Annotated in this window: 47 protein-coding genes and 1 tRNA gene (2 of these 48 only partly in view); 23 read left to right on the plus strand and 25 right to left on the minus strand. The window is 66.5% G+C overall.

Features of this window, described 5'->3' with window-relative positions; translation table 11 throughout:
* Both ACZK0Z_RS17810 and ybaL read left to right on the plus strand, forming a co-directional pair.
* Nucleotides 1-560, plus strand: the 3' portion of a protein-coding gene (locus tag ACZK0Z_RS17810) for a TonB-dependent receptor domain-containing protein (RefSeq protein ID WP_197633036.1). It extends 1,828 nt beyond the left edge of the window; only the last 560 of its 2,388 coding nucleotides appear in the window; its start codon lies beyond the left edge, outside the window; its stop codon occupies nt 558-560.
* 158 nt (nt 561-718) lie between these two features.
* Entirely contained in the window at nt 719-2,416 is a 1,698-nt protein-coding gene (gene ybaL / locus ACZK0Z_RS17815) for a YbaL family putative K(+) efflux transporter (protein ID WP_049428477.1), read from the plus strand.
* Between the two features lie 425 nt (nt 2,417-2,841).
* Here the strand turns inward: ybaL and ACZK0Z_RS17820 are convergent, their stop codons facing one another.
* A complete protein-coding gene (locus ACZK0Z_RS17820; RefSeq protein ID WP_197633784.1) occupies nt 2,842-4,128 on the minus strand; it encodes an O-acetylhomoserine aminocarboxypropyltransferase/cysteine synthase family protein in 1,287 nt (428 codons plus the stop codon).
* A 182-nt stretch (nt 4,129-4,310) separates the two neighbouring features.
* Here ACZK0Z_RS17820 and ACZK0Z_RS17825 point away from each other — a divergent pair, with 182 nt between their 5' ends.
* The 3 genes from ACZK0Z_RS17825 to ACZK0Z_RS17835 all read left to right on the plus strand — a co-directional run bounded on the left by ACZK0Z_RS17825 (nt 4,311) and on the right by ACZK0Z_RS17835 (nt 7,281).
* Nucleotides 4,311-5,048, plus strand: a complete 738-nt coding sequence (locus ACZK0Z_RS17825; RefSeq protein ID WP_197633785.1) for a winged helix-turn-helix domain-containing protein — start codon at nt 4,311-4,313, stop codon at nt 5,046-5,048.
* Entirely contained in the window at nt 5,045-6,334 is a 1,290-nt protein-coding gene (locus ACZK0Z_RS17830) for an ATP-binding protein (protein WP_197633786.1), read from the plus strand. The genes ACZK0Z_RS17825 and ACZK0Z_RS17830 overlap by 4 nt, the downstream gene beginning before the upstream one ends.
* 140 nt (nt 6,335-6,474) lie before the next feature.
* Nucleotides 6,475-7,281: a MipA/OmpV family protein gene (locus ACZK0Z_RS17835; RefSeq protein ID WP_197633787.1), complete on the plus strand. Its 807-nt coding sequence runs from the start codon at nt 6,475-6,477 to the stop codon at nt 7,279-7,281.
* 71 nt (nt 7,282-7,352) lie between these two features.
* Here the strand turns inward: ACZK0Z_RS17835 and clpB are convergent, their stop codons facing one another.
* Complete coding sequence (clpB, locus tag ACZK0Z_RS17840; protein WP_049430692.1) at nt 7,353-9,938, minus strand: ATP-dependent chaperone ClpB; 2,586 nt, start codon at nt 9,936-9,938, stop codon at nt 7,353-7,355.
* Between the two features lie 181 nt (nt 9,939-10,119).
* On the minus strand, nt 10,120-10,941 hold the full coding sequence (locus tag ACZK0Z_RS17845; protein ID WP_049430693.1) for a DUF3014 domain-containing protein: 822 nt from the start codon (nt 10,939-10,941) through the stop codon (nt 10,120-10,122).
* A 159-nt stretch (nt 10,942-11,100) separates the two neighbouring features.
* On the opposite strand from ACZK0Z_RS17845, the gene ACZK0Z_RS17850 reads away from it, so the two are divergent.
* Nucleotides 11,101-11,811 carry a glutathione S-transferase family protein gene (locus ACZK0Z_RS17850; protein ID WP_197633667.1) on the plus strand — a complete coding sequence of 237 codons (711 nt, stop codon included), beginning with the start codon at nt 11,101-11,103 and terminating at the stop codon, nt 11,809-11,811.
* Between the two features lie 132 nt (nt 11,812-11,943).
* On the opposite strand, the gene ACZK0Z_RS17855 is transcribed toward ACZK0Z_RS17850, so the two are convergent.
* From ACZK0Z_RS17855 to ACZK0Z_RS17870, 4 genes are all read right to left on the minus strand, one after another.
* Nucleotides 11,944-13,554, minus strand: coding sequence for a SulP family inorganic anion transporter (locus tag ACZK0Z_RS17855; RefSeq protein ID WP_197633668.1), 1,611 nt, complete (start codon nt 13,552-13,554; stop codon nt 11,944-11,946).
* Between the two features lie 610 nt (nt 13,555-14,164).
* Nucleotides 14,165-15,883, minus strand: a complete 1,719-nt coding sequence (locus ACZK0Z_RS17860; RefSeq protein WP_197633669.1) for a thiamine pyrophosphate-dependent enzyme — start codon at nt 15,881-15,883, stop codon at nt 14,165-14,167.
* Between the two features lie 109 nt (nt 15,884-15,992).
* Entirely contained in the window at nt 15,993-16,850 is an 858-nt protein-coding gene (locus ACZK0Z_RS17865; RefSeq protein WP_197633670.1) for an XAC2610-related protein, read from the minus strand.
* A 36-nt stretch (nt 16,851-16,886) separates the two neighbouring features.
* Nucleotides 16,887-17,369, minus strand: a complete 483-nt coding sequence (locus ACZK0Z_RS17870) for a DUF3574 domain-containing protein (RefSeq protein WP_049429156.1) — start codon at nt 17,367-17,369, stop codon at nt 16,887-16,889.
* A gap of 214 nt (nt 17,370-17,583) precedes the next feature.
* Here ACZK0Z_RS17870 and ACZK0Z_RS17875 point away from each other — a divergent pair, with 214 nt between their 5' ends.
* From ACZK0Z_RS17875 to ACZK0Z_RS17895, 5 genes are all read left to right on the plus strand, one after another.
* On the plus strand, nt 17,584-20,019 hold the full coding sequence (locus tag ACZK0Z_RS17875; RefSeq protein WP_197633671.1) for a TonB-dependent receptor domain-containing protein: 2,436 nt from the start codon (nt 17,584-17,586) through the stop codon (nt 20,017-20,019).
* A gap of 242 nt (nt 20,020-20,261) precedes the next feature.
* Nucleotides 20,262-21,020 (plus strand): trehalose-phosphatase, encoded by a 759-nt coding sequence (gene otsB, locus ACZK0Z_RS17880; protein ID WP_197633672.1) that lies wholly within the window; start codon nt 20,262-20,264, stop codon nt 21,018-21,020.
* 39 nt (nt 21,021-21,059) lie between these two features.
* Complete coding sequence (locus ACZK0Z_RS17885) at nt 21,060-22,841, plus strand: glycoside hydrolase family 15 protein (RefSeq protein ID WP_197633673.1); 1,782 nt, start codon at nt 21,060-21,062, stop codon at nt 22,839-22,841.
* Complete coding sequence (otsA, locus tag ACZK0Z_RS17890) at nt 22,838-24,202, plus strand: alpha,alpha-trehalose-phosphate synthase (UDP-forming) (RefSeq protein WP_197633674.1); 1,365 nt, start codon at nt 22,838-22,840, stop codon at nt 24,200-24,202. Before ACZK0Z_RS17885 ends, otsA begins: the two co-directional genes overlap by 4 nt.
* Nucleotides 24,203-24,559: 357 nt before the next feature.
* A complete protein-coding gene (locus ACZK0Z_RS17895) occupies nt 24,560-25,861 on the plus strand; it encodes an OmpA family protein (RefSeq protein ID WP_197633675.1) in 1,302 nt (433 codons plus the stop codon).
* Nucleotides 25,862-25,982: 121 nt separating this feature from the next.
* Here ACZK0Z_RS17895 and ACZK0Z_RS17900 read toward each other — a convergent pair whose 3' ends face one another.
* The 4 genes from ACZK0Z_RS17900 to rluD are packed head-to-tail and all read right to left on the minus strand — an operon-like array spanning nt 25,983 to nt 28,681.
* Nucleotides 25,983-26,420 (minus strand): thiol-disulfide oxidoreductase DCC family protein, encoded by a 438-nt coding sequence (locus ACZK0Z_RS17900; RefSeq protein WP_197633131.1) that lies wholly within the window; start codon nt 26,418-26,420, stop codon nt 25,983-25,985.
* Complete coding sequence (locus ACZK0Z_RS17905) at nt 26,395-26,901, minus strand: DUF4166 domain-containing protein (RefSeq protein ID WP_049429150.1); 507 nt, start codon at nt 26,899-26,901, stop codon at nt 26,395-26,397. The genes ACZK0Z_RS17900 and ACZK0Z_RS17905 overlap by 26 nt, the downstream gene beginning before the upstream one ends.
* Before the next feature lie 20 nt (nt 26,902-26,921).
* Entirely contained in the window at nt 26,922-27,692 is a 771-nt protein-coding gene (gene pgeF, locus ACZK0Z_RS17910; RefSeq protein WP_049429149.1) for a peptidoglycan editing factor PgeF, read from the minus strand.
* A complete protein-coding gene (gene rluD, locus ACZK0Z_RS17915; protein WP_019660164.1) occupies nt 27,692-28,681 on the minus strand; it encodes a 23S rRNA pseudouridine(1911/1915/1917) synthase RluD in 990 nt (329 codons plus the stop codon). The genes pgeF and rluD overlap by 1 nt, the downstream gene beginning before the upstream one ends.
* A gap of 112 nt (nt 28,682-28,793) precedes the next feature.
* Between rluD and ACZK0Z_RS17920 the strand changes: the two genes are divergently transcribed.
* Both ACZK0Z_RS17920 and ACZK0Z_RS17925 read left to right on the plus strand, forming a co-directional pair.
* Complete coding sequence (locus tag ACZK0Z_RS17920) at nt 28,794-29,681, plus strand: outer membrane protein assembly factor BamD (RefSeq protein ID WP_024956778.1); 888 nt, start codon at nt 28,794-28,796, stop codon at nt 29,679-29,681.
* Between the two features lie 195 nt (nt 29,682-29,876).
* Entirely contained in the window at nt 29,877-31,070 is a 1,194-nt protein-coding gene (locus ACZK0Z_RS17925; RefSeq protein WP_049429148.1) for a lipase family protein, read from the plus strand.
* 113 nt (nt 31,071-31,183) lie between these two features.
* On the opposite strand, the gene ACZK0Z_RS17930 is transcribed toward ACZK0Z_RS17925, so the two are convergent.
* The 3 genes from ACZK0Z_RS17930 to sucC all read right to left on the minus strand — a co-directional run bounded on the left by ACZK0Z_RS17930 (nt 31,184) and on the right by sucC (nt 35,118).
* On the minus strand, nt 31,184-32,818 hold the full coding sequence (locus ACZK0Z_RS17930; protein WP_049429147.1) for an NAD+ synthase: 1,635 nt from the start codon (nt 32,816-32,818) through the stop codon (nt 31,184-31,186).
* Nucleotides 32,819-33,051: 233 nt separating this feature from the next.
* A complete protein-coding gene (gene sucD, locus ACZK0Z_RS17935) occupies nt 33,052-33,927 on the minus strand; it encodes a succinate--CoA ligase subunit alpha (RefSeq protein WP_005410793.1) in 876 nt (291 codons plus the stop codon).
* Nucleotides 33,928-33,948: 21 nt separating this feature from the next.
* Nucleotides 33,949-35,118: an ADP-forming succinate--CoA ligase subunit beta gene (gene sucC / locus ACZK0Z_RS17940; protein ID WP_004154430.1), complete on the minus strand. Its 1,170-nt coding sequence runs from the start codon at nt 35,116-35,118 to the stop codon at nt 33,949-33,951.
* A 357-nt stretch (nt 35,119-35,475) separates the two neighbouring features.
* Here sucC and ACZK0Z_RS17945 point away from each other — a divergent pair, with 357 nt between their 5' ends.
* Both ACZK0Z_RS17945 and ACZK0Z_RS17950 read left to right on the plus strand, forming a co-directional pair.
* Nucleotides 35,476-37,089: an ATP-binding protein gene (locus ACZK0Z_RS17945; protein ID WP_197633132.1), complete on the plus strand. Its 1,614-nt coding sequence runs from the start codon at nt 35,476-35,478 to the stop codon at nt 37,087-37,089.
* A 60-nt stretch (nt 37,090-37,149) separates the two neighbouring features.
* On the plus strand, nt 37,150-38,523 hold the full coding sequence (locus ACZK0Z_RS17950; RefSeq protein WP_197633133.1) for a sigma 54-interacting transcriptional regulator: 1,374 nt from the start codon (nt 37,150-37,152) through the stop codon (nt 38,521-38,523).
* 119 nt (nt 38,524-38,642) lie between these two features.
* Here ACZK0Z_RS17950 and pilB read toward each other — a convergent pair whose 3' ends face one another.
* From pilB to ACZK0Z_RS17965, 3 genes are all read right to left on the minus strand, one after another.
* Entirely contained in the window at nt 38,643-40,376 is a 1,734-nt protein-coding gene (pilB, locus tag ACZK0Z_RS17955; protein WP_197633134.1) for a type IV-A pilus assembly ATPase PilB, read from the minus strand.
* 222 nt (nt 40,377-40,598) lie between these two features.
* Nucleotides 40,599-41,006, minus strand: coding sequence for a pilin (locus tag ACZK0Z_RS17960; RefSeq protein ID WP_197633135.1), 408 nt, complete (start codon nt 41,004-41,006; stop codon nt 40,599-40,601).
* Between the two features lie 151 nt (nt 41,007-41,157).
* Entirely contained in the window at nt 41,158-41,592 is a 435-nt protein-coding gene (locus tag ACZK0Z_RS17965) for a pilin (protein WP_059035220.1), read from the minus strand.
* A gap of 352 nt (nt 41,593-41,944) precedes the next feature.
* Between ACZK0Z_RS17965 and ACZK0Z_RS17970 the strand changes: the two genes are divergently transcribed.
* From ACZK0Z_RS17970 to coaE, 3 genes are read left to right on the plus strand one after another with little or no spacing between them, the layout of a single operon-like run.
* On the plus strand, nt 41,945-43,204 hold the full coding sequence (locus ACZK0Z_RS17970) for a type II secretion system F family protein (RefSeq protein ID WP_099605875.1): 1,260 nt from the start codon (nt 41,945-41,947) through the stop codon (nt 43,202-43,204).
* Between the two features lie 7 nt (nt 43,205-43,211).
* Entirely contained in the window at nt 43,212-44,075 is an 864-nt protein-coding gene (locus ACZK0Z_RS17975) for a prepilin peptidase (protein WP_049429911.1), read from the plus strand.
* A gap of 11 nt (nt 44,076-44,086) precedes the next feature.
* Nucleotides 44,087-44,698 (plus strand): dephospho-CoA kinase, encoded by a 612-nt coding sequence (gene coaE, locus ACZK0Z_RS17980; RefSeq protein ID WP_197633136.1) that lies wholly within the window; start codon nt 44,087-44,089, stop codon nt 44,696-44,698.
* A gap of 205 nt (nt 44,699-44,903) precedes the next feature.
* Here coaE and ACZK0Z_RS17985 read toward each other — a convergent pair whose 3' ends face one another.
* From ACZK0Z_RS17985 to ACZK0Z_RS18010, 6 genes are all read right to left on the minus strand, one after another.
* Nucleotides 44,904-46,271 (minus strand): histidine kinase dimerization/phospho-acceptor domain-containing protein, encoded by a 1,368-nt coding sequence (locus ACZK0Z_RS17985; protein ID WP_197633137.1) that lies wholly within the window; start codon nt 46,269-46,271, stop codon nt 44,904-44,906.
* A complete protein-coding gene (locus ACZK0Z_RS17990; protein ID WP_005410804.1) occupies nt 46,234-46,911 on the minus strand; it encodes a response regulator transcription factor in 678 nt (225 codons plus the stop codon). Before ACZK0Z_RS17990 ends, ACZK0Z_RS17985 begins: the two co-directional genes overlap by 38 nt.
* Before the next feature lie 8 nt (nt 46,912-46,919).
* Entirely contained in the window at nt 46,920-47,390 is a 471-nt protein-coding gene (locus tag ACZK0Z_RS17995) for a hypothetical protein (protein ID WP_197633138.1), read from the minus strand.
* An 89-nt stretch (nt 47,391-47,479) separates the two neighbouring features.
* Nucleotides 47,480-47,956 carry a hypothetical protein gene (locus ACZK0Z_RS18000; RefSeq protein ID WP_197633139.1) on the minus strand — a complete coding sequence of 159 codons (477 nt, stop codon included), beginning with the start codon at nt 47,954-47,956 and terminating at the stop codon, nt 47,480-47,482.
* 246 nt (nt 47,957-48,202) lie between these two features.
* Nucleotides 48,203-49,081: a 30S ribosomal protein S6--L-glutamate ligase gene (gene rimK, locus ACZK0Z_RS18005; RefSeq protein ID WP_005410807.1), complete on the minus strand. Its 879-nt coding sequence runs from the start codon at nt 49,079-49,081 to the stop codon at nt 48,203-48,205.
* 67 nt (nt 49,082-49,148) lie between these two features.
* Nucleotides 49,149-50,174, minus strand: a complete 1,026-nt coding sequence (locus ACZK0Z_RS18010; protein WP_197633140.1) for a GlxA family transcriptional regulator — start codon at nt 50,172-50,174, stop codon at nt 49,149-49,151.
* A 122-nt stretch (nt 50,175-50,296) separates the two neighbouring features.
* Here ACZK0Z_RS18010 and ACZK0Z_RS18015 point away from each other — a divergent pair, with 122 nt between their 5' ends.
* The 3 genes from ACZK0Z_RS18015 to ACZK0Z_RS18025 are packed head-to-tail and all read left to right on the plus strand — an operon-like array spanning nt 50,297 to nt 53,406.
* Nucleotides 50,297-51,478, plus strand: coding sequence for a YbfB/YjiJ family MFS transporter (locus ACZK0Z_RS18015; RefSeq protein ID WP_197633141.1), 1,182 nt, complete (start codon nt 50,297-50,299; stop codon nt 51,476-51,478).
* A 27-nt stretch (nt 51,479-51,505) separates the two neighbouring features.
* Entirely contained in the window at nt 51,506-51,934 is a 429-nt protein-coding gene (locus ACZK0Z_RS18020) for an acyl-CoA thioesterase (protein ID WP_049429905.1), read from the plus strand.
* Complete coding sequence (locus tag ACZK0Z_RS18025; RefSeq protein WP_336339755.1) at nt 51,928-53,406, plus strand: acyl-CoA dehydrogenase family protein; 1,479 nt, start codon at nt 51,928-51,930, stop codon at nt 53,404-53,406. Before ACZK0Z_RS18020 ends, ACZK0Z_RS18025 begins: the two co-directional genes overlap by 7 nt.
* Before the next feature lie 121 nt (nt 53,407-53,527).
* Here the strand turns inward: ACZK0Z_RS18025 and ACZK0Z_RS18030 are convergent.
* Both ACZK0Z_RS18030 and ACZK0Z_RS18035 read right to left on the minus strand, forming a co-directional pair.
* A tRNA-Gly gene (locus tag ACZK0Z_RS18030) sits at nt 53,528-53,601 on the minus strand.
* Nucleotides 53,602-53,717: 116 nt separating this feature from the next.
* Complete coding sequence (locus ACZK0Z_RS18035; protein ID WP_197633143.1) at nt 53,718-55,553, minus strand: autotransporter domain-containing protein; 1,836 nt, start codon at nt 55,551-55,553, stop codon at nt 53,718-53,720.
* A gap of 207 nt (nt 55,554-55,760) precedes the next feature.
* On the opposite strand from ACZK0Z_RS18035, the gene thiS reads away from it, so the two are divergent.
* Together thiS and ACZK0Z_RS18045 are read left to right on the plus strand one after the other, a co-directional pair.
* Nucleotides 55,761-55,961: a sulfur carrier protein ThiS gene (thiS, locus tag ACZK0Z_RS18040; protein WP_049429902.1), complete on the plus strand. Its 201-nt coding sequence runs from the start codon at nt 55,761-55,763 to the stop codon at nt 55,959-55,961.
* Nucleotides 55,962-56,078: 117 nt separating this feature from the next.
* On the plus strand, nt 56,079-56,810 hold the 5' portion of the coding sequence (locus ACZK0Z_RS18045) for a thiazole synthase (RefSeq protein ID WP_005410813.1). The gene runs 63 nt beyond the window's last position; only the first 732 of its 795 coding nucleotides appear in the window; its start codon is at nt 56,079-56,081; its stop codon lies beyond the right edge, outside the window.

Genomic DNA, 56,810 nt, shown 5'->3' on the forward strand with positions numbered 1-56,810 from the left:
TCTCGTACTTCACCAACGGCCTGGATACGCGCACCCGCGGCGTCGACTTCGTGTCCAGCTACACGGTGCCGTTCAGTGCCAGCAGCCTGGAACTGACCGCCGCCTACAGCTACAACGACACCGAAGTGCGCCGCGTCGGCGGCACCCCGGCGGTGTTTGGCACGCTGGGCCTGACCCAGTCGCTGATCGGCCGCGATGAGATCGGCCGCATCGAGGACAGCTACCCGCGCGACAAGGCGATCCTGAGCGGCACCTGGCGTTCGGATCACTGGGAACTGGGCCTGGCCGCCACCCGCTACGGCAAGTTCACCGTGCGCAACTCGGCCACCGCGCTGCGTGACCAGACCTACGGCGATGCCTGGGTGGTGGATGCCTCGGCCAGCTACAAGCCGAGCAGCAACTGGACCCTGACCGTGGGCGCCGACAACCTGCTGGACAAGTACCCGGACCGCACCGAAGACCTGCAGAACTCCACCTTCGGCATGCTGCCGTACAGCAACTACTCGCCGTTCGGCTTCAACGGCGCGTATGTGTATGGGCGGATCAAGTACACCTGGTAAGGGGTAGTGCCGGCCGCTGGCCGGCATTCCGTGGCCCGGGTGGGGTCAGATCCCTTTTCCTGCAGGAAAAGAGATCTGACCCCATTTGCCTGCTGGGTTTGCTGCATCTGGCGCATTAGGTGAAAATCGGGGCATCCCCCCGAATTCTGCGAGAGCCGATGCACCATGACACCGACCTGATCAACATCGTTGCCGTTGGCCTGGGGCTCGCCTTCATCTTCGGCGCGCTGGCCAACAAGCTCCGCTTGTCTCCCCTGGTCGGTTACCTGGTTGCTGGCATCTGTGTAGGCCCGTTCACCCCCGGCTTCGTCGCCGACCAGGCGCTGGCCAACCAGCTGGCCGAACTGGGCGTGATGCTGCTGATGTTCGGTGTCGGCCTGCACTTCTCGCTGAAAGACCTGATGGCGGTCAAGGCCATCGCCATCCCCGGTGCCATCGGCCAGATCGCGGTCGCCACCCTGCTCGGCTGGGGCGTGGCCTCGCTGATGGGCTGGCCGGCCATCCATGGCGTCATCTTCGGTTTCTCGCTGGCCACCGCGAGTACCGTGGTGCTGCTGCGGGCGATGGAGGAACGCCGCCTGCTGGAGACCATGCGCGGCAAGATCGCGGTCGGCTGGCTGATCGTGGAAGACCTGGCCTGCGTGCTGGCACTGGTGATGATGCCGGTGATGGCCGGCGTGTTTGGCCCCGATGCGGCCAAGGAATCGCACTCGCTGGGCAGCGTGCTGGCCGACATCGGCTGGACCTTCGTGCAGCTGGGCCTGTTCGTGGCGGTGATGCTGGTGGTCGGGCGCCGGGTCATTCCGTGGATCCTGGAACGCATCGCCGGTACCGGCTCGCGCGAACTGTTCACCCTGTCAGTGCTGGCGATCGCGCTGGGCGTGGCATTCGGCTCGGCGATGCTGTTCGGTGTCTCGTTCGCACTGGGCGCGTTCTTCGCCGGCATGCTGCTCAACGAATCGGAGCTGAGCCACAAGGCTGCGCACGATTCGCTGCCGCTGCGCGACGCGTTCGCGGTGCTGTTCTTCGTCTCGGTCGGCATGCTGTTCGACCCCAACATCCTCGTCCAGCACCCGTGGCAGGTGCTGGCCACGGTGCTGATCATCATGTTTGGCAAATCGGCCGCGGCGTTCTTCATCGTGCGTGCGTTCGGCCATCCGACCAGCACTGCGCTGACCATTTCGGCCAGCCTGGCGCAGATCGGCGAGTTCGCCTTCATCATCGCCGGCCTCGGCGTGGCGCTGCAGATCCTGCCGAAGGAAGGCCAATCGCTGGTGCTGGCTGGTGCGCTGGTGTCGATCATGCTCAATCCACTGGTGTTCGGCCTGCTCGACCGTTGGCAGGCCAAGCAGGAACAGCAGCCGCAGCCGGCGGAACCAGAAGAGGCCATCGGTCCCTCGCGCGACCTGCGTGACCACGCCATCGTGATCGGCTACGGCCGGGTCGGCAGCGAACTGGCGCAGGTGCTGCGCGATCGCGGCGTGCCGGTGCTGGTGATCGATGACAACAAGGAACACGTCGAACAGGCGCACGCCAAGGGCCTGGCGGCGATCCGCGGCAGTGCCGCCGCCGACCGGGTGCTGGCCGAAGCTCATCCGGAGCGCGCCAAGATCGCGGTGCTGGCGATTCCGCAGCCGCTGGAAGCCGGTGAGGCGCTGGCCAAGCTGCGGGCGATCAACCCGGACCTGACCCTGCTGGCACGTGCGCACAGCGATGCCGAGGTGAAGCACCTGCTGGAACACGGTGCCGATGGCACGGTGATGGCCGAGCGCGAGCTGGCCTATTCGCTGGCGGAGATGATCATGTCGACGCCGCCGTACCGGAATCTGGGGCAGCACAGCATTCCGGTGGTGTGAGGGGTGTGGGTGCGGCAGGGCTTGCAGCCCTGCACCTGCCAAAGCAACGGCAAAAGCAAAAGCTGACTATCCGTGGGATGGCGGGGAGGGTCCGGTTGCAGGGGACGCCGTGAATCCGTCCATGGAGGCTCGGTCGCGCCATCCATGGCGCTCACGCCCCTGCAACCGGACCCACCCCGCCTTCGACGGTTCGCTGCTGCTGTTGGTGGGTGTCGACCTTGGTCGACACGGCGGCGTATGGGGTCAGATCCGTTTTCCGCAGGAAAACGGATCTGACCCCGGAAACATGAAAAATCCCCGGTCGACCCGCATCGACCGGGGATCTGGATCGCCACGTTGCCACGCCTTGGAGAGGCAGCTCCACCGTAGCGCATTGCGCGATGGGTGGTGATCGCCTGTGGCGATGACGACCAAGCGTGTGGCTATCAGGCGCCGGCCAGGGCCTGCTCAAGGTCCGCGCGCAGGTCGCCGATGTGCTCGATGCCGATCGACAGACGCACGGTGTCTTCGCTGACGCCGGCCTTGGCCAGTTCAGCTGCGTCCAACTGGCGATGGGTGGTGGACGCCGGATGGGTGGCCAGCGACTTGGCGTCTCCCAGGTTCACCAGCCGGGTGAACAGCTTCAACGCATCGAGGAAGCGTGCGCCGGCTTCACGCCCACCCGGCAGGCCAAAGGTCAGCACGCCCGAGCCGTGGCCACCGAGGTAGCGCTGCGCGGCGGCATGCTCCGGGTCGTCGGCCAAACCAGCGTAACGCACCCACGCCACCTTGGCGTGCGCCTTCAGGAACTGCGCGACGGCCAGTGCGTTGGCGTTGATGCGCTCCATGCGCAGTGCCAGCGTCTCGATGCCCTGCAGGATCAGGAAGGCATTGAACGGCGACAGCGCCGCGCCGGTATTGCGCAGCGGCACTACGCGCGCGCGGCCGATGTAGGCGGCAGGGCCCAGGGCCTCGGCGTAGACCACGCCGTGGTAGCTGGGGTCGGGCTGGTTGAGGCGGGCGAAGCGCTTCGGCTGCGCAGCCCAGTCGAAACGGCCAGAGTCGATGATCGCACCGCCCAGGCTGTTGCCGTGGCCGCCCAGGTACTTGGTCAGCGAATGCACCACGATGTCGGCACCGTGCTCGAACGGGCGCAGCAGGAAGGGCGTGGCCACGGTGTTGTCGACGATCAGCGGCACGCCGGCCGCGTGAGCGACTTCGGCGATGGCGGCGATGTCGGTGACATTGCCGCGCGGGTTGCCGATCGATTCGACGAACACCGCCTTGGTTCGCTCGTCGATCAACGCGGCGAACGCGGCCGGATCGGCGGGGTCGGCGAAGCGCGCCTGGATGCCGTACTGCGGCAGCGTATGCGCCAGCAGGTTGAGGCTGCCGCCATACAGCGCGCTGGAGGCGACGATGTTGTCGCCGGCCTCGGCAATGGTCTGGATGGCATAGGTGATCGCGGCCTGCCCCGAGGCCAGCGCCAGTGCGCCGATGCCACCTTCCAGGGCGGCCAGGCGCTGCTCCAGCACGTCGGTGGTGGGGTTCATGATGCGCGTGTAGATGTTGCCCGGCACCTTCAGGTCGAACAGGTCGGCGCCATGCTGGGTGTCATCGAAGGCGTACGCCACCGTCTGGTAGATCGGCACCGCCACCGCGCGGGTGGTCGGGTCGGGACGGTAGCCGCCATGCACGGCCAGGGTTTCCAGTTGCCACTGCGGGTCGCTCATTGCACCAGGCTCCATCCGGGGAAACCGCCACCATAGGCCAGCCGCAGCCTGGCACTGAGAGCCACTGGCGATGACGTGCGTACCGGCGGTTATCAGGTTGGCCGGGATTCAGGCAGCCGTCATGAGCCGTTGCTAGGCTTCGCCGCCGGGCGCTCCTGCCCGGGCACGGAGGCCCCACGCGCATGCAGCCATCCCCTTGGACACCCCCCACCAACGGCATGCCGACACCGGTCCTGCTGGTGGAGGACGATCGTCGCCTTGCCGAACTGGTCAGCGACTACCTGCACGAGCATGGCTTTGCCGTGCAGCATGTCGCCCGTGGCGACCAGGCCGGCGCCGCCTGCCGCCAGCATGCGCCGGAACTGGTGGTACTGGACCTGATGCTGCCCGGCCTCGGTGGCATCGACGTGTGCCGGCAGATCCGCAGCTTCTCCGACGTGCCGATCCTGATGCTGACCGCCTGCGAGGACGACATCGAACAGGTGCTGGGCCTGGAATCGGGCGCCGATGACTATGTGCACAAACCGATCGAGCCGCGCTTGCTGCTGGCCCGCCTGCGCGCGCTGCTGCGCCGCCGCCACGGCAGCAGCAACACCGGCACCCCCTGCCGGCTGATGCATGGTGAACTGCTGATCGACCGCGTGCAGCGCGACGTACACCTGCACGGCCAGCCGGTCGAGCTGGGCACCACCGAATTCGAGATCCTGTGGTTGCTGGCCAGCCAGCCCGGGCAGATCCTCTCCCGCGACCAGATCCTGCAGGCGGTGCGCGGCATCGGCTTCGATGGCCTGGACCGCAGCGTCGATGTCAGCATTGGCAAGCTGCGCCGCAAACTCGGCGACGATGCGCGTGAACCGCGGCGCATCAAGACCGTGTGGGGCCGTGGCTACCAGTTCAATCCATCGGCCTGGTCGGCGTGAAGCGACTGTTCCTGTGGCTGTGGTTTATCACGGGTGCCTGCTTCCTGGTGTCGGTGTTCTTCCTCAACCACATCCTGGACGGCATCTACACGCCTGTGCAGGATCGCGTGTTCGTCGAGCAGGTGCGCGGGCAGGTGTACGCCCTGCGCAGTGGCCTGGCCGGCCTGGACGCTGGCCAGCAGCGTGAGCGCCTGCAGCAGTGGCAGCCACACTACGGCATCGCTCTGACCCTGCTCGACAGCCCTCCCGCGCTCGCCCCCCAGGAACAGGCAGCCGTGAAGACCGATGGCTTCATCGTGCGCGATCAATACCAGCAGGTCCTGCTGCCCATCGAAGGCATCGGAGGCCGGTGGCTGCACCTGCGCCTGCCTGGCGCGGTGCAGATGACGACGTACATGACAATCGCGGCATACCTCAGCATCCTGCTGCTGGTCGGCGCCAGCCTGTACGCCTGGGTGCGCCTGCTCTGGCGCGATCTTGAAGCGCTGCGCCTGCACGCCGACCGCATCGGTGCCGGTGATCTGCAAGCGCGCGCACAGGTCTCGCCGCGCTCGCAGATCCGGGTCATCGTCGAACACTCCAACCGCATGGCAGCGCGCGTGGCCGAACTGGTGCAGCGCCAACGCGACCTGACCCATGCGATCTCGCACGAACTGCGCACCCCGATCGCGCGCGTGGCCTTCGGCCTGGACCTGATGCAGGACAGCGATGATCGCGAACGTCGCGAGCGACTTGCGCAGGGACTCCACGGCGATCTGGCCGAACTCAACCGGCTGGTCAGCGAACTGCTGGCCTATGAGCGGCTGGAACACCCCAGCGAAAGCGAGCCGCTACAGCGCATCGAAGCCAACGACTGGCTGCAGGCCTGCCTGGCCGATGTGCGTCGTGACGCCGAACGCGCCAGCCTGGTGCTGCGCGTGCTGCCCAGCGCGCTGCCGCGCGTGGACGCCGAGCCGCGCCTGCTGCAGCTGGCGTTGAGCAACCTGGTCGGCAACGCGCTGCGCCATGCACGTTCACAGGTCGAGGTCTCGCTGGTCGGCGTCGACGGCCGTGCCTGCCTGCGTGTGGATGACGACGGCCCCGGCATCGCCGAAGCCGATCGCGAGAAGGTGATGCGTCCATTCACCCGCCTGGACGACAGCCGCAGCCGCGATACCGGCGGCTTCGGCCTGGGCCTGGCCATCGTCAGCCGCATCGCCGCCCGCCACGGTGGTGAGCTGCGCATCAGCCGCGCCACGCTGGGCGGCGCGCGTCTGGAAATGCACTGGCCGCTGGCTGCCAGCTGAACGCCCGAGGGCGCGATTACAGTTGATTACAACTCCCGCACAACTGCGGAGGGAACCGTCGCCGGCATATCGCCACGCTGGCGACCCTGCAGCGTACGCCGGATGCGCGTGCTGCTTTCCTCCCATTGCCGAGAGTTTCCATGTCCCAGCGTCGCCGTTCCCGTTCCCCTGCCCTGCTCTGCCTGGCCGTGTTGCCGCTGTTCGCCGCACCGATCGCCCATGCCAGGGATGACCACTGGACCTTCGAAGTTGCCGCTGGCGGCGGCGTGACGCCGCGCTACAGCGGCAGCGAGGAGTATCGTGCGACGCCGTCGTTGTCCTTTGATGTCACCTCGCCGGGGGGATGGTTTCTGGGCACCAGTGGCATTGGCTGGGGCACCTCCATCGGCGAGCACACCCGCGTGCGTGCCTATGTCGGCGCCAGCGGCATCCGCAAGGAAAAGGACTCGCTGCTTGGCGGTTCGGACTTCCTGCGCGGCATGGGCGATATCGATACCCGTCCCCTGGTCGGCGTCTCGGCTGGTTATACGCTGGGCGAAGCCGTGCTGAGCGGTTCCTGGCAGTTCACCCGCAAGGATGAGGACAAGGCCGAGAATGGCCTGGCCACCCAGCAGGTGCACCTGAACCTGACCATGCCGCTGTTCGACCTGGCCGGCGGTGTGGTCAGCGGCAGCGTCTCCACCGACTACGGCAACCGCGGCTACATGCAGACCTGGTACGGCGTCAGCCCGGAACAGGCGGCGCGTACCGGCTTTGCCGAACACAAGCCGAAGGCCGGCCTGTTCAGCGCCGGTGTCGGCCTGAAGTGGAGCCACCGCGTGGGCCGCAACGGCAACTGGTACATCTCGGCCGAAGGCACGCGCCTGCTTGGCGATGCCGCCGACAGCCCGATCGTGCAGAAGCCCAACCAGTTCGGCTTGATGAGCGGTTACACGCACCGCTTCTGAGAAGTCGCCGGGCATGGCCCGGCGCTACCGGAGAAAACGGGGCGCTACGATCAGGCAGCGCCCCGCATGATTCACGCCTTGGCGAACACCAGGTGACCGCCGTCGTTGCCGACTTCGATGGTGTCGCCGTTGACGAAGGCCCCGGACAGGATCTTCTGTGCCAGCGGGTTTTCCAGCTGCGCCTGGATCGCACGCTTCAACGGACGCGCGCCATACACCGGATCGAAGCCAACGTTGCCGAGCAGGTCGAACGCCGCATCGGAGACCGCCAGCTTCAACCCACGCTCGGCCAGCCGCTTCTCCAGCCCACGCATCTGGATGCGCGCGATCTGCTTGATCTGCTGCTTGTCCAGCGGATGGAACACCACGATGTCGTCCAGGCGGTTGATGAATTCCGGACGGAAGTGCGCCTGCACCACGCCCATCACCGCCGCCTTCATCTGCGTGTAGGCCTCCGGGCTGTCGTCGGCGCTCATGTCCTGGATCTGGTGCGAACCCAGGTTCGAGGTCATCACGATGACGGTGTTGCGGAAGTCCACCGTGCGACCCTGGCCATCGGTCAGGCGACCATCGTCCAGCACCTGCAGCAGGATGTTGAACACATCCGGATGCGCCTTCTCCACTTCGTCCAGCAGGATCAGCGAATACGGACGACGACGCACGGCCTCGGTCAGGTAACCGCCTTCCTCGTAGCCGACATAGCCCGGGGGCGCACCGATCAGGCGGGCGACGCTGTGCTTCTCCATGAACTCGCTCATGTCGATGCGGATCATGGCGTCGGCACTGTCGAACAGGAACTCGGCCAGCGACTTGCACAGTTCGGTCTTGCCCACGCCGGTCGGACCGAGGAACAGGAACGAGCCGGCCGGACGGTTCGGATCGGACAGGCCCGCACGCGAGCGGCGCACCGCATCGGAGACGACCTTGATCGCTTCCTCCTGGCCGACCACGCGGTTGTGCAGCACCTCTTCCATGCGCAGCAGCTTGTCGCGCTCGCCTTCGAGCATCTTGTTGACCGGAATACCGGTCCAGCGCGAAACGACTTCGGCAATCTCCTCGTCGGTCACGCGGTCCTGAACCAGCTTGAAGTCCTTGTGCTCGGCTTCCTGCGCGGCGGCCAGCTGCTTTTCCAGCTGCGGCAACAGGCCATACTGGATCTCGCTCATCCTGGCGAAATCCTGGCGGCGCTGCGCGGCCTCCAGTTCCAGCCTGGCCTGCTCGACCTGTTCCTTGATCTTCGTCGCCCCCTGCAGCGCGGCCTTCTCCGACTTCCAGATTTCATTGAGATCGGAGAACTCGCGTTCCAGCGCCTCGATGTCGTTCTCCAGGTCGGCCAGGCGTTGCCGCGAGGCTTCGTCCTTCTCCTTCTTCAGCATCTCGCGCTGGATCTTCAGCTGGATCACCCGGCGCTCCAGGCGGTCCAGCTCTTCCGGCTTGGAGTCGATCTCCATGCGCAGGCGCGAAGCGGCTTCGTCCATCAGGTCGATGGCCTTGTCCGGCAGCTGGCGGTCGGTGATGTAGCGGTTGGACAGCGTCGCGGCGGCGACGATGGCCGGGTCGGTGATCTCCACGCCATGGTGCAGCGCGTACTTCTCCTTCAGGCCGCGCAGGATCGCGATGGTGTCCTCCACCGACGGCTCACCCACGAACACCTTCTGGAAGCGACGCTCCAGCGCGGCATCCTTCTCGATGTATTTGCGGTACTCGTCCAGCGTGGTGGCACCGATGCAATGCAGCTCGCCGCGCGCCAGCGCCGGCTTCAGCATGTTGCCGGCATCCATCGCGCCATCGGCTTTGCCGGCGCCGACCATGGTGTGCAGTTCGTCGATGAACAGGATGATCTGGCCTTCGTTCTTGGCCAGGTCGTTGAGCACGCCCTTCAGGCGTTCCTCGAACTCACCGCGGAATTTGGCACCGGCGATCAGCGCGCCCATGTCCAGCGACAGCACGCGCTTGCCGCGCAGGCCCTCAGGCACTTCGTCGTTGATGATGCGCTGGGCCAAGCCCTCGACGATGGCAGTCTTGCCCACGCCGGGTTCGCCGATCAGCACCGGGTTGTTCTTGGTCCGGCGCTGCAGCACCTGGATGGTGCGACGGATCTCTTCGTCGCGGCCGATCACCGGGTCGAGCTTGCCGCTCTCCGCACGCGCGGTCAGGTCGATGGTGTATTTCTCCAGCGCCTGCCGCTGTTCCTCGGCATTCTCCGACTGCACGTTCTCGCCGCCACGCAGCTTGTCGATGGCTGCCTGCAGGCGGGTCTTGTCGGCACCGGCGGCGCGCAGCGCCATGCCCAGCGTGCCGCCATCGTCCAGCGCGGCCAGCACGAACCACTCGCTGGCAATGAAGGCATCACCGTGCTGCTGGGCCAGCTTGTCTGTCTGGTTCAACAGGCGCCCCAGGTCGTTGCCCATTGAGACGTTGCCGGCCTGGCCGGACACCTTGGGCAGCGCATCCAGCGCCTCGGTCAGGCGTTCGCGCAGGACCGGCACGTTCACCCCCGCCTGGGCCAGCAACGGGCGCGTGCTGCCGCCCTGCTGGTCCAGCAGCGCGCTGAACAGGTGAACCGGTTCGATGATGCTGTTGTCGCGGCCCACGGCCAGCGACTGTGCGTCTGCCAGCGCCTGCTGGAAACGCGAGGTGAGCTTGTCCATCCGCATTGCGAATCCTCATCGGTCATCAGGGCCGGCCCGCGCCGGCGATGCTGGAAAGATGCGGTTGCCCCACCCAGTTTCAAGGGTGGCTGCGACTGCACCCCGAGGCCAGTCAGCCTGTGGCCAGCATGCCGGAACCGGTGTGGTCGGCGCGTTGATCCCGATCAGTTCCTCGTGGCGGACGGGCTCAGCGGGTGATCGCGCTGCGGATCGCGCGCAGCTGCTGCTTGACCGCCCGCGCCTGCGCCACGTCCATGCGCAGCAGCGCCTTCTGCCCGATCGAGCGCGACTGCAGGGCGGGATCGACAAAGCGATAGCGGCCACGCTCATCGCGCTGCAGCAGCGGTGCCTGGACCAGGTCCGGGGTATCCAGCAGATGGTCGATCACCGCGACCAGGCGGTCGTTGAAGTAGCCTTCGGGCCGGCCCAGGTCGACGTAGGCCTGCTGGATCAGCGGATAGAAGCGTTTGTACGCGGTGGCCGTTGCCGCCGGGTCCAGCGCGGTGAAGGCCTGCACATAGGGCGCATAGCGCGCGGCGTTGCCGGCGGCGATGCGTTCGCCACCCTCGCCGGGCTCGACCTGCAGGTTGCCAGGCAACGGCCTCGCAGCCAGCGCGGTTGGGGGCACGCTGGGCTTGTCCAGGTTGTCGACCTGGGTGACCAGGCGCTGGATCAGGTGATCGCGCAGCAGCAGGGTCAGCGGGCCCTCGCCTTGGAACAGCTGGCTCAATGCGCCCCAGGCCGCGGTATCGCTGTCGGCCAGTTTCGGCAGCGCGGGATCGGCGGCGGCATCGGTGTCCAGCGGATGCCTGATGGCAGGTGGCGCCGGTGCGGTCTCTACGGCCGGCTTCGGTTGTGGCGGCGCACCAGCACTGGCGGGGGGTGATTGCACCGGCACCGGGACACCGTCCGCCAGGCTCTTCAGCTGATCGCGGAACAGCCAACCGCCCGCGCCACCGATCACCACCACGCCCAGCACCCAGGGCCAAACCGCTTTTCCACTCTGCATGATGCAGTCCCTCTTTTCACCTGCATGGAAAGGGTGTGACCCGCTTGGTTCCAGCCGGTTCCCCGCGCGTTCCGCTGGCGTTGGGGTTGGGCGGTGCGCTCACGTCTGCTTTGCACCTCCTGCGCGAGGCTGTGCATCCCATCGTGTGGAGACGTGGCCATGCAGTACGCGCTGTACTACTGGACCGGCATCCAGGGCCGTGGCGAGTTCGTGCGGCTGGCGCTGGAGGATGCAGGTGCCGACTACATCGACATGGCACGGGTGCACGGCGACGCGGTGATGCAGCCGTTTCTGGACGGTGGCAGCGAAGGCGCACAACCGTTCGCGCCACCGTTCCTGAAGGCGGGACGACAGGTGATCGCACAGGTCGCGGCCATCCTCGATTTCCTCGGCCCGACGCTGGACCTGGTGCCACAGGCGGCGTCGCGGCGGATGCAGGCGCTGCAACTGCAGCTGACCATCGCCGACCTGGTGGCCGAGGTGCATGACACCCATCATCCGATTGCCGCATCGAAGTACTACGAGGAGCAGAAGACCGAGGCCAAGGCGCGTGCAGTCTCGCTGCGCAGCGAACGGCTGCCGAAGTACCTCGGCTACTTCGAGCAGGTGCTGACGGCCAATGGCGGTCGCCATGCACTGCGCGAGCATTCGTATGTGGACCTGTCGCTGTTCCAGCTGCTGAGCGGGCTGGACTACATGTTCCCGCGCCGCATGCAGGCACTCGGCCCCACCCTGCCGCTGCTGCGTGCACTGCAGGAGCGGGTGTCGAAGCGACCGAACATCGCCGCCTACCTGGCCTCGGAGCGACGGCTGCCGTTCAACACCCAAGGCATCTTCCGCCACTACCCCGAGCTGGATGGAGCGCGCTGATACCGCCGCCTGCAACTCCTGTTGTAGAGCCGAGCCATGCTCGGCTCAGAGCAGCCGAGCGCAGGCTCGGCTCTGCAACACATCGGAGGCGGAAAGAAAGCGGTAGCGCCGGGCCATGCCCAGCGCCCCCGGTCAATGATCGATGCGATCGCCCAACGGCTTCACCGGCTGCTTCTGCAGCGACAGCAGCCCCAGCAGCATCGCCAGCGCAACATACGCGCCCGCGAACTGCCAGCTGATGATGCGCGCCAGGCCTTCCAGATCCCACGGCAGGTAGATGCCGCCGCGCGGGTCCACCGAGTGGATCAGCCCGAACAGGGTCAGCAGCGCCGCCACCAGCAGGAAGCCACAGGCGCGGCGCAGGCGGCCGTCCACCATCGCCGCCACCGCCGAGATCCACAGCATCGAGGTGATGATGAAGCCATTGCCGAGGGTGAAGATCACCGCCAGCTCCGGCAGGCCATGCCCGTCGAGCTTGGTCAGCAGCTGCGGCAGCTGGTCCGGCGCGACCCAGCCCGGCGCCTTGATTGCAAGCAGATAGGCCACCGACGGCAGGAAGCCGAACACCATCGCACCGGTATGGTGGCGCGGCGTGGCCTGGAATGCCTGCGTGGTGATGTCGATGGCCACGTACACGATGATCGGTGCCAGCACCGCCAGCGGCAGCCACTGCACCAGCCCGGAAATGATGCCGAGCATGCCGCCGATGCCGACGAACAGGCCGGTCAGCAGCGTGTAGCCGCTGCGCGCGCCCATGTGCTTGTAGGCCGGCTGGCCGATGTACGGCGTGGTCTGCGCAACGCCGCCGCAGACACCAGCCACCAGCGTCGCCACGGCTTCCACCAGCAGGATGTCGCGGGTGCGGTAGTCATCGCCGGCCGCACGTGCGCTCTCTGACACGTTGATGCCACCGACCACCATCAGCAGGCCGAACGGCAGCAGCAGCGGCAGGTAGGTCATCGCGGTGGGCAGGCCCTCAAGGAAGCCCAGCGTCGGCAGCGGCAGCACCACCTGCGGCGGCACCCATTCCGGCACATGGAAGCCCGGCGCGCCCAACCCGGCCACGCCGAGGCCGTAATACAGCACGGTGCCGAACACGAAGGCCAGCAGCACGCCCGGACCACGCACCGGCAGCCTGCCCTTGGCGATCAATACATACAGCAGGAGGCCCAGCGTGGTGAAGCCGACCAGCGGCGAGCGCAGCGTTTCCAGCAGCGGCAGCAGGCCCATCAGTACCAGCGCGATGCCGGCGATCGAGCCCAGCAGCGCCGCACGTGGCAGCGCGCGGGTGACCGCTTCGCCGAAGAACGACAGCACGAACTTGAGTACGCCCATGATGACCAGCGCGGCCATGCCCAGCTGCCAGGTGGCGATGCCCGCAGCGTGCGGGTCCATGCCCTGCTGCTTGAACGCGATGAAGGCCGGGCCGAGCACCAGCAACGCCATGCCGATGCTGGTCGGTGCATCCAGGCCCAGCGGCATGGCGGTGACATCGTCGCGGCCGGTACGTGCCGCCAGCCGGCGCGCCATCAGGGTGTACAGCAGGTTGCCGACCAGCACGCCGAAGGCGGTGCCGGGGAACATGCGGCCGAACACTACATCGGCCGGGAACTGGAAGATCCCGACCAGCGCCATGGCGATGAAGCCGAGAATGGAGAGGTTGTCGACGACCAGGCCGAAGAAACCGTTGAAGTCACCGGCGACGAACCAGCGACGCGGTGCGGCGGAAGCGGGAGCGGACATGGAAGGGGCGGTGGGGGTGGGGACCGCCGATGGTAGGCCCAGCGGGGCCCGGGCGCCAATTCCGCGGTGGAATGATGGGTTCCAGCCAACGGCGGGGCCCCTCGTGGCTGGGGGTGGGTCGCCAAAAGCAGCTTTATCGGAGTCGGCCGATCGGGATGGGCTGCGCAGGACACGCCGTAAACCCGTCCTTGGGGGCTCGATGGCGCCCTCCATGGCGCCAACGGTCCTGCGCAGCCCATCCCGACCGGCCCCTGACAATTCCCTGCGCGTGCCAGCCACGGAAAGGAATCAAAAGATCAAAAGCAAAAGCGGGTCGCTTCGCTCTGAGCCGAGCATGGCTCGGCTCTACACGAACAATTCGATCATTTCCACGTTATCCACACATGGCGTGGATCTACCGACAGATCGCAGGAAACTGTCGAAGGCAGGGTGGGTCCGGTTGCGGGGGTGTCCGCGGCATGGATGCCGCGGCCAAGCCCCCAGCGACGGGTTTACGGCGTCCCCCGCAACCGAACCCACCCCGCCATCCCTCAGGAAACCAGCTTCTGCTCTGGCTCTGGCTCTGGCTCGTAGCGGGTGCAGGGCGCAGCCCTGCATAAAACCCCAACCCTCACTTCTTCAGGAAGTTGTCCACCAGCAGATGCTTCACGTCGTCGAAGCGGCCGTTCAATACCGCCTTGGCGGCATACAGCGCCGTGCCTGCCACCTGCTTGACCTCGATCTGCGGCGGCATCACCAGCTCGGCGCGGCTGGTGTGTACGTCCAGCAACGCCGGGCCGCGCTGCGCCAGGAAATCCTGTACAGCCTCTTCCAGATCCTCGCTGCGGGTCACGGTGCGGCCGTGGAAGCCGATCACTTCGGCAAGGCGGCCAAAATCCGGGTTCTTCAGGTCGGTGTAGTTGTCCAGCAGCCCTTCCACTTTCTGCTCCAGCTCGACGAAGTTCAGCGAACCGTTGTTGAACACCACCACCTTGATGGGCAGGTTTTCCTGCACTGCGGTCAGCAGATCGCCCAGCAGCATCGCCAAGCCTCCGTCACCGGACAGCGAGATCACCTGGCGGCCCGGGAACGCCTTCTGCAGGCCCAGTGCCTGCGGCATCGCGTTGGCCATCGTGCCGTGCAGCAGGCTGGTCAGCGTGCGGCGGCGGCCGTTGACACGGATATGCCGCAACACCCACACCATTGGCGAGCCGCCGTCTGCGGTGAACAGCGCATCGTCGGTCGCATACTTCGACAGCAATGCGGTCAGATGCTGCGGGTGGATCAGCTCGCCTTCGCCCGGCTGTTCTTCCTGTTCGCGCTTCTTCAGCGCCTTGTCTCGGCGCTCGATGCATTCGTCCAGGAACGTGCTGTCCTCACGCGGCGGCAGCATCGGCAGCAGCGCATCCAGCGTGGGCGCAATATCGCCGACCACGCCCAGGTGCACCGGGTGGCGGCGGCCGAGGTGGCTGCCATCGCGGTCGACCTGGATGATCGTGGCCTTGTCCGGGTAGAACTGGCCCCAGGCGAAGTCGGCGCCGAGCAGCAGCAGCGTGTCGCACTCCATCAGCGTGTGGAAGCCGGATTCGATGCCGAAGATGCCGGTCATGCCCATGTTGTACGGGTTGTCCGGCTCGACGAAATCCTTGGCGCGCGAGGTGTGCGCGATCGGGGCCTGCAGGCGCCGGGCCAGTTCCAGCAGCTGCGCGTGCGCACCCTGGCAGCCGGCGCCGGCATAGACGCCGATGCGCTTGCCCTGCCCCAGCAGCTCGGCGATACGCTGCAGTTCGGCGTCGGAAGGGCGCAGCACCGGCTGGGTGTAGTGCACCGAAAACGGCACATCGTGCTTCACCTCGGCCTGGCTGATGTCGGCCGGCAGGATCACCACCGCCACGCCGCGGCGGCTGATCGCGGCCTGGCAGGCCAGTGTGACCACGCGGCGTGCCTGTTCGGCGCTGTGCACCTGCTCGCAGAACACCGAACAACTGGCGTACACCGCCTTGAAGTCCACTTCCTGCGGGAATTCCATGCCCAGTTCGCTGGTCACCACCTGGCTGGCGATCAGCACCATCGGCGCGCGGTTGCGGTTGCTCTCGAACACACCGTTGATGAAATGCAGGCTGCCGGGCCCGCAGGAGCCGGCGCAGGCGGTCAGTTCGCCGCTCACCAGCGAATCGGCGCCGGCAGCAAACGCTGCCACTTCTTCATGCCGCACGTGCACCCAGGCGATCTCACTGCCATGCATCGCATCGGTCACATGGTTGAGCGTATCGCCCACGATGCCGTAGCAACGGCGGACACCGGCCTGCTGCAGGGCGTCCACCACGATTTCGGCCACGCGCTTGCTCATCGGATACATCCTCGAACGGGGGAACGTCCGAGGCTAGACCCGGTGAAGTGATGCCTCCGTGGGCAAGTTGCGCATCGCCTCGATGTGCAAACTGCGGGTAGACATCTCGTCAATCATTGACGTTGATCCAACCCTCCACCACGCCCTGCTTCGGGTTGCGGTAGCGCAGCTTCACCCAGCCGTCCTGTTCATCCAGCATTTCCACGCGATCGCCCTGCACCAGATAGCGCTTGGTGCTGGTCGCGCCAGGTCGGTCGAACAGGAACAGGCGTGCTGGCACCACGGTGGCCTGCTGGCCACGCAGCGGCCCCTCGGGCCGTGCGCCCAGGCCATCGGCGATGGCCGTCTCCAACACGCGGCCATCGGCATCGTAGGTGCGCCAGACCGCCAGCGGGCCCTGCTCGTCGGTCTGTTCCCACTGCAGCGCGGCGCTCACCGTATTGCCCAGCATCAGCACATTCTCGCTGCGGTAAAGGTAGAGCTTCGCGCCTGCGAACCGGTACTGGTCGGCGTACCACATCGGGCCGCTGCGGCAACTGCTGGTGAGGGTGCGGGTGGCAACGTCCACGCTCAGCCCCATCAGGTCACCGCAGCTGTCCTTGCCGTGAGTTTCGGTCTGCAGAACGCGATACGAAGCGCTGGCTGGATCGAACCGGTACACCGCTACCGCTTCGTTGACCATGCCCACCGATGCACGCGCAACCAGTTCCGGGTAGCCATCGAAATCGACGTCTTCGAGCGACCACCGCGAATTGCCGTCGGCATCCGCCGCGCCCGCCAGCGTCTGGCGCTTGCCCGACGGCGACAGCTGCACGGCGATGCTGCCGTCCTGCTGGGGATCGGCGTGCGCCTGCACGTGAGCGGCCACCTGGAACCGCAGCGTTTCGCCGTCGCCGCCACTTGCCTGCGCCGACGGCGCCAGCAATCCCGCCAGCACCAGGCCCAGCGCGCATTCCCTGTGTTTCATCATCGCTCCCTGCGGCACCGCAGCGGCACCTTCAACTCAGAACGATACCTCGACCGGCTGCCGCGACCACAGCACCGATTGATGCTTGGTCTGCTGCTTCCACGCCAGGCGGATCGCTTCGATATCGGTGCGACGCTGCGGAGTGTCCTCATGCAGCACCACCAGCACCTTGGTGCGCAGGCGGTTGGGCGAAGCATCGCCGCGGAACAGCCACTGGCCATAGGCATCGAACACGGTCAGCCCATCCGGGAAGCGCGGGGTCACTTCCTTGTCCAGGAATGCGCGCCACTGCGCCTCGCTGATGGTGTCGGCCTGCGGACGGTTGCCCGCGCCCTGCTCCTCGCCCACGCCGAAGTACAGCTCGCTGCGCACCCAGCCGTGGCCGTCGGACGGGCGTGCGGCATCGCCCTTCAGTTCGGCGGTGGTGGCCGTGGCATAGGCGCTGGGCGCCTGCGAGGACAGGCTGGCACAGCCACTGGTGGCCAGCAGCACGGCAAAGACGAGGCCAAGGTGTTTCATCGGTACAGCTCCGGGGAAGGGGGACAGGGCGAGCCGGCAGCGTACAGCGCCACCGGCCCGGCGTGCTGATGCCAGCAGGGCATCAGCTCATGCCGGACCGGCAGGGGCTTGCATCTGCACCGGCCATCACGCGAAGATAATATATCGCTTCATCCGGATGGATGTAAGTGAGACTATCTCCCCCTTCCCCGTCGTCGTTGTTGCTGGAGCCCCCATGTCCGCCCGCCTGCCCGCGTCGCCGCTCGGCCTCGCCATCGCCCTCGCGCTTTCCTCCGCCGCCGTCCCGGCCCTGGCCCAGGACGCCACCAACCTGGACACGGTGATCGTCACCGGCACCCGCGCCGCCGACCGCACCGTGCTTGAATCCACCTCGCCAGTGGACGTGCTCACCGACGAGGACATCCGCAAGGCCGGCGTGGTCAACGGTGAGCTGGGCAGCGCACTGCAGGCGCTGCTGCCGTCGTTCAACTTCCCGCGCCAGTCCAACTCCGGCGGTGCCGACCATGTGCGCGCCGCGCAGCTGCGTGGCCTGTCGCCGGACCAGGTGCTGGTGCTGGTCAATGGCAAGCGCCGCCATCACACCGCGCTGGTCAACACCGACAGCAAGATCGGCAAGGGCACCACCCCGGTCGACTTCAATTCGATCCCGGTCAGCGCGATCAAGCGCATCGAAGTGCTGCGCGATGGTGCTGGAGCGCTGTACGGCTCTGACGCGGTCGCCGGCGTCATCAACGTGATCCTCGACAACGGCGGCGACGGTGGCGAGATCGAAGCCAGCTACGGCGCCAACCACACTGACCTCAAGCCGATCGGCCGCACCCTCACCGACGGCCAGACCGGCAACATCAGTGCCAAGGTCGGCACGTCGCTGGGCGAGGATGGCGGCTTCCTGCGCGTCGGCCTGGAATACAAGCACCGCAACGGCACCAACCGCGCCGGCTTCGACCAGATTCCGCCGTGGGACCAGACTCCAGGCAACCTGGCGCTGCAGGGCAAGCGCAACTACGTGCTGGGCGATGGCAAGAGCAAGGACATCAACCTGTGGCTGAACACCGAGATCCCGGTCGGCCAGACCTCGACGTTCTACGCGTTCGGCACCTTCAACCAGCGTGACACCGAGGGCGCGAACTACTTCCGCTACCCCGACGGCGATGCCAACTGGAAGCAGGTCTATCCGAACGGTTACCGGCCGATCTCCGAAGGCGAGAACCGCGACGTGCAGGCCGTGGCTGGCGTGCGCGGCCAGTGGGGCGAGTGGAGCTACGACGGCAGCCTGGATTACGGCCAGAACGACTTCACCTACCGCCTGCGCGATTCGCTCAATGCCTCGCTGGGCCCGACCAGCCCGACCCGTTTCAAGACTGCCGATTACGAGTACGCACAGACCGTGGGCAACCTCGACCTGAGCCGCGTGTTCACCCAGAGCGAGAGCATCAGCCACACTCTGGGCCTGGGCGTGGAAGCACGCCACGAGCGCTACCAGACGCGCCCCGGTGACCCGGCCAGCTACGCGGCCGGCCCGTTCACCGACCGCCCGACCGGTTCGCAGGCCGGTGGCGGCCTGACCCCGCAGGATGCAGCCACCCTGTCGCGCGATGTGGCCAGCGCCTATGCCAGCCTGTCCAGCCAGTTCGGCGACAAGTTCTCCACCGATCTGGCTGCACGTTACGAGCACAGCGATGACTTCGGCGGCGAGCTGACCGGCAAGCTCGGCCTGCGCTACGAGTTCACCCCGGCGTTCGCGCTGCGCGGCGCGATCTCCAACAACTTCCGCGCGCCGTCGCTGGCGCAGATCGGTTACGAATCCACCTCCACCGGCTACAACGCCGGCGGCCAGCTGGTGCAGGGCCGCCTGCTCTCGGTCAACAATCCGATCGCGCGTGGCCTCGGCGCACGTGACCTGAAGCCGGAGAAGTCGCTCAACACCTCGCTGGGCTTCACCAGCCGCATCGGCGAGCATTTCGACCTGTCGCTGGACTTCTTCCAGATCGACATCGACGATCGCATCGCGCTGTCCGAGAGCATCACCGGTGATGCGCTGACCGACTACGTGGCCGCCAACTACGGCGTCACCGGCCTGCAGAGCGCCAGCTTCTTCGTCAACGCCGCCGACACCCGCACCCGCGGCGCCGAACTGGTGAGCAACTGGCGCCAGTCGCTGGGCGATGGCCAGCTGCTGCTGACCGGCACCTATGCGTACACGAAGACCACGCTGAAGAACGTGCTGGCCACGCCGGCGCAGCTGCAGGCACTGAACCCGGACTACGTACTGTTCGGCATTGAAGAGACCAACACGCTGACCGATGCCACGCCGCGCACCCGCGGCAGCTTCTCCGCCGCGTGGAGCAACGACCACTGGTCGCTGAGCACCCGTGTGAACCGCTATGGCAGTGCCACCCGCGTGTTCAACTTCGGTGACGGCTACATTCCGCGCCAGACCTACCAGGCCGAATGGCAGCTGGATGCGGAGGTCGAGTACCGCATCACTCCGCGCTGGAGCGTGGCCATCGGTGGCCAGAACCTGACCGACAACTACCCGGATCGATCCAACAGCGACATTCACTACTTCGGCAACCTGCCGTATGACGTGCTGTCGCCGATCGGCAGCAACGGCGCGTACTACTACGGCCGCGTCCGCTATACGTTCTGATTCGCAGAATCGACCCGGTAGAGCCGACGGGGTAGAGCCGACGGGGTAGAGGCGACTGTTAGTCGACTGCTCTTCACGCAGATCGCAAAAGTCCCGCGCTGCGCGCGATAGTCGACTAACAGTCGACTCTACCCCGTCGTGGTTTCCCCATCGTCTTCCGTCCCGACCAGCGGTCGGCACCCACCACGAACTGTCGCCCTGCCTCGACCTGCCCTACACGCCCACGCTGGCAAGGTGGGGGCATGGCTGAACCGCTCCCCCTGCGTCCGCCACCGCCATTGCTGGACGACGCCTGCGCGTTGTTCCTCGATGTCGACGGCACCCTGATCGAATTCGCTGCGCGCCCGGATGCCGTGCAGCTGCTGCCGGATGTGCGTGAAGCCATCGGCCGCATCAGCGACCGCCTGGAAGGTGCCTTGGCACTGGTCAGTGGTCGCCCGCTTGAACAGCTGGATCAACTGTTCGCTCCCCTGCAACTGCCTGCCGCCGGCCTGCACGGCCATGAGTTGCGTGGCCAGGATGGTCGTGTGCTGCGTGACGAACACGACGACGACACCGCCGAATGGCTGCACGCGCTGCACCAGCAGGCGATGCGCTTTGCTCACGGGCATCCCGGCGTGCTGGTGGAAGACAAGGGCGTCGGGCTGGCCCTGCACTGGCGCGGCGCACCGCATGCCGCCAGCGATGTCCGCGCCTTCGCCGACCGCCACGTGCGCGGCCGTGCCAGCTACCGCCTGCAACCTGGCGACCATGTGGTCGAGTTCGTGCCCGTCGGCACCGACAAGGGCCGTGCCGTGCGCCGGATGATGCAGTACCTGCCGTTCCGCGGCCGCCTGCCGGTGTTCCTCGGTGATGACCTCACCGATGAATTCGGCTTCGACGCCGCCAACGTCCAGCATGGCTGGAGCGTGCTGGTGGGCGAGCGGGAACCCAGCAAGGCGGTGTTCGCGCTGCCCGACATACGCAGCGTGCACGCCTGGCTGCGTGAGAATGCCTATTGACCCGGCCACCCCACGGCCGCAACCGAGATGTACCGCGTGATGACCCAACCCGATCTTGATCTGGGCGTGGTCGGCAACGGCAGCTTCGGCGCCCTGGTCGACAAACGTGCCCGCGTTGTCTGGAGCTGCCTGCCCACCTTCGACGGCGACCCCACCTTCTGTGCCCTGCTCGGTCCCAACCAGCAGACCGGTGGCGACTTCGCCATCGAGCTGGAGGACTTCGCCAGCAGCGAGCAGGAATACCTGACCAACACAGCGATCCTGCGCACCGTCCTGCGCGACGCGCACGGTGGCGAACTGGAAATCCTCGATTTCGCACCGCGCTGGCGCCAGAATGACCGCTTCTACCGGCCGGTCAGCCTGATCCGACAGGTGCGCCCCTTGTCCGGCAGCCCACGCATCACCGTGCGTGCGCGCCCGCTGGCCGACTGGGGCGCGCGCGTGCCCGAGTCCACCTGGGGCAGCAACCACGTGCGCTGGATCCTGCCCGAGCACGTGCTGCGACTGACCACCGACGTGCCGGTAAGGTTCGTGCGTGATGGCCTGCCGTTCGTGCTCAACCATCCGATCCACCTGATCCTCGGCGTGGACGAATCGCTCAACCGCTCCATCAGCGGCTATGTGCAGGAAGCCTTCCAGCGCACCCGCGATTACTGGCGCGAGTGGGTGCGCTACCTGTCCATTCCGCTGGAATGGCAGGACGCGGTCATCCGCAGTGCAATCACGTTGAAGCTGTGCCAGTACGAGGACAGCGGCGCGATCATCGCGGCGATGACCACCTCCATTCCGGAAGCGCCCGGCAGCGTGCGCAACTGGGACTACCGCTACTGCTGGCTGCGCGATGCCGCCTTCGTCGTGCGTGCACTGAACCGTCTTGGCGCCACGCGCACGATGGAACAGTTCCTCGGCTACATCTTCAACCTGGCCACCACCGATGGCACGCTGCAGCCGCTGTATGGCATTGGCTTCGAGGCCAAGCTGGACGAGAACGAAGTCCCCAGCCTGTCCGGCTATCGCGGGATGGGCCCGGTGCGTCGCGGCAACCTGGCCTGGGTTCAGCGCCAGCACGATGTCTACGGCAGCGTGGTGCTGGCCTCCACGCAGCTGTTCTTCGACCGTCGCCTGCAGGACCCGGGGGATGCGCACACCTTTGCCCGCCTGGAACCATTGGGCGAACAGGCATTCGCCCTGCACGACGTACCCGACGCCGGTCTGTGGGAGTTCCGCGGCCGTACCGAGGTGCACACCTACACCAGCGCGATGTGCTGGGCGGCCTGCGACCGCCTGTGCAAGATCGCCGTACGCCTGAAGCGGGACGACCGGGCGCACTATTGGCGCGAGCGCGCCGACACCATCCACGCACGCATCATGGCCGAGTCCTGGAGCGAGGAGCTCGGCCACTTCACCGACACCTTCGGCGGCCACCGCCTGGATGCCTCGTTGCTGCTGCTGGCCGACATCGGCTTCATCGATGCGCTGGACGCCCGCTTCATTGCCACCGTCGAGGCCATCGGCCGCGACCTCAAGCATGGCAATTCGCTGTACCGCTACGTTGCACCGGATGACTTCGGCGAGCCGGAAACCAGCTTCACCATCTGCACCTTCTGGTACATCGATGCGCTGGCGGCGATCGGGCGCATGGACGAAGCACGCGGGATGTTCGAGCTGCTCCTGAAACAGCGCAACCACCTGGGCCTGCTGTCGGAGGATCTGGCCTTCGACAGCGGCGAGGCCTGGGGCAACTTCCCGCAGACCTATTCGCACGTCGGCCTGATCACCGCCGCGATGCGCCTGTCGCGGTCCTGGCAGGAGGCGTCGTGAGTCGCCTGGTGGTGGTTTCAAACCGGGTGGCCGTGCCGGGCGAGAACCGTGCCGGCGGCCTGGCGGTCGGCCTGCTGGCCGCGCTGAAGGAACGCGGCGGGATGTGGTTCGGCTGGAGCGGCAAGAGCGTGCGCGATGGCAGCGGCACGCTGCATACGCAGAAAGACGGCGACATCGAATTCGTCACCCTGGACCTGAGCAAGCGCGAGGTGGATGGCTACTACAACGGCTTCGCCAACCGCACCCTGTGGCCGCTGCTGCACTTCCGCCTCGATCTGGTCGACTACGACCGCGGTACCCGCGAGACCTACCACAAGGTCAATGCGCTGTTCGCCGACAAGCTCGCACCGTTGCTGCGCGAAGACGACATCGTCTGGATCCACGACTACCACCTGATCCCGCTCGGCGCGCTGCTGCGCGAGCGTGGCATCGGCTGCCGCATCGGCTTCTTCCTGCACATCCCGATGCCCTCGGCCGACCTGCTGCAGGCCATGCCCGATCACCTGCGCCTGTTCTCCGCGCTGTACGCCTACGATCTGGTCGGCTTCCAGACCCAGCGCGATGCCGATCGCTTCCAGACCTACCTGCGCCTGTTCGGTGGCGGCCGCGTACTCGACAGTGGCGAACTGGAAGCGCCAGGTGGACGCCGCTTCCGCGCGGCCGCGTTCCCGATCGGTATCGACACCGAGCTGATCGCGCGACAGGCCGGTACCGCCGCGACCAAGGCCGCAGTGAAGAACCTGCGCGCCAGCCTGCGCGACCGCCAACTGGCCATCGGCGTGGATCGCCTGGACTATTCCAAGGGCCTGCCCGAGCGCTTCCTTGGCTTCGAGCGCTACCTGGAGCGCCATCCCGACCAGCGGGGTTCGCTGACCTACCTGCAGATCGCCCCGGTCTCGCGCGGTGATGTCACCGAGTACCGTCAACTGCGCAGCCAGCTGGAACAGATCGCCGGCCACATCAACGGTGGCCACGCCGAACCGGACTGGACGCCGCTGCGCTACGTCAACCAGAACTTCACCCACGCCACGCTTACCGGCTTCTACCGGGCGGCGGCAGTGGGACTGGTGACCCCGCTGCGTGATGGCATGAACCTGGTGGCCAAGGAGTACGTGGCCTCGCAGGACCCGGACGATCCCGGCGTACTGGTGTTGTCGCTGCTGGCCGGGGCCGCCGACGAACTGAAGCAGGCGCTGCTGGTGAACCCGCACGATCTGGACGGCGTGGCCGACGCCATCGCCACGGCCGCGACGATGTCGCTGCGCAGGCGCAAGGAACGCTGGCACGCGATGATGGAGCACCTGCGCACCTACGACATCAACCACTGGCGGCGCAGCTATCTGGACGCCTTGGAAGGCTGAGCGACCACCGTCGCTGCGGGCCGGTTCGACACGTCATCGGCGTGTCGGCACGGCCCGCAAATTGTCGCTTTCAGCACGAAAGTAGATGCGAATGAAACCATATCGCCGCACCCGCAATGCGACCTTCCGGCAGCCGCGTGCAACACCGAACCTTGGGTGAAGCCCACTTCGCACAGGGGTTTTCCCGGTTTCATCACGCCTGCCGCTCATGCGTCCGCAAAAACGAAAGCTGCAGCGCGCACCGGTTTTCATTCCGCATTGACACCCGCTCCCCAAAGTGACGCCCCCGGAACGACCGCACGCCATCGCAACCGCGTTTGCGAGGCGTCGCGCACATCACACCTGGGGAGTCACCGCATGTCCGCTTACGACCGTTTCATCGAAGATGCAGCAACACGCCTTGAACTGGGCCATCGCACCCGTTGGGTGATCGAGGTGATCACCGCCTGGGTGGCCTCGCATCCCCACGGTCTGGACGGCGTACAGCAGCGCTTCGAACAGGCCGGCCTGGCCGCCCGCTTCCACTCCTGGCGGCACCCGGCCAGCCTGCGCCTGCCCATCGTTGCCAGCGAAATGGAGCGCGCCCTGGGGGCGCACACGCTGGCCATGATCGCCCACCGCAGCGGCATGTCACCCGGGCCGTTCCGTGTGGTGATCTGCCACCTTCTGCCCGGCGTCGTCACCCTGATGTCCGCCCCGCACAGCGCCGATGAAGTGGCCGCTGCCGCCGTTCCAGCACGCAGGAACGCCGCGCCCAGGCGCATGCGCAGTCTGGTGCCCTCGCGTGCGATGTACGGCATGGCCCTGCGCGGCCTGCTCTGGACCGTGGCTGTGGTTGCGGTGCTGGGCCTCACCACATGGTTGTTGCTGAAAGCGCGCACACCGCTGTGGACGGTGCAGGACACGCCCGCGCAGCATGAAGCACACCTGTCCCTCCTTCAGCACGGCACGCAGGTACAGGTGCACGGGCGCCTGCCCAGCGAGAGCGACCGCCGCCGCGTCTGGAACGCGCTTTCCGCAGTGCATGGCGCGCGCAACCTCGGCGGTGGCATTGCACTGGACCCGCACACGCAGGCACCGCGCTGGCTGGACCGCCTGATCGTGGATCTTCCCCATCTGCGGGGCGACGGCCTGCACCTTGTGTTTGAAGGCACCCGGTTGCGGATCGATACCCGTTCCATGCAGGAGCCCGAGCGGCTGGCCATCTCGTGGCGTTTGCGCCAGGACTTCCCGGCGCTGGAGATGCGCGGGCTGTGGGGCCCGGGCCTGGCCGCGCTGGCGCAGCTGTCACCTGACGCTGCCCCTGCACAGCGGGTAGCTGCGTTGAACCAGACCACGCTGAAATTCCGCGCAGGCTCCTCCGAACTGACCGGTGACTCGCGGCAAACGCTGGAAGCCGTCGCCAACGCACTGCGTGACACGCCCGCAGGCACGCGCGTGGAAATCGGTGCGCACACCGACAGCCGCGGCCAGGCCGAAGCCAATCTGCATCTCAGCCAGCAACGTGCCGAAGCGGTGTCGCAGGGGCTGCAGGAGCTGGGAGTGGAGCCTGACACGCTGGTCGCCGTGGGCTACGGCCAGGAACATCCCGTGGCCGACAACCGCAGCGACAGCGGCCGCGCGCAGAACCGCCGTATCGATTACCGGCTGCTCGACTGAGCCTGCCGACGCTTCAGGCTTGAAGCACCTGCTCCTGTAGAGCCGAGCCATGCTCGGCTGCCTTTTTCGTAGTCTCGACGGGAACAGCCGAGCATGGCTCGGCTCTACAGACGTCCGGTGATCAATCCAGGAACCGCGCGAGGTGTTCCGGCGCCGGCAGATGGCACGCATCGTGGCGTCCGAACCAGCGGTAGCGGTTACGCGCCAGCAGGCGATACGCCGCGTCCCGCCAGCTGCGCGGCAGCAGGCGCAGCACGCCGCTAAAACGCCAGGCACCGCCGAGTCCCGCCAGTACGCGCAGGATCGCATCGGTATCGGTCCACGCGCCCTGTGCGTCCAGCAACAGGAACGACGCCGGGTCCTGCGGATCCAGCCCGTGCGCACGCAACAGCGCGCTGCCCTGCGTGCCCTGCATCGCGGCGAAGCGGTAACGCCCCGCGCGATCGAAGCGCAGCAGGAAGCGCACCCATTGGTTGCACAGCGCGCACACACCATCGAACACGATCACCGCGCGGCCGGTCTCGGTGGCAACCTCACTGCGGTTCGAGCCAGCCTTCATAGCGGATCAGGGCTCCGGCCCAGGGCAATGTCACATCGACCAGGAAAGTGTAGCGCTGGCCGTGCCACGCTTCACGGCAGCGCACGCCACCGAACCAGCGTGTTGGCAGCGGCAGCAGGCCCAACGCCCAGACCCGCCGCACCGTCCAGTCGATGCCGCCATCGCGGGCCTGCAGGTCGAACGCGAAACGCACTGCACCCAGCTGCTCGTGCAGATGCCCTTCGTGCTCCCACAACCGCGACACCATCGGCCAGCGTCCGAAGCGTCGCGCCCATTGCTCGCCCTGCCCGTGGGCGCTGAACGCTACCTCGGTCGGCAGCGCATCGCCGTTGTTCGGCAAACGTGCCACTGCGGCCAGCAACGGCACCAGCCAGTGCCGTCCCCGCACGATCCGCGCCTGCCCTGCATAACGGCAGGGCAACGGCGCGGCATGCAGCGCCTGCACCGGGGCGGCCAGGGTGGCGAAGGCCGGCCCCAGCACCCGTGCGAACAGGGGCGTACTCAGGGTGCGATCCAGGCCAGCGTCGCCATGCGTCCGGTACGACGATCGCGCCGGTGCGAGTACAGGTCCGGATCGGCCATGGTCGACACCGTGCCGCCGTATACCTGCGCCGGGTCCATGCCCGCGGCCTGCAGGCGCTGCCGCGCCAGCGCGAACAGGTCCACCTTCCAGTGGCCTGCGCGGGTGGCCACGAACGCCGCCTCGGCGGCCGGATCATGGCCGACGAAAGCGTGGTAGACCTCTTCACCGATCTCGTAATCGGCCGGCCCGGCAGCCGGTCCCAGCCAGGCTCGCAACTGCCCGGGCGGCGTCTGCATGGCCGCCACGGTGGCCTCCAGCATGCCGTCGGCCAGGCCACGCCAGCCGGCATGCGCCGCGCCCACCTCACTGCCATCAGCGGCGGCGAACACCACCGGCAGGCAGTCGGCGGTCAGGATCGCCAGCACCACGCCGGGCACCGAGGTTACTGCGGCATCGGCCACCGGCTCGCTGGCGCCGGGCACTGGTGGCGTGCTGAAGCGCAACACGGTGCTGCTGTGCACCTGGCGCAGCCAGTGCGGCGCGGAGGGCAACGCCAGCCCCTGCTGCAGCAGCTGGCGGTTGTGCTCGACGTTGGCCGGGGTATCACCATCGGCCGCGTGCCGGTTGCCCAGGTTGAACTGCGCGAACGGCGCCGGCGAGATGCCCGCGCCATGCCGGCGCGTCGTCAGCGCATGGACGCCCGCAGGCGCCGGCCAATCGGCCCACAGCAACGGCAGCGCGGCGTCCATTACCAGCGGTCCCGCTCGCGCGCGGCGAAGGCTTCGCTGTCTTCGCGCAGCACCTTCATCAGGTGCAGCATGTCCTCCGGCACCGGCGCGGTGTTGCGCACCGGCTCACCGGTGATCGGGTGCGTGAACTCCAGGGTCTCGGCATGCAGGGCCTGGCGCTTGAAGCCACGCAGCGCGGCCACCAGCTCATCGCTGGCGCCCTTGGGCAGCTTCAGCGCGCCGCCGTACAGCGGATCACCGATGATCGGATGGCGAACGTGCGCCATGTGCACGCGGATCTGGTGGGTACGCCCGGTTTCCAGACGGCACTCCAGCGCGGTGTGCGCACGGAAGCGCTCACGCAGCCGGTAATGGGTGATCGCCTCCTTGCCGTCCTCGCGCACCGCCATCTTCAGGCGGTCGCGCGGGTGGCGGTCGATCGGGGCATCGGCGGTACCGCCGGCCACCAGCGCGCCCATCACGATGGCCAGGTACTGGCGGTGCACGTCGCGTGCGGCCAGCTGCTCGACCAGCGCGGTCTGCGCTTCCAGGGTCTTGGCCACCACCATCACGCCACTGGTGTCCTTGTCCAGGCGGTGCACGATGCCCGCGCGCGGCAGCACCGCCACCGACGGGTCGCGGAACAGCAGGGCGTTGACCAGGGTGCCGCTGTGGTTGCCGGCCCCCGGATGCACCACCAGGCCGACCGGCTTGTTGATCACCAGCAGGTGCTCGTCCTCGAACAGCACGTCCAGCGGGATGTCCTCCGGCTGGGCGTCGGTCTGGGTTTCCAGCACCACGTTGAGGGTCACCACCTCGCCGCCGCGCAGCGGATCGCGCGGGCGCACCTGGGCGCCGTCCAGCAGGACCTCACCGGCCTTGATCCACTCGGTCAGGCGCGACCGCGAGTATTCGGGGAACAGTTCGGCCACCACGGCGTCGAAACGGCGGCCGGCAGCGGTGTCGGGGACGATGGCCTGGCGGGCCGATTCAGAGGGTTGTTCAGACATGGCAGGGGCATTCTTTGAAATTTTGGGGTCCCGGCGGCCGGTTTCAGTCGCTGGACAGGACACTAGGCTATCATCGCCCCTTCGTATTCCAGCCGCGTCCCGCCTCGACCTCATGATCCGACGCTCCTCCATGCTCTCCGCGCCCGTCCGCCTCACCGCCCTGCTGCTGGTGCTGGTCATCGCCGCCACCGGCTGCCACCGTGGCGCCAAGAAGGGCGATCGCCCCGATGAAGGGACGCCGGTCGAACAGTTGTACGAGAAGAGCCACAAGCTGATGCAGGGTGGCAACTGGAGCGGGGCTGAAACCAGCTTCCGCCGCCTCGTGGCCCAGTATCCGTACGGCCCGTATACCGAACAGGCGATGATCGAAACCGCCTACGCGCAGTACAAGGCCGGCAAGCACGACGATGCGGTGTCCAGCATCGACCGCTTCATCCGTACCTACCCGACCCACCGCAACATCGCGTACCTGTACTACCTGCGCGGCCTGGCCAACTCCAACCGCAGTACGGTTTTCCTACGCCGCGTATGGTCGCTGGACGCCAGCCGCCGCGACCTGTCCACGCCGCACCAGGCGTATTCGGACTTCAACATCGTGGTCGACCGCTACCCGAACAGCCGCTACGCCGCCGATGCGCGCCAGCGCATGCTGGAGCTGCGTGACGTGTTCGCCCAGCACGAGCTGGACAACGCCCTGTACTACATGCGCCGCGGCGCCTGGGTCTCGGCCGCCGGCCGCGCCAACTACCTGCTGGAAACCTATCCGCAGAGCGCGTTCCAGTACGACGCCGTCGCCGTCCTGGCCGATTCCTACACCCACCTGGGCAACAAGACCCTGGCCGACGACGCCCGCCGCGTCCTGCAGCTGAACCAGCCGGACCACCCGTGGCTGGAAGGCAAGTGGCCGAAGTACCCGTGGATGATCCGCAAGCTGAACCCGTTCGCCGGCGAGAAGTCCGCCAGCACCGGCCAGCGCAACGCGCGACTGGAAAAGAAATAAGAAAGCAGAGGGCCCCGCAAGGGGCCCTTTCTTTATCCGGTAGATCCACGCCATGCGTGGATGGCGGGCGCCCCGCTGGACTTGGGGTATTAGGAATTCTACGAATCGGCCGACGTTGCGATGCCGTTCCCAAACCGGACCCGCACGGCCCTCCACACTCCAGCGCACGGCCATTCCCGCCTGCCTGGAGTCCGAATGAAGACCTCAACCGTTTCCCGCACCCGGCCCCTGCTGGCCACCCTCGCCGCCACCCTGCTGGCCCTGCCCGCTGCAGTCCAGGCCTCAGAGCCGGGCGAGCTGCTCAGCGCAGCGCCCTATCGTGCCGCCTGGGTGCCCTCGAAGGCATCCCAGGCGTACCTGCTCAGCTACCGCACGCCCGATCATCACAACCGGCTGGCGCAGGGCACCGGTCTGCTCTATCTGCCGGCAGGCACGGCGCCAGCGGGCGGCTGGCCGGTCGTTGCCTGGGCGCATGGCACCCAGGGCATTGCCGATCACTGCGCCCCTTCCCGTTCCGGCCCCACCCACGCCGAACGCGATGGGCGCTTCCTGGACGCCTTCCTCGCCCAGGGCTACGCCGTCGTCGCGGCCGACTATCAGGGCCTCGGCAGCCCCGGCGATCACGCCTACCTGCATGTACGCACCGCCGCGCGCAACAGCATCGACATGGTCAAGGCCAGCCATCGGTTCCTGGGCAGCCGCCTGTCACCGCGCTGGGTCTCGGTGGGCTACTCGCAGGGCGGTGCCGCGGCGCTCAGCGCCGGCCACCAGGCTGCCGCCTATTCCGGCCCCGGCCTGCAGTACAAGGGCAGCTTCACCGCAGGCACGCCCACGGCCGTGGAGATGACCGCACTGGTGATGCGCCCCGACAGCCGCAGCGCCAATCCCGGCGCACTCAATGCCTACCATGCCTATCTGCTTGATGGCCTGCTGCAGGTGGCGCCGCAGATCGACCGCGTGCTGAGCCCGCAGGGGCGGGCACGCATTGCCCTGGCCCGACAGCACTGCCTGACCGATCTGGCGGCACAGCTGGAGGGCGCCAGCACCGGCGAGATGTTCAGCGCGCCGTTGACCTCGGTGCCGGGCATCTGGACGCTGCTGCACGACTATCTGGGCGTGCCACGGCACGGGTTCGCCCAGCCGCTGATGCTGGCCCACGGCACGCGCGATCAGGACGTGCCCTATCTGACCACCCTGCTGTATGCCGCCGGCTTGGCCCTGCGCGGCGAACCCGTGGCCTTCCGCCAGTATCCGGTCGACCACCGCGCCACGCTGGATGCGGCCACCGCTGACGGGGTGGCCTTCGTAAAAGCACGCCTGGCAGATGCCCGCTTCGACGAAGCCGCCGAAGCCACCGGCCTGGAAAAACTGCTGGACGCCGCACGGTAGATCCACGACATGCGTGGATGATCTTCGACGATCGTGCGGACCAAGGTCCGCACCCACCGGAGAGGGGCCAACGGGTTGCCGGCCAGCGGCCGGCATTACCCCCCACCGCTACCTCAGCCCTTGTAGCCGTTGCTGATCGGGTAACGACGCTCGCGGCCGAACGCGCGACGCGAGACCTTGGGCCCTGGCGCGGCCTGGTGCCGCTTCCATTCGCTGATGCGCACCAGGCGCAGCACGCGGTCGACCACGGCGGCGGCGTAACCGGCGGCAACGATCTCCGTGCGCGACTGCTCCTGGTCGATGTAGCGGTACAGGATCCCGTCCAGCACGTCGTAGGCCGGCAGCGAGTCCTGGTCCAGCTGGTTCTCGCGCAGTTCGGCCGACGGCGGGCGGCTGATCACCGCCGGCGGGATCACCGGTGCACCGCCCACGGTATTGCGCCACTTCGACAGGCCGAACACTTCGGTCTTGTACAGGTCCTTCAACGGCGCATAGCCACCGCACATGTCGCCGTAGATGGTGGCGTAGCCCACCGCGTATTCGCTCTTGTTGCCGGTGGTCAGCAGCAGGCCGCCGAACTTGTTGGCCAGCGCCATCAGGATCACGCCACGGCTGCGCGACTGCAGGTTCTCTTCGGTCACGTCCGGCGTGGTGCCCTCGAACATCGGCGCCAGCGATTCCATCAGGCCCTTGAACGCCGGCTCGATCGAGACCGCTTCCAGCTTCACGCCCAGTGCCTGGCACTGTTCGGCCGCCAGGTCATTGGACAGGCCGGCGGTGTAGCGCGACGGCAGGCGCACCGCGGTGACGTTCTCCGCCCCCATCGCGTCCACCGCCATGGCCAGTACCAGTGCCGAATCGATGCCACCGGACAGGCCCAGCCACACCTTCCTGAAGCCGTTCTTGCGGCAGTAGTCCTGGATGCCGCGGGTGACGGCACGCCACGCCAGTGCATCCATGCTTTCGTCGCCATCGTCCATCCACACGTGCGGCATGAAGCGGCGCGTTTCGCCGTCGTACTCCACCACCAGCCACTGGTCGACGAAGGCGGCGGCGGCGGGGTGCACCGTGCCGTCACCATCGGCCACCACCGAGGCGCCATCGAACACCAGCGCATCCTGGCCACCGACCACATTGAGATAGGCGATTGCCGCGCCACTCTCGCGGGTACGTGCGGCCAGCACCGCATCGCGCTGGGCGTGCTTGCCGCGCTCGTACGGCGAGGCATTGGGTACCACCACCAGCTGCGCGCCGGCGCGCACGGTGTCGGCCAACGGCTCGGCGAACCACAGGTCCTCGCAGATCAGCAGACCCACCGGAATGCCGTTGACCTCGAACACGCAGCTGCCACCGTCCGGATCGACATCGAAGTAGCGGCGTTCGTCGAACACGGCGTAATTGGGCAGCTCACGCTTGCGGTAGGTCTGCTCGACCAGGCCATCGCGCAGCACGCTGGCGGCGTTGTAGACCACCGCGCCAGCCGCCTGCGGCCAGCCGACCACCGCGGTGATGCCGCGGCAGGCCGCGGCGATGCGCGTCATTGCCTGCTCGCACTCGTACAGGAAGCCCGGGCGCAGCAGCAGGTCTTCCGGCGGATAGCCGCTCACCGCCAGCTCGGGGAACATCACCAGCTCGGCGCCGTACTCGTCGCGCGCCTGGCCGATCATCTCGATGATGCGCTCGGTGTTGCCGGCGACATCGCCGACCGGGAAGTCGAACTGCGCCATCGCGATGCGGATCGAAGCCATGGGAATCCAGCCTGTGGTTGCAATGCCGCCATTGTAACGCCGCGCCATGCGCCCGCCGGGCGCGCTCACTGCGTGGACAGCCCCGGCTCAGTAGATCCACGCCGGCGTGGATGGGCCGACCAGGCGGCCGCCAGACGCAGAAAAGCCGCCCGAGGGCGGCTTTTTTGTTGATGCAGGTAAAGCAGTCGACTAACAGTCGACTCTACCGAATCGTCTGCCAGAGGCAGTCGATCTTATTTCACCAGCTTGGCGATGGCAGCGCCCAGGTCGCCCGGCGAGCGGACGGTGACAACACCGGCAGCTTCCATGGCAGCGAACTTGCCTTCGGCAGTGCCCTTGCCGCCCGAGGCGATCGCACCGGCGTGGCCCATGCGCTTGCCGGCCGGAGCCGACGCACCGGCGATGAAACCGACGACCGGCTTCTTCACGTGGTTCTTGATGTACTCGGCGCCGGCTTCCTCGGCGTCGCCGCCGATTTCGCCCACCATGATGATGCCTTCGGTCTGCGGGTCTTCGTTGAACAGCTTCAGGCAGTCGACGAAGTTCAGGCCGTTGATCGGGTCACCACCGATGCCGATGCAGGTGGACTGGCCCAGGCCGACTTCGGTGGTCTGCTTGACCGCTTCATAGGTCAGGGTGCCCGAACGCGACACGATGCCGATCTTGCCCGGCTGGTGGATGTGGCCCGGCATGATGCCGATCTTGCACTCACCCGGAGTGATGACGCCCGGGCAGTTCGGCCCGATCAGCACGGTGTCCGGATGCGAACGGGTCAGCACGTTCTTGACGCGCAGCATGTCCAGCACCGGGATGCCTTCGGTGATGCAGACGATGACCTTGATGCCGGCAGCAGCGGCTTCCAGGATCGCGTCAGCCGCGTACGGCGGCGGCACGTAGATGACCGAGGCATTGGCGCCGGTGCTCTGCACGGCGTCGGCAACGGTGTTGAAGACCGGCAGGTCGATGTGGGTGGTGCCACCCTTGCCCGGGGTCACGCCGCCGACAACCTGGGTGCCGTACTCGATCATCTGAGTGGCGTGGAAGGTGCCCTGCTGGCCGGTGAAGCCCTGCACGATCACCTTGGTGTTCTTGTTGATCAAAACAGACATTGGAATTCCTTGGTGTCGGTATCAGGCGGCGTTCTTGACAGCTTCAACGATCTTCTTGGCGCCATCGTTGATGTTGTCAGCCGGGATGATGGCCATGCCGCTGTCACGCAGCAGCTGCTTGCCTTCTTCCACGTTGGTGCCTTCCAGGCGCACCACGACCGGAACCTTGACGCCCACTTCCTTCACGGCGGCGATGATGCCTTCGGCAATCATGTCGCAGCGGACGATGCCGCCGAAGATGTTGACGAAGATGCCTTCGACCTTGTCCGAGGACAGGATCAGCTTGAAGGCTTCGATGACGCGCTGCTTGTTGGCACCGCCGCCCACGTCCAGGAAGTTCGCCGGCTCGCCGCCGTTGAGCTTGATGACGTCCATGGTGGCCATGGCCAGGCCGGCGCCGTTCACCATGCAGCCGATGTTGCCGTCCATGGTGACGTAGTTGATGTCCAGCTCCGAAGCGATCACTTCGGTCGGATCTTCCTGGGTCTTGTCGCGCATGGCGACCAGGGCCTTCTGGCGGAACGCGGCGTTGTCGTCGCTGTCGAACTTGCCGTCCAGCGCGTACAGGTTGCCGTCGTCCAGGATGGCCAGCGGGTTGATTTCAACCAGGGCCAGGTCCTTTTCGTTGAACAGGCGGTACAGGTTCACCATGATGCTGGCGAACTGGCCGGCCTGCTTGGCGGTCAGGCCCAGCTTGAAGCCGAAATCACGGCCGTGGTAACCCTGCACGCCTTCGACGAAGTCGACGTTCAGCGAGTGGATCAGCTCCGGGGTTTCAGCAGCGACCTGCTCGATCTCCACGCCGCCTTCCGAAGAGGCGATGTAGGTGATGGTCTTGGTGCCACGGTCGACCAGCACCGACAGGTACAGTTCCTTGACGATCTCGCCTGCGGTGGTCACCAGCACCAGGTTGACCGGCAGTTCAACGCCGGCGGTCTGGTAGGTGGCCATCTTGGTGCCGAGCATCTTGGCCGCAGCGGCCTTCACGTCGTCGGTGGTCTTGCAGAACTTGACGCCGCCAGCCTTGCCGCGGCCGCCAGCGTGGATCTGCGCCTTGACCATCCAGGGGCCCTGGCCCAGGGAGTTGGCAGCGGCAACCGCTTCGTCCGGGGTCGCAGCGACCTTGCCGGCCGGGACCGGGATGCCGTACTCGGCAAGCAGTTGTTTTGACTGGTATTCGTGGAAATTCATGCGTCACCGTGGGAATAGGAACGACCGCACGCAATTCCTCAGGGCCCCGGCGGGGCGCCGGCATGGACCGCGGCGGGCCCACTATTGTGGCCGAGCCAGCGCCGGGGCGCAAAGAAGTCTGTACAAAACGCCGGACGCGGGCAGATTTCCACCGTCATTCAGGCAGTTGCGCCCGGGCCGGGGCTGGCCACCGGTGTCCGCACCGGGCCAAATGCGCGATCCGGGCCACTTCGGCGGCGCCCGGCCGGGGGCCCTATACTGCCCTTCGCAAACGCGACGTGCCGGCCCGGCTTCAGGGGGCGCTGGCCAGGCCCGCCGCAGAATCCAGACCCAGGCAGCCAGAAGGGGAGTTCCGGCGTGTCACCCAGTGCTTCATTGATCGACCGCATCGAATCGATTCCGCGGCGTGAACTGTATTTCTTCGCGCTGTACCGGGTGCTGATCGCTACGGTCATCGCCGCCCTGCTCTACAGCCCGTTGTCGGCCATGGTCGGCGAAGCCCATCACCCGCGGCTGGCCGACGTCGTTGCGGTCATCTACCTGGCCCTGTCGCTGCTGGCCCTGGCACTCGGCCGCAACGAACGCTGGCTGCGCCCGATCGTGGTCAGCGGCGTGCTGGTGGATATCGTGGCCGCCACCCTGCTGTCGCACGCCCTGCCCGGCGCCAGTGCCGGCATCTCGATGTCGCTGCTGTTCAACATCGCCGCCGCCGCCACCCTGCTGCCGCTCAGCCTTGGACTGGGCCTGGCGCTGGCCGCCAGCCTGGCCACCGGCGTCGAGTACACCTGGAAGCTGCTGGAAGGCGGCGACCCCACCCGCACCCTGGCCGAACTGGCGATGTTCGCCACCAGCTACCTGGCACTGGCCTTCATCAGCTACCAGGTGGGCAACCGCGCTCGCCGCAACCAGCAACTGGCCAACCAGCGCGGCGACGAAGTAGCCAACCTGTTCCAGATCAACGAACTGATCATCCGCCGCATGCGCACCGGCGTGCTGGTGGTGGACGCCGACAACCGCATCACCCTGGCCAACGAAGCCGCCTCGATGCTGCTGGGCGACAACGACGGCAACGGCGAAAGCGGGCGCCTGGACCTGGCCAGCGCCGCACCGGAACTGGCGCGCAGGCTGCAGCGCTGGCGCAATGGCTGGGCACAGGACGAACTGCCGCTGCAGCTCAACCCCGACCAGCCGGAAGTGCAGCCGCGCTTCGCCCGCCTGCTGGCCGGCAGCGACCTTGCGCTGGTGTTCCTGGATGATTCCAGCGTGGTCTCGCGCCGCGCCGAATCGCTCACCCTTTCCGCCATGGGCCGCTTCTCGGCCAGCCTCGCCCACGAGATCCGCAACCCGCTGGCGGCGATCAACTATGCCGTGCAGCTGCTCGAGGAAGGTACCGGCTTCAACGAGAGCGACCGCCGCCTGCTGCAGATCATCCGCCAGCAGTGCCAGCGCACCAACGGCATCGTCGAAAGCGTGCTGGGCCTGGCCAGGCGCGAGCGTGCCACGCCCGAGAACGTGGACCTGGTCGCCTTCGTGCGCCGCTTCGTGCTGGAGTACAAGCAGGGCCAGACCCTGGAGACCGACAGCATCGAACCGATCATCAGCGATACCTCGGTGATGGCCCAGGTCGACACCAAGCATCTCTACCAGGTGCTGACCGTGCTGGTGCACAACGCGCTGAAGTACGGCCGCATCGGCCAGCAGCCGGCACGGGTGCGGCTGCGCGTGGCCCAGCACGAACGCAGCGCGGTGATCGACGTGATGGACCGTGGCCCGGGTATCCCCGAGAGCGTGGCCGCGCAGCTGTTCCGGCCCTTCTTCACCACGTCCGAGCATGGCACCGGGCTGGGCCTGTATATCGCGCGCGAGCTGTGCAGGGCCAACCAGGCCCGCCTGGACTACATCGCAGTGCCGGCCGGTGGCTCCTGCTTCCGCCTGGTGTTGCCCGGTCCACATACGCTGCTGCCCGGCTGATTCCCATCCTTTGCGTCAAACATTTGTCGCTTCCAGCCCCCTCGTTTATCTTTCACGCCCATGAATGAAACCCGCAGCGCCCTCGTCGTCGACGACGAACGCGACATCCGCGAACTGCTGGTGCTGACCCTCGGCCGCATGGGGCTGCGCATCAGTACCGCCGCCAACCTGGCCGAGGCACGTGAGCTGCTGGCCAGCAATCCGTACGACCTGTGCATCACCGACATGCGCCTGCCGGATGGCAACGGCATCGAGCTGGTCAGCGAGATCGCCCAGCACTACCCGCGCACGCCGGTCGCGATGATCACCGCGTTCGGCAGCATGGATCTGGCCGTGGAGGCGCTGAAGGCCGGCGCGTTCGATTTCGTCAGCAAGCCGGTGGACATCTCGGTGCTGCGCGGACTGGTCAAGCACGCGCTGGAACTCAACAGCGCCGAGCGCCCGGCACCGGGCCCCAACGCCGAACAGGGCGGGCGCCTGCTTGGCCACTCACAGGCCATGGATGTGCTGCGCACCACCATCGGCAAGGTCGCGCGCAGCCAGGCGCCGGTCTACATCCTCGGCGAGTCGGGCGTCGGCAAGGAGCTGGTCGCACGCACCATCCATGCCCAGGGTGCACGCGCGGCCGGCCCGTTCGTGCCGGTCAACTGCGGCGCCATTCCCGGCGAGCTGATGGAGAGCGAATTCTTCGGCCACCGCAAGGGCAGTTTCAGCGGCGCGCACGCCGACAAGCCCGGCCTGTTCCAGGCGGCGCACGGCGGCACCCTGTTCCTTGACGAAGTGGCTGAGCTGCCACTGCAGATGCAGGTGAAGCTGCTGCGCGCGATCCAGGAAAAGTCGGTGCGCGCGGTGGGCGCGGCCAACGAGGAGCCGGTGGACGTCCGCATCCTCTCGGCCACCCACAAGGATCTGGCCGAGCTGGTCGAGGACGGGCGCTTCCGCCACGACCTGTACTACCGCATCAACGTGATCGAACTGAAGGTGCCGCCGCTGCGCGAGCGCCGCCAGGACCTGCCCGAACTGGCCGCCGCCGTGCTGGCCCGCCTGGCCCGCAGCCACGGCCGTGCCACCCCGCTGCTGGCGCCGTCGGCGCTGGAAGCACTGGCGCAGTACGCGTTCCCGGGCAATGTGCGCGAGCTGGAGAACATCCTGGAACGTGCGCTGGCCCTGGCCGAGGAAGACTGCATCGGCGCCGATGACCTGCGCCTGCCGCAGCACGCGCCGCGTACGCCGGGCAGTGCCGCGCCCGCCGAAGCGGTGGCCGACCTGCAGCCGGGCAGCGCCGCACTGCCCTCCTACATCGAGCAGCTCGAGCGCAGCGCCATCCAGCGTGCGCTGGAAGAGAACCGCTGGAACAAGACCCGTACCGCCGCGCAGCTGGGCATCACCTTCCGTGCGCTGCGCTACAAGCTGAAGAAGCTGGGGATGGAGTAGAGCCGAGCCCACGCTCGGCTGCGCGGTGGTCGGGGCCGCGTAATCCACGCATGGCGTGGATCTACGGTGCGCGAAGAGCAGCCGAGCATGGGCTCGGCTCTACGGAAAACCGCGTTGCATCAATCCTTGGTGACGCGGTTGATCTCGGCCAGGCTGGTGATGCCCGCTGCCGCCTTCTTCAAGGCCGACTGGCGCAGGTCATTCACGCCGATCTGCTGCGCCGCCTCGGCAATCTGCAGCGCATTGCCACCGGCCAGCACGATGGTGGCGATCTCATCGGTCATCGGCATGACCTGATAGACGCCGGTCCGGCCTTTGTAGCCCTCGGTGCATTCGTCGCAGCCCACGGCCTCGTACAGCTCGATGCCCGCATCCAGCTGCGCCTGGGTGAAGCCTTCGGCCAGCAGTGCATGTTCGGGCAGGCTGGACCGGCGCTTGCAGTTGCCGCACAGGCGGCGCGCCAGGCGCTGGGCGATCACCAGCGTCACCGAGCTGGTGATGTTGTACGGCGCGATACCCATGTTCATCAGGCGCGCGATGGTCTGCGGTGCATCGTTGGTGTGCAGCGTGGACAGCACCATGTGGCCGGTCTGCGCGGCCTTGATCGCGATCTCCGCCGTTTCCAGGTCGCGGATTTCGCCGACCATGATGATGTCCGGGTCCTGTCGCAGGAACGAGCGCAGCGCCGCGGCGAAGGTCATGCCGCGCTTGTTGTTCTGCTGTACCTGGTTGACGCCGGGCAGGCGGATTTCCACCGGGTCTTCGGCGGTGGAGATGTTTCGCGTCTCGTCATTGAGGATGCCCAGCGCGGTATACAGCGACACGGTCTTGCCCGAACCGGTCGGGCCGGTCACCAGCACCATGCCGTACGGCTTGTGGATGGCATCCAGGAACAGCTTCTGCTGGTCCGGCTCGTAACCCAGCTTGTCGATGCCCAGCTTGGCCGCGCTGCCATCGAGGATACGCAGCACCACCTTCTCGCCGAACAGGGTCGGCAGCGTGCTGACGCGGAAGTCGATCTGCTTGGTCTTGGACAGGTTGAGCTTGATGCGGCCGTCCTGCGGGACGCGCTTCTCGGCGATGTCCAGCTGTGCCATCACCTTCAGGCGGGCGGCGATGCGCTGGTTCAACTTCACCGGTGCGCGCGCGACCATCTTCAGCAGGCCGTCGATGCGCAGGCGCACGCGGTAATCGTCTTCGTAGGGCTCGAAGTGGATGTCCGAGGCGCCCTTGCGGATCGCATCGACCAGCACCTTGTTGACGAACTTCACCACCGGGGTGTCGTCACCCTTGGCGTCGATGCCGGAATCGCCGCCGGTGGCGCCGAGATCCTCGTCGCCGGCCGCCACGTCCAGGTTGCCCATGCCATCGTCATCGCCACCCAGGGCGTCGCCGAGCGTGTCATGGCTGGCGTGCCACTGTTCCAGCGTGCGCCGGATCTGGTCCTCGTCGACCAGGATCGGCTCGACCACCAGGTTGGTGTGGAACTTGATCTCGTCCAGCGAGTGGGTCGGGTTGCTGGTGCCGACGAACAGCTTGCCACCGCGCTTGAACAGCGGCAGCACGTTGTGCTTGCGCAGCAGCTCCTCGCTGACCAGGCTCATCGCGTTCTGGCCGGCGTCGAAGGTGGACACGTCGAACAGCGGCATGCCGAACTCGACCGCGTTGGCGGCGGCCAGCTGCGAGGCATTGACCAGCTTGTTCTGCGCGAACCACGTCGGCAGTGGCTGGCGGGCGGCCGCGGCCTTGGCCATGGCGTCGCGGGCGGTGGCCTCATCCAGGGCCCCGTCCTGCACCAGGCGACGGGCCAGGCCGGTGATGCCGACAAGATTGGCGGTGGTGACAGCGTTCATATGAATCCTTGGCTCATGGGGTCATGCCATGCCGTGCGTCTTGCACGGACACCGCACGGGGCAGCAGAACCCGCCGCGACCCAATGGCCACCGGCATTGCCAATCCATGAGCAACACTGCCTTGCCCGGCACTCCCGGCCCGGCAGGCACGATCCTGACTCCCCCGGGGATGATAGCCCCGTCAAGGGGCAGCCAGCATCCCATTGAAGCGCTGAAGTGTGATCAGCAGCCGGTCGGGCGATAGCGCGCTTCGAACGCGCTGCCATCGCAGCTCCAGATGCCCTCGGCGGAGCGGCGCAGGATCAGGTCCTTGCCGTCCAGCACGCTGTGCCCCTTCAGGGTGCAGCTGATGTGGCCGACACCGGATTCGCTGAGTTCGGCTTCGACATTGGAGCAGTGGGCGTTCTGGGCCACGCCGATGTAGGCGGGCGTCACCAGGCTGGCCGAACGGCTTTCATTGATGAGAATTTCCACCTTGGTCTTGCCCGGCGTGATGTCGGCCAATGCCGCGGTCAGCTGGGTGCGAATGATGTACGGCTGGAATACCACCGTCGCAATCGCCGCCAGAATGGCGATGATGGCCACCACGATCATCAGCTCGATGAGCGTAAAGCCTTTCTGTGTGTGCATGACTCCCCCTATTGGTTCCAGCAATCCCCATTGCTGCGTGCTGACCGGGATTCGCACTCCAGTCAGCACAAGGCCCGCCGAAGCGGGCCTTGTGTTTTCTCTCTTGAGAGCGTGGAAGCATCAGCGCTACCACGCGACTCAGCCGAGCATATTACTTGGTGCAACCCTTCGGAATGAACTTGTCGTCCATCACGGTCACTACGCAGGAGAAACCACCCGGGGTGGTGATCGCGCCGGTGGCGTCGGTCACGGTATCGGTATAGGTCAGCGCCAGGGTAGAACCGGCACCGATGCGGGTGCCCGGGTCACGGATGGTGCAGGTCATGCCATCGTCGTCAACGGCGATGGTCGAGCAGGAGCCGGTGTTGTTGGCCTGGAAGCCAGCGGCGGCCAAGGTCGGCGCACGGCCCGCGCTCTTTTCCATCTCGAACTGGGTCTTGTGCGAAGCCAGGTCGGCCAGCGCAGCGGTGACCTTCGACTTGGCGGTGTAGTCCTGGTAGGCCGGCAGTGCGATGGCGGCCAGGATGGCGATGATCGCGACGACGATCATCAGTTCGATAAGGGTGAAGCCCTTCTGGTTCTTCATTGGTACATCCCCAAGATAGTGGTGGTTGAGTTCAGTGCACGGGATCGGACCGGGCTGTGCCGGTTGAGCGGGCCCCATGCCCTGCGGGTGGATCAACGCAGGTTGCGTGCCAACCCCGGCACGCCTCCCCTTGGATTTCCCCGCGCCCATGATGGCAGCAATTTCGCCGATGGGAACCCCCGGCTTCCGAATCTGCGATGGACGCGGCAATGTGACGCAGTACGTCACCTTTGGTCGGCACCCGGCACGAAATCGCACGCAGGGCCGCCTGCCAACTGCCCATCCGGCCTTGAACCCGCTACCATCGATGGCTAGTTACCCGCCTGGGGATGGCGGGTCTTGGGGAGCCAACATGTCTGTCAGTCGCAGTGCGATCAAGAAAGAGCCGGTGGCGCGCGCCACCATGGAACTGCAGCCGTTTGTCTGGGAGGGGACCGACAAGCGGGGCGTGAAGATGAAGGGCGAGCAGCTGGCCAAGAACGCCAACCTGCTGCGCGCCGAGCTGCGCCGCCAGGGCATCAACCCGGGCCAGGTCAAGCCCAAGTCGAAACCGCTGTTCGGTGCCGCCGGCAGCCCGGTCAAGCCCAAGGACATCGCCTTCTTCAGCCGGCAGATGGCCACGATGATGAAATCCGGCGTGCCGATCGTGTCGGCGCTGGACATCATCGCCAGCGGGCACAAGAACCCGCGGATGAAGAAGCTGGTGGACACCATCCGCACCGACATCGAGGGCGGCTCCTCGATGTACGAGGCGGTCAGCAAGCACCCGGTGCAGTTCGATGAGCTGTACCGCAACTTGGTGCGGGCCGGCGAAGGCGCCGGCGTGTTGGAAACCGTGCTGGACACGGTGGCCACCTACAAGGAGAACATCGAAGCGCTGAAGGGCAAGATCAAGAAAGCGCTGTTCTACCCGATCATGGTGGTCGTGGTGGCCATGCTGGTCAGCGGCATCATGCTGGTGTTCGTGGTGCCGCAGTTCGAGGACGTGTTCAAGAGCTTCGGTGCCGAGCTGCCCGCCTTCACCCAGATGGTGGTGAATCTCTCGCGGTTCATGGTGTCGTGGTGGTGGCTGATATTCCTGATAGTGGTGGGCTCCGCTGTCGGTGCCATCATGGCCTACAAGCGCTCGCCGAAGATGCAGCATGCGATGGACCGGTTCGTGCTGAAGGTGCCGGTGATCGGGCAGATCATGCACAACAGCGCCATCGCCCGCTTCTCGCGCACCACCGCGGTCACCTTCAAGGCCGGCGTGCCGCTGGTGGAGGCGCTGGGCATCGTGGCCGGTGCCACCGGCAATACCGTGTACGAGGAGGCGGTGCTGCGCATGCGCGACGACGTCTCGGTGGGTTACCCGGTGAACATGTCGATGAAGCAGACCAACCTGTTCCCGCACATGGTCATCCAGATGACCGGCATCGGCGAAGAAGCCGGTGCGCTGGATGCCATGCTGTTCAAGGTGGCCGAGTACTATGAGCAGGAGGTCAACAATTCGGTGGATGCCCTGAGCAGCCTGCTGGAACCGATGATCATGGTGTTCATTGGTACCATTGTGGGCGGCATGGTGATTGCCATGTACCTTCCCATCTTCAAACTCGGCGCCGTCGTCGGATAACACATACATGGCTTTTCTCGACCAGCATCCTGGCCTCGGCTACCCCGCCGCGGCCGCCTTCGGACTGCTGCTGGGCAGTTTCCTGAACGTCGTCATCCTGCGCCTGCCCAAGCGGCTGGAATGGCAGTGGAAGCGCGATGCGCGCGAAGTCCTGGAGGAACCGGACTTCTATGAACCGCCCCCGCCGGGGATCGTGGTCGAGCCGTCGCACTGCCCGCACTGCAAGCACAAGCTGAGCTGGTACGAGAACATCCCGCTGTTCAGCTGGATCATCCAGGGCGGCAAGTGCCGCCACTGCAAGGCGCCGATCTCGCTGCAGTACCCGCTGGTGGAGGCGATGACCTCGCTGCTGGTGGTGGCCTGCGTCTGGCAGTTCGGCTTCGGCTGGCAGGGTTTCGGCGCCATCGTGCTGACCTGCTTCCTGATCGCGCTGTCCGGCATCGACCTGCGCACCCAGCTGCTGCCCGACCAGCTCACCCTGCCGCTGATGTGGCTGGGGCTGATAGGCAGCATCGACAACCTCTACATGCCGGCCAAGCCCGCCCTGGTGGGCGCGGCGGTGGGCTACCTGTCGCTGTGGACGGTCTGGTGGCTGTTCAAGCAGCTGACCGGCAAGGAAGGCATGGGCCACGGCGATTTCAAGCTGCTGGCGGCCCTGGGCGCCTGGTGTGGCCTGAAGGGCATCCTGCCGATCATCCTGCTGTCCTCGGTGCTGGGCGCCATCATCGGCTCGATCTGGCTGTACAGCCGGGGCCGTGACCGCGCCACCCCGATTCCGTTCGGCCCTTACCTGGCCATTGCTGGCTGGCTGTACTTCATGTGGGGTGCGCCGCTGGTGGAGCAGTACATGGTGATGAGCGGGCTGCGCTGAGGGGAGTCCCCATGAGCCGCTACGTGGTTGGCCTGACCGGCGGCATCGCCGCCGGCAAGAGCGAGGTGACCCGGCGCTTCGAGGCGCTGGGCATCGTGGTGGCCGACGCCGACCTGGCCGCCCGGGCCGTGGTCGCCGCCGGCAGCCCGGCCTTGGCCCGTATCGCCGAGCGCTTCGGCGCCGGCATGTTGCTGGCCGACGGCAGCCTGGACCGGGGTCGCCTGCGCGCCCACGTCTTTGCCGATCCGGCCGAGCGGACGGCGCTGGAAGCCATCACCCATCCGGCCATCCGCCTGCTGATGCAACAGCAGTGCGAGCAGGCTGAAAGCCCGTATGCGATTGCCGCCATTCCGCTGCTGACCGAGGTTGGTGGGCGGAAGGCATACCCGTGGCTGGACCGGGTACTGCTGGTGGATGCGCCGGAAGCCGTGCAGCATGCCCGCCTGATGCAGCGCGATGGCATCGACGCTGCGCTGGCTGACCGGATGATCGCCGCCCAGGCCAGCCGCGCGCAGCGGTTGGCGCTGGCCGATGACGTGGTGGTCAATGATGGACGGCCGGAGGACCTGCAGGCGCAGGTGGAACAGCTGCATGCGCGGTATCTGGGGTTGGCCGGGGGGTGAGCCCTGGTTGCCGGCCAGCGGCCGGCACTACCGGAACGCATCCACCCATGGCGTGGATCTACTGTAACTCTGGTTGCCAGCCAGCGGCCGGCACTGCCGGAGCGCATCCACGCGTGGCGTGGATCTACTGTAGAGCCGAGCCCATGCTCGGCTCCGGAAAGCCAGGGCAGCCGAGCGCAGGCTCGGCTCTACACGAGGCAGGCGCTTACAAGGGCTTCGGCGAGAACGTCAGGGTGGCAATCACGCCGCGCTCGCCACCGGGGCGCACGCTCACCTGCCAGCCGTACAGGTCGCACAGACGGCTGACGATCGACAGGCCGATGCCGCCACCCTGCGAATGGCCGGCGTGCGTGCCGCGGTAGCCGCGCTGGAACAGCTTGGCCGCATCTTCCTCGCTCAGGCCCGGGCCGCTGTCGGTCACCGATACCGAATTGGTGCCCACGAAGACGCGCACTTCGCCGTCCTGCGAGTACTTCACCGCGTTGCCGATCAGGTTGCCCAGCGCCACCGACAGCGCCGCCTCGGGTGCATCGATCACCAGGTTGCGCTCGCCTTCCAGCATCAGCTCAAGCGGCTTGCCGCCCAGCTGCGCGCGGTGCGCATCCAGCAGCTGCTCGGCCACGCGCGCCACGTTGCTGGTGCCCTGCCCGCGCTCGTTGCGCGACAGCAGCAGCAATGCGCCGATCAGGTCGCTGCACTGCTGTTCGGCACGCTGGATGCGCTGCAGGCGCTGCAGCACCTTCTCGTCCAGGCCGGGCCGGGTCAGCAGCAGCTCGGTGGCCCCGCGGATCACCGCCAGCGGCGTGCGCAGTTCATGGCTGACGTCTGCATTGAACTCACGGTCGCGCTGCACCACTTCGGTCAGCCGCGAGGAATAATCGTCCAGCGCCTGTGCCAGCTGCCCCACCTCGTCATCGGGGAAACGCGGCGCCAAGGGCTCAGGTTCACTGGTACCGCCACGGTACGCACGCAGCCGCGCGGCCAGGTCCGACACCGGCTTCATCACCTTCGACGCCGACCACCAGCCCAGCACCAGCGACAGCACGCTGAACACCAGCACCGACAACACCAGCGCGCGGTTGAGCTGCTTGCCACCGCGCACGCTGTCGGTCATGTCATAGGCGAGGAAGAACCAGGCGTCGGGCGTCTTCCGCACGGCCAGCTTGTAGGAATAGGGTTCGCCGTGTTCGTCGCCGCTGACGCTGTGGATGCCATCGGAGAAGCCCGCCCACTGCGCGCGCTCTTCGCGCACCCGGTCGAACTTGTCCTTGGAATAGGCATACGCACGGATCTGCAGCACCGGCGCGTCCGGGTTGTGGCCCGGGTGTTCGTAGTAGCGCCGCGCGTACTCGTCGATGTTGCGGTTCATCAGCTCTTCCACCAGCTGGTTTTCCACGCGCAGGCGGGCCCAGTTGGTGGCGAACGCGAACAGTGTTGTCAGGCAGAAGCCCAACAACACGAACGAGACGATGATGCGGCTGCGCAGGCGCCGCCTGTATGGCGTGCGCCGGCGCTCCCCCTTGGTTGCCACGGAATCAGGCTTCCGGGGTGGCGATGCGGTATCCGATGCCATGGCGGGTCTGGATCAGCGGCACTTCAAACGGCTTGTCGACCACCGCACGCAGGCCATGGATATGCACGCGCAGCGAATCCGAGTCGGGCAGTTCCTCGCCCCACACGCGGGTTTCCAGCTCCTGGCGGGTCACCACCGCCGGCGCCGCTTCCATCAGCGCCTGCAGGATCTTCAGCGCGGTCGGGTTGAGCTGCAGCAGCTTGCCCTGGCGGCGCACTTCCAGCGTGTCCAGGTTGTACTCCAGATCGCCGGTTTCCAGCACGCGGGTCTGCACGCCCTTGCCGCGGCGCGACAGGGCGTTCAGACGTACTTCCACTTCCTGCAGCGCGAACGGCTTGATCAGGTAGTCATCGGCACCGGAATCGAAGCCGGCCAGCTTGTTGTCCAGCGAATCGCGGGCCGTCAGCATCAGCACCGGGGTCTGCTTGCGCGCTTCGTTGCGCAGCTTGCGGCAGACTTCGATGCCGTCCATGCCTGGCAGGTTGAGATCCAGCACGATCGCGTCGAACTCGTGCACCACGGCCAGATGCAGGCCGGTGACCCCGTCAGCCGCGAAGTCCACCGTATGCCCCCGGTCCTCCAGATAGTCGCCCAGGTTGGCCGCAATGTCGCTGTTGTCTTCGATTACCAGGATTCTCACTGTCACCTCTAATTGACTGTACTGCCGGCGCGCATGACCTGCCTCATGTCCTGCTGAGCCCGTTCCTTCTGCCGAGCGCGCTCGGCAACGGTCATGCACTGCGTCGTGGTCCGATTGGAACCGATGGGCTTTTCACGTTGGCATATTAGACGACTATCTTCACGCGCCTGTGTCAAAACCGTGTTCACGACCTGCTGATCATTGAAGACCTGGGTTTGCACCGGTTCAGGCATGGAATCGCGTGCCGGGTACTGCTCCACCGCCGCCCGCATGCGTGCCAGGGCGTCGTTGACGCGGGTGCGCTCTTCCTGCTTGAGTTCCGAATAGGTTTCGCCTTCCTTGAGCTCCACCTCGATACGCGCGATCTGCTGCTGCAGCGGCTGACCGGGCACGAACACATCCTTGCCCCTGGACGCCGATGCGGTACTGACCAGGGCCAATCCTGACAACAGGACGGCCGACATCAAAGCCTGTTTCATGGCAAACAAATCCTTGTCTGTGGCGAATCCCGACTCTATTCGCACCGCCTTCACGCCAGCAAGTGCCAATGGTCGGGGCAGCGGTGGCCCTACCGCGAGCTGGCAGGGTTGAAGTTGTTGAAGGTGCGCTGGTCGTTCAACAGGGCCTTGCCCTTTTCTTCGATCCGGCGGCGCTCCGCCACCGTCAGGCAGCGGCTTTTCGGCATGTTGCTGCCGGTGGTGCGCGTGTGCTGGCAGATCTGCCGGCTGTCCTCATGGGCGCGGGTGAGCAGGGTATTGATCCGCTCCTGGTCGTTGAAGACTTCCCCCTGCACCTGCGGTGGCAGTTCCTGCAGGCTCTGGTGGCCTCCCATCCGCGCGGTGATCCGGGCCAGTGCCTGGCTCACCTCGCTGCGGTCATCAGCGGAAATCTCGCTGTAATCGCCATCATCCAGGGCCTTTTCGACCTGGCGTACCTGCTCGGCCACCGGCGACTGCCGGTCCATCTGCACAACGGATTTCTCCGGCTTGGCCGCAGCAGATCCGGCGAGGCCCAGCAACAACGCGATCATCGTGATGCGGTACATCGCCAGCCTCCGATCCATCCAGGAACGATGGGGGCCACTCTACGGCCGTCACGCTGCCTCCACAAGGGACACCGGGCAGGCATAAAAAAGACCCAGGCGGTGCCCCCGCCTGGGTCTGAAGTTGTATCCCGATACCGATCCTGCTGAGAGGCAGAGCTGCGGTTCGCTGAAGCCTACGCGCGGGCCGATTAAAGGCTTGTTAAAGCCGGCCTCATCCGCCCATGAGAATTTCAAGCAACTGAAATTTCAAGGTTTTTTCAGCTTCTCGACGTGCTCGATGATGCGCGTGGCCACGTCCACCCCGCAGGCAGCCTCGATCCCTTCCAGCCCCGGCGTGGAGTTGACCTCCAGCACCAGCGGGCCGCGCGCGGAGCGGATCAGGTCCACCCCGCACACCGACAGTCCCAGTGCCTTGGCCGACCGCACCGCCACCTGCTGCTCGGCACGGCTGGCCTTGGCCGCCACCGCCGTCCCCCCCGCATGCAGGTTGGAGCGGAAGTCACCTTCCGGCGCCTGCCGCTGCATCGAGGCCACCACCTGGTCACCGACCACGAAGCAGCGCAGATCGGCCCCCTTGGCTTCGCCGATGAACTCCTGCATCAGGAAATTGGCATACAACCCGCGCAGGGCCTCGACAATGCCGCGCGAGGCGCTGGCCTTCTCGGTCAGGATCACGCCCCGCCCCTGGGTACCCTCGTTGAGCTTCACTACATGCGGCGGCGGGCCCAGCATGGACAACAGGTCGACGGTGTCGTCGGGGTTGTCGCCGAACACGGTGACCGGCATGTCGATGCCCTTGGCCGCCAGCAGCTGGTGCGCACGCAGCTTGTCGCGCGAACGCAGGATCGCGTCGGACGGATTCGGGGTACGTGCGCCCATCAGTTCGAACTGGCGCAGTACTGCGGTGCCGTAGCGGGTGATCGAGGCACCGATGCGCGGGATGACCATGTCCACGCCGGTCATCGGCCGGCCCTTGTAGTGCATCGAGAAGCCATCGGCGGCGATGCGCATGTAGCAGCGCAGCGGGTCGAGGATGCGCACGGTGTGGCCGCGCGCGCGCGCGGCCTCGACCAGCCGGCGGGTGGAGTACAGGGAGCTGTTGCGGGACAGGATGGCGAGCTTCATCGCGGCAGGATCGGGCGGCAGGCGCGCAGCATAGCGCGGGCGCGTGGCGCTGCGATGATGGATGTACTCAGAGCCGCTGGCGCAACAGTGCCGGTGTCAGCTGCGTCATCTTCAACGTCAGCTTCCGCAGCGACGTTGCATTGGCATAGCCAACCCGCTCGGCCACATCCTCCACCGAAAGATCTGTCCGCTCCAGAAGCCGCTGAGCCATCCGCATCCGTACTGTCTGCACCAGCACCCTTGGCGAACTGCCGGTAACCCGATGGACGCGTCGGGCCAGGGTACGCGCCGTCAGGTGCAGGCGCCGGGCCGCTTCTTCCATGCCCAGAGCATGCGGCAGGCTGGTTTCGATCAACGATTCGAAACGGCGCACGGTGTCGTCATCGTGGTCGGCATCCTGCCAGGCCATGTAGCGAGCCTGGGTGGTGCGGCTGTCCACCAGCAGGAAACGCATGACCGCCTCGGCAACGTCACGCCCGGAGTACTGGCGCACCAGGTGCAGCATCAGATCCATCTGTGCCATTGCTGCTCCTGCCGTGGTCAGTCGACCTTCCTCTGCCACCATGCAGGCCGGATCCAGCCGTGCCTGCGGGAAGCGCCGACGCAGCAGGCCCGCCAATGCCCAATGACTGGTGACACGACGGCCGTCGAGCAATCCAGCCTCCCCCAGCACCAGTACCCCCGAACAGCTGGCGCAGACCCTGCCCCCGCTCGCGTGGAAGTGGGCAGCCAAGCGTGCCAGATGCTGGGCATCCGGCATGGCCAACCGGCGCAATGCAATACCGTCGGTGTAGCGGGCGTCCAGTCCACATGGCTCGTGCCCGTTGGCATCGAGCATGCCGTCCAGCCCCAGGCTGGGTATGACCAGTACGCCGGCAGCCCCATCGCCGATGCTGGACAGCGGATCGGCCTTCAGCGTCATGCCATTGCTCAACCGCAACTGGCGACGGCTGCCTGCCACGCGCCAGCGCAGCGCCGGCTGACCGAGGCGCTCGGCCGAGCGATTGGCGAAATCCAGTACATCGAGTGTCGCGCCCACGCTGGCAGCCAACGTCCCGTCGAGCACCGCGATGATGAATTCAGGCTTGTCCATTCTGGATTGTTTTTTGTCAATCAAGACACCTCGCAGTGTAGACCAGCAACGCTTTAATAAGTCACGCGGTCATCACATCGGGGGCTTGAGCAATGCAGACAGAGCCACGCAGCACGGTGTTGATGGGCTCGCCTGCAGTACTGCCATCACTGTGGCCAGCCTTCGCCCTGTGCCTGTCGATGGCGGTTGCCAACGGCCTGGGGCGATTTGCCTACGCACTGCTGCTTCCCGCCATGCGCGAGGATCTGCAATGGACCTATGCGCAGGCGGGTTGGCTCAACACGGCAAATGCGCTCGGCTATGTGCTTGGAGCAGGCACCGCCTATGCGCTTCTGCACCGGGTCAGCGCACGCCGCTTGTTCCAGGCAGGCTTGGGGCTGTGCGTGTTCACTCTCGCCGTGACCGGCGCCAGCGGTGCCCTGCCCTGGCTGAGCACCCAACGCGTGCTCAACGGCGTTGGCGCTGCCTGGGTCTCGGCCTGCGGCAGCACGCTCGTGCTGCTGCACTACCGGCATGCAGCCAACCGTCGCGGAGCGGCAACAGGTCTGTTCTTCGGCGGCGCCGGCATCGGGATCATTGCCGCCGGCCTGGCCGTGGCGCCGCTGCTGGCCATCCATGGGGCCGCAACCTGGCCAACGGCGTGGCTGGTGCTGGGGGCCGTTGGGCTTCTCGCCTCGATATGGCCAATGACACTGGCCGGCCGGATACAGGAATCAACCGCCGTCACTGAAGCCCACGACCATGCGCCGCTGCCACTTCGGCACCTGGGTGCCTGCCTGGCAGCCTACTTCTGCTGGGCCGGTGGCTACATCATCTATCTCACTTTCATTTTTGCGTGGCTGCGCGACCACGGACTGTCCTGGCAGCAGGGCATCGCCGTGTGGACGGTGCTGGGCATCGCAATCCTGTGTTCGGGAATGCTCTGGCGGCGCGCGCTGGGTGCATGGCCTGGCGCGCACGTGCTGTCAGCGTGCTGCGCGGTGTCACTGCTGGGCACGCTGGCACCGTTGCTGGGCGGCACGACGGGCCTGTTTGTTTCCGCTGCGGTGTTCGGCTCAAGCGTCTTCATCGCTGCAGCCGCCATCGCGGTCCTTGTCCGGCAGAACCTGCCCGCAGCGCGCATAGGCCGCGCGATGGCTCTGTTCAACCTCGCCTTCGCCGCCGGCCAGGCCATCGGTCCGGTGGCCGCCGGCGCAGTGGCCGATCGTACCGGTCTGGATGGAGCGCTATGGCTCAGTGCCGCGCTGCATGTCGCCGCCGTCGCCCTGCCGTGGGCGGCACGCGCCCCGCGCGGCGCCGGATGAACCTCACCAGCCTCCAAGGAGCTCCGTGTGCGCATTGTCATCTCTCCGCGATTTTCCGAAGTCGATGTGCTCGGGCATGTCACCAACACCGCGCTGCCGGTGTGGTTCGAGCATGGCCGCCTTCCGATCTTCCTGCATTTCAGCCAAACCGGAAACATGCGCGATCTCAGTCTGATCCTGCGCCGTTATGAGGTCGACTTCCTGAAACAGATCCGCGCAGAGCACGACGTCGAGATCGACACCCGCATTGATGCGATCGGCCGGTCGTCCCTGTCCATCGTGCAGAACGCCTTCCAATGCGGCCAGCAGGTCGCCAGCGGACGCTGCGTGATGGTCCATTTCGACTACGCCGCCAACGCTACGCAGGAGATCGACGGCACGCGACGGCGCGCCCTGTCGATCTTCTTCACCGAGGAGTACGCCCAATCACTTGCGATGAAGGAACCATCATGCTGAACAAGACCCACCGCGACACCGAGAGCTTCCTGCGGCAGATCCAGAACTTGCTGCCCGTGTTCGACAGCAATGCGCTGCCGCAGGAGCCGCTGCCCAAGGAGCGCTGGGCGCAACTGATGGACGAGGGCATCTGCCTGCCCGCTATTCCGGTGTCGCACGAGGGGCGGCACAACCACCGCGAAATGTGCGAAGTGATTGAAATGATGTCGGAGTACAACCTGCCGCTGGGCATGTACACGATGATCGTAACCGTGCTTTTCCTGCGCAACGTAGCGCTCAGCGGATCGTCCCGGCTGCAGGCGGAGGTCTTCGAGGACTTCCTCGAAAACCCCGTGATCGGCGGCATCGCCTTCACCGAGCCGGAGCATGGCTCGAGCCTGTCGCGCATGAAGACTACCTATGAAGAACAGGATGGCAGCTACTACGTGCGGGGCAGCAAGCATTGGCAGGCCTTCAGCGCACAGGCCGACTGGTGGATCGTGTGCGCCCGCCAGTACGCCGGAAAGCAATTCGGCTACTTCGTGCACCGGCGCTCGGACGGTGGCTTCGTTACCACCGAGGTTTACGACAGCCTGGGCCTGAAGAACCTGGGGTACGGGCTGAACGAAATCGACATCCGGGTCGCCCCCCATCGGCGGCTCGACAAGCGTCGCACGGGACTGGGCGATACAGCCGAGATCCTGTGCGCGTCGAGGTTCAGCAAGGCGGCCATGTCCAGCGGCTTTCTGCGCCGTCTCTACCGGGAAGCGCTGTCGCAGACGCAGAACCGACAGATCGGCGAAGGCTCCCTGTATGACATCGAATACGTGCGCTACAAAGTGTCGCGCATCCGCAACCACTACGTGATCTGCAACGCGCTTTACCACCATCTTCTGCTTGAAGAAGACTACACCTGCGATATCTCCGGCAGCATGTTCGCCTCCCTGGCCACCAAGGTGCTGTCGTCGGAACTGATGCTGGATTCCGCCATCGACTACCAACAGCTGTGCGGCGGAGAAGGCTACCGCACCGGTGCGGACAACATCGCTGCACACGCCCTGCTGGATGCACGGGTGTACACGATCTTCGATGGAACCAATGATCTGCTGTGCCAACACCTGGCCGACATTGCCCTGCATGAGATGCATGTTGGCGGGTTCACGAATCTGCGCGACGTCCTGCAGGCCAACCCCTACAGCCGCTTCGCTGCGGCTCAGGCACCCCAGTTCTACGACATCGATACGCAGAACCTCAACCAGGCAGGCCGGGTTGTTCTGGGGCGGATGCTGTCACGGATCTTCGGACTGGACTGCCTGGTGCGCCGCGCACAGCGCCTGCACCAGATGCCCGGAGCGGGTCTGGTGGCGCGCGACCACGAGTCACAGGCACGCTACGACCGTCGCGACATTCGACAGGCGTCAAAACTGCTGATGCTCAATCTCAATGCGCTGCGGGAAGAGCTCGATTACGTGCAGAGCGACGCATGCGCATGAAGCAGCGTCGATCAACGGCAGCTGTGGCAGGACCGCGTGGCGCAGCAACGTGGAAACTGCAGGTTGAACCACAGGGCTGTGCGGAAACCCGGAGCATCTGATACTGGCCCAGACCGCAGGGTGGAGCGGGCGATGGGAATCGAACCCACGTCAGTAGCTTGGGAAGCTACAGCTCTACCATTGAGCTACGCCCGCGTTGCGGTGGAAAGTCTATGCGCTGGGGCCGGTGTTGTGCAATGGTGCCCCCCGCATCAGAGCGGGGTCGGAGCCCTTTCGTTGCCGAAAGGGATCCGACCCCGCCTGGTTTCTGCTTAGAAGCTGCCGCTGAAGTTGGCGAACAGCGTCGCGTCCTGGGCACGCTTCTGCCCGGCCGAAGCGCTCAGGCCGAAGTTGCTCTGCAGGCCGAACAGCTCGGTACGGGCACCCAGCACCACGGTGGCGTAGTTCTTGTCGAAGTTCAGGCCCGGCACGCGATAGCTGCCCAGTTCCGGCAGCGTCTGCAGCCATGCGCTGGCCTGCTTGGTGTCTTCGAACTCATGGTCGTAGGTCAGCTGCGCGTATGGCTTGACGGTGCCGCCATCGAAGCGGGCCTGCCAGCCGATGCGGCCAACGGTCGAGTCAACGTTCTGTCGGTCGTAACCCAGCGCGGTGGCCAGGGTGCCGGCCGCAGCGCTTTCGGTGTAACCATCGATCTTCACCTTCTGCCAGATCACCGAAGCGATCGGACCGTGGCGGAAGCCGCCTTCGGTGCCGAACTCGTAACCGGCGTTCAGGGCGGCAGTCAGGTTGCTGCCGTCCGGCGAACCACCGTGCTCGCGGGTGGCCGGGCCGAGCTGGACCTTGCGGTTCACGTCATACGACAGCCAGGTGTAGCTGACCTGGCCGTTGACCCAGATGCGATCGCCGTACCAGCCGGCGAACAGACCGGCGGTGGTGTCCTTCTGGGTGAAGTCGCCACGGCTGTTGCCGAAATCGGCGTTGAGGCGGCCGAAGCCGGCGAAGCCGCCGACCACCATGCCGTCGCGCGCCCAGTCGATGCCGAACAGGCCGGCCGGCGCCAGGCCGTCGTACAGATCCGCGTGGTCGTAGCGCTGCAGGTCACCGCGCACGCCACCCCACCAGGACAGGCCGTCGGCCGGACGACCGCCCAGGTGCATGCTGACCTGGTCGGCACGCGAGCGACCAATGGTCTGCGCCGAGTGGCTCAGCACCTGCTGCAGGCGCGGGGCTTCCAGCACCGAGACCGCGTACTGGCCCAGCAGCTGGTGGCCCGCCGTGGTCGGATGCACGCCATCGGCAAACAGATAGGTGTTGGCCGCATCCGGGCTGACGTAGCTGGTCGGATTGCAGGTCAGGATGCTCTGCGTCGAGTTGGCCGGATCGATCTTGCAGGCGGTGCTGGTGACGTTGGTGAAGCCATACATGCCTGGATTGGCGGCGACTTCGCCCAGAACGGTGAAGGTATCGAGCGGAATGAACTCGATACCGGCCTGCTTCAGCCCGCCGTACAGCGCTTTGTTGTAGCCGGCCGACAACGCGGTGGCAGCGGCGGCATTCGGGCCGCGGAAGGCCGGAGTCAGGCCGACGTTGGGCAGGTTCGGCACCAGCACGTATTCGGCACCGGCCTGCTTCAGCGCGCCGACCAGGGCGATCTGGTCGGTGACGGCGGCGCCGATGATGGCCTGTGCCTGCGTCGGCGCAGCGGCGGCGGCGAACAGGTCATTGGCACCGCCCCACACCGTATACAGGACATTGGCGTCAGCCTTGCCGCCATTGGCAGCCAGATAACGGGCCGCCTGCGACTTCAGCGACGGGATGGTTCCCATCGGACTCGCCACGTCCACGCCGACGCGGGCACCGCCGACCGCGTAGTTGTCACCGCTCTGGCCGTTGCCATTGGCGGCGCCATTGAGGCCATAGTAGTTGGCGACCTGCTGCGACCACACCCAGCCCGGGTTGGTGGTGAACTGGCCGGTTACCGGGCGCACATCGGCCGGCAGCAGCGGGCGGAAATAGCCGGCATCGGTCAGGCTGTCGCCGAAGAACACGGCCTTGGAATACGGGGATTCGCCTGCCATGGCCGGAAGCGCGGCCAGCGCGATCGCGGCCGCCATCAGGGAGCGGATCGGGTGTTTGCTGAGCTGCATGTAGGAAACTCCTGTGGGGAAATCATTGGGGACCCGGCGCACGTACGCCGGCGCACGGTGAATGGTTTCACTGCGCCGCGTTTTGCTCACGCTGCGCCGCCGCATGGATTGTCGCCCGATCACCGGGAAACCTGCTGTGCCGGAGCTGGCGCCCCGTTCAATTTGCAAGCGTTCCGATCCCGGCGGGCTATCGGCGACAATGCGCGGATGAACATCCAGCTCAATGGCGAACCCCGCACCCTGCCCGCTTCGGCGACCGTCCACGACCTGCTCGAGGCCGAGCAGTTGCTGCAGCGCCGGGTGGCCGTGGAGGTCAATGGCGAAATCGTCAGCCGCAGCCGCCACGGCGAACATGTACTGGCCGAGGGTGATGTGGTCGAGATCGTGCACGCACTGGGCGGGGGTTGAGGCTGCGCGGGTCTTCAGGGGTCAGAGCCCTTTGCCGGTGGCAAAGGGCTCTGACCCCATGCTCGGCCCTGCCCGCTGTATGACCCCATCTTCAGGCGGATAGGCGATAATCGCGCCATGAACGTTCATGTCTCCCCCGATTCGCTGGTGATCGCCGGCAAGACCTATGGCTCGCGGCTGCTGACCGGCACCGGCAAGTTCAAGGATCTGGAAGAAACCCGCCTGGCCACCGAGGCTGCAGGCGCCCAGATCGTCACCGTGGCGATCCGCCGCACCAACATCGGGCAGAACCCGGGGGAGCCGAACCTGCTCGACGTGCTGCCGCCGGAGCGCTACACCATCCTGCCCAACACCGCCGGCTGCTACACCGCCGAAGATGCCGTGCGCACCTGCCGCCTGGCCCGTGAGCTGCTGGACGGCCACAACCTGACCAAGCTGGAAGTGCTGGGCGACCAGAAGTCGCTGTACCCGGACGTGGTGCAGACCCTCAAGGCTGCCGAGCAGCTGGTCAAGGACGGTTTCGAGGTGATGGTCTACACCTCCGACGACCCGATCCTGGCCAAGCGCCTGGAAGAGATCGGCTGCGCCGCGGTGATGCCGCTGGCCGCGCCGATCGGTTCGGGCCTGGGCATCCAGAACAAGTACAACCTGCTGCAGATCATCGAAGACGCCAAGGTGCCGATCATCGTCGACGCCGGCGTGGGCACCGCCTCCGACGCGGCGATCGCAATGGAGCTGGGCTGCGATGGCGTGCTGATGAACACCGCCATTGCCGGTGCACGCCACCCGGTGCTGATGGCCAGTGCCATGCGCAAGGCCGTCGAGGCCGGCCGCGAGGCCTTCCTGGCC

Source organism: Stenotrophomonas sp. 116085_Sma (assembly GCF_056479585.1).

Excerpts from the sequence above, each read along its gene's own strand:
- ybaL (WP_049428477.1), top strand. The coding sequence starts at position 719 with ATGCACCATGACACCGACCTGATCAACATCGTTGCCGTTGGCCTGGGG.
- ACZK0Z_RS17820 (WP_197633784.1), bottom strand. The coding sequence starts at position 4,128 with ATGAGCGACCCGCAGTGGCAACTGGAAACCCTGGCCGTGCATGGCGGC.
- ACZK0Z_RS17825 (WP_197633785.1), top strand. The coding sequence starts at position 4,311 with ATGCAGCCATCCCCTTGGACACCCCCCACCAACGGCATGCCGACACCG.
- ACZK0Z_RS17835 (WP_197633787.1), top strand. The coding sequence starts at position 6,475 with ATGTCCCAGCGTCGCCGTTCCCGTTCCCCTGCCCTGCTCTGCCTGGCC.
- clpB (WP_049430692.1), bottom strand. The coding sequence starts at position 9,938 with ATGCGGATGGACAAGCTCACCTCGCGTTTCCAGCAGGCGCTGGCAGAC.
- ACZK0Z_RS17845 (WP_049430693.1), bottom strand. The coding sequence starts at position 10,941 with ATGCAGAGTGGAAAAGCGGTTTGGCCCTGGGTGCTGGGCGTGGTGGTG.
- ACZK0Z_RS17850 (WP_197633667.1), top strand. The coding sequence starts at position 11,101 with ATGCAGTACGCGCTGTACTACTGGACCGGCATCCAGGGCCGTGGCGAG.
- ACZK0Z_RS17855 (WP_197633668.1), bottom strand. The coding sequence starts at position 13,554 with ATGTCCGCTCCCGCTTCCGCCGCACCGCGTCGCTGGTTCGTCGCCGGT.
- ACZK0Z_RS17860 (WP_197633669.1), bottom strand. The coding sequence starts at position 15,883 with ATGAGCAAGCGCGTGGCCGAAATCGTGGTGGACGCCCTGCAGCAGGCC.
- ACZK0Z_RS17865 (WP_197633670.1), bottom strand. The coding sequence starts at position 16,850 with ATGAAACACAGGGAATGCGCGCTGGGCCTGGTGCTGGCGGGATTGCTG.
- ACZK0Z_RS17870 (WP_049429156.1), bottom strand. The coding sequence starts at position 17,369 with ATGAAACACCTTGGCCTCGTCTTTGCCGTGCTGCTGGCCACCAGTGGC.
- ACZK0Z_RS17875 (WP_197633671.1), top strand. The coding sequence starts at position 17,584 with ATGTCCGCCCGCCTGCCCGCGTCGCCGCTCGGCCTCGCCATCGCCCTC.
- otsB (WP_197633672.1), top strand. The coding sequence starts at position 20,262 with ATGGCTGAACCGCTCCCCCTGCGTCCGCCACCGCCATTGCTGGACGAC.
- ACZK0Z_RS17885 (WP_197633673.1), top strand. The coding sequence starts at position 21,060 with ATGACCCAACCCGATCTTGATCTGGGCGTGGTCGGCAACGGCAGCTTC.
- ACZK0Z_RS17895 (WP_197633675.1), top strand. The coding sequence starts at position 24,560 with ATGTCCGCTTACGACCGTTTCATCGAAGATGCAGCAACACGCCTTGAA.
- ACZK0Z_RS17900 (WP_197633131.1), bottom strand. The coding sequence starts at position 26,420 with ATGAAGGCTGGCTCGAACCGCAGTGAGGTTGCCACCGAGACCGGCCGC.
- pgeF (WP_049429149.1), bottom strand. The coding sequence starts at position 27,692 with ATGGACGCCGCGCTGCCGTTGCTGTGGGCCGATTGGCCGGCGCCTGCG.
- rluD (WP_019660164.1), bottom strand. The coding sequence starts at position 28,681 with ATGTCTGAACAACCCTCTGAATCGGCCCGCCAGGCCATCGTCCCCGAC.
- ACZK0Z_RS17920 (WP_024956778.1), top strand. The coding sequence starts at position 28,794 with ATGATCCGACGCTCCTCCATGCTCTCCGCGCCCGTCCGCCTCACCGCC.
- ACZK0Z_RS17925 (WP_049429148.1), top strand. The coding sequence starts at position 29,877 with ATGAAGACCTCAACCGTTTCCCGCACCCGGCCCCTGCTGGCCACCCTC.
- ACZK0Z_RS17930 (WP_049429147.1), bottom strand. The coding sequence starts at position 32,818 with ATGGCTTCGATCCGCATCGCGATGGCGCAGTTCGACTTCCCGGTCGGC.
- sucD (WP_005410793.1), bottom strand. The coding sequence starts at position 33,927 with ATGTCTGTTTTGATCAACAAGAACACCAAGGTGATCGTGCAGGGCTTC.
- sucC (WP_004154430.1), bottom strand. The coding sequence starts at position 35,118 with ATGAATTTCCACGAATACCAGTCAAAACAACTGCTTGCCGAGTACGGC.
- ACZK0Z_RS17950 (WP_197633133.1), top strand. The coding sequence starts at position 37,150 with ATGAATGAAACCCGCAGCGCCCTCGTCGTCGACGACGAACGCGACATC.
- pilB (WP_197633134.1), bottom strand. The coding sequence starts at position 40,376 with ATGAACGCTGTCACCACCGCCAATCTTGTCGGCATCACCGGCCTGGCC.
- ACZK0Z_RS17960 (WP_197633135.1), bottom strand. The coding sequence starts at position 41,006 with ATGCACACACAGAAAGGCTTTACGCTCATCGAGCTGATGATCGTGGTG.
- ACZK0Z_RS17965 (WP_059035220.1), bottom strand. The coding sequence starts at position 41,592 with ATGAAGAACCAGAAGGGCTTCACCCTTATCGAACTGATGATCGTCGTC.
- ACZK0Z_RS17970 (WP_099605875.1), top strand. The coding sequence starts at position 41,945 with ATGTCTGTCAGTCGCAGTGCGATCAAGAAAGAGCCGGTGGCGCGCGCC.
- ACZK0Z_RS17975 (WP_049429911.1), top strand. The coding sequence starts at position 43,212 with ATGGCTTTTCTCGACCAGCATCCTGGCCTCGGCTACCCCGCCGCGGCC.
- coaE (WP_197633136.1), top strand. The coding sequence starts at position 44,087 with ATGAGCCGCTACGTGGTTGGCCTGACCGGCGGCATCGCCGCCGGCAAG.
- ACZK0Z_RS17985 (WP_197633137.1), bottom strand. The coding sequence starts at position 46,271 with ATGGCATCGGATACCGCATCGCCACCCCGGAAGCCTGATTCCGTGGCA.
- ACZK0Z_RS17995 (WP_197633138.1), bottom strand. The coding sequence starts at position 47,390 with ATGAAACAGGCTTTGATGTCGGCCGTCCTGTTGTCAGGATTGGCCCTG.
- ACZK0Z_RS18000 (WP_197633139.1), bottom strand. The coding sequence starts at position 47,956 with ATGTACCGCATCACGATGATCGCGTTGTTGCTGGGCCTCGCCGGATCT.
- rimK (WP_005410807.1), bottom strand. The coding sequence starts at position 49,081 with ATGAAGCTCGCCATCCTGTCCCGCAACAGCTCCCTGTACTCCACCCGC.
- ACZK0Z_RS18010 (WP_197633140.1), bottom strand. The coding sequence starts at position 50,174 with ATGGACAAGCCTGAATTCATCATCGCGGTGCTCGACGGGACGTTGGCT.
- ACZK0Z_RS18015 (WP_197633141.1), top strand. The coding sequence starts at position 50,297 with ATGGGCTCGCCTGCAGTACTGCCATCACTGTGGCCAGCCTTCGCCCTG.
- ACZK0Z_RS18025 (WP_336339755.1), top strand. The coding sequence starts at position 51,928 with ATGCTGAACAAGACCCACCGCGACACCGAGAGCTTCCTGCGGCAGATC.
- ACZK0Z_RS18035 (WP_197633143.1), bottom strand. The coding sequence starts at position 55,553 with ATGCAGCTCAGCAAACACCCGATCCGCTCCCTGATGGCGGCCGCGATC.
- thiS (WP_049429902.1), top strand. The coding sequence starts at position 55,761 with ATGAACATCCAGCTCAATGGCGAACCCCGCACCCTGCCCGCTTCGGCG.